This is a genomic window from Corynebacterium vitaeruminis, from assembly GCF_001054325.1.
Lineage (GTDB): Bacteria > Actinomycetota > Actinomycetes > Mycobacteriales > Mycobacteriaceae > Corynebacterium > Corynebacterium vitaeruminis_A.
Map to the genome: position 1 here is coordinate 115,344 of NZ_JVVM01000006.1, position 57,671 is coordinate 173,014.

The window sequence follows — 57,671 nt, forward strand, 5'->3', positions numbered from 1 at the left end:
GCGGGTTGACCTGATCCGGGTCGCCGCCGAGAGTCTTAACAGCCTCACGCATGGTAGCCAGGTCAACGACACAGGCGACACCAGTGAAGTCCTGCATAATAACGCGAGCAGGGGTGAACTGAATCTCGATCGACGGATCAGCGGAAGGAACCCAGTTGGCGACAGCCTGGATGTGCTCCTCAGTGATGTTGGCGCCATCTTCGTTACGCAGCAGGTTCTCACCGAGAACCTTCAACGAGTAAGGCAGCTTCTCCATACCCGGCACAGCATCGAGAGCGAAGTAGTCGTAGGACTTGTCTCCGACCTCAAGCTTGCGCAGGGCGTTGAAAGAGTTCTTGCTTTCAGCCACAGTCAGCTCCATTTCTATTCGGGTGAATTGTCGCCTTCACTAGAGAGCCGGCACTCGAATTTCGGCACTCCACAAGGCACAGGTGCGATCACGCCGCCCCTTATCAACCAATTAAAGCAATAATCACGACGCGGGGCACACAAGCCCACGCACACGTTTTTAAGGAAGCGTTACCGTCCTTAAGTCAACAATAACAGTACGAACGTTCTGTATGTAGATTGTCCGCGGCGCGCCGAGACAAGCTACCCCCGTTCACGCCCAAAACAGGCCATTATAGATGGGACAAACGAAGCAGAATCTCCGCCAAATTGGGGCGCGTGGAAATCATTTTCACGCAAAGTGGGAGCACGATACGGAAGGCCATTAATGAATACGCCAGCAAATTCACAAGCAGCTAAAGAAACCGTCGACAAAGTGGTGTCCCAGCTACGCACCGACAACATCGTGACAACTAACCCGAAGCTGCGAGAAGCGGTCCAGCCAATCGTCGATGATGCCGCAAATCGGGGGGTACCGAATTTCAATATCATCTACCTAGATAGCGAAAATATTTACCCCGTCGGCAAACAAGAGGACACCGACATCTTTTCCTTTGCCCGACAAGTAGCAGACCAGGTCGGTGGAACCACCGTCGTGCGGACCCCAGGCAATGTAGCCACTGCATCCGAGGATTTCCCGCGCGCCGCTATTACGCGCGCCGACTACGCCATGATGGACACCCCACGGGATTATCCAGCCGGCCTTGACTCCTACCTACACGAGCTCACTAGCTACACGGTTCCATGGACCATCTACAGCCTCATCGCCGGAGCCATTATCGTCGCACTTTTCGTAGGGCTGACACTCCACTGGATTCGCACGCGCCCTACTACCTAAGGCCCCGCTTTACGACGGCCCCTGCAACCTGCCACCTAACCGAACGCAACCACCTCTCAGTTTTCGTGCCCACAGAAGAGATGGCATCACTGCCCCAGAAACTGATAGCAGCGGAGTAATTAGCCCCTATCTGAATTAGATATCGCTATTGCAGTCGACGCAGTTGTGTCAACACTTTCATGAAGGTCAAGCTTCCACGCTTGACCTTTTTTATGTCCATTATCCAAGACGGGAGACTCGAGAACTCTGGCACGCCGGCGTGTCGCCTAATAGTGACATAATTCACATTGAAAATCGAGGGTCTCCATAACTGCAGGCCACGGCATATAACGAAACGATTACAAAGTGAGGGGCAGTTGGTAATTTTGTTACTTATGTTTTTTTAGAGCTTTTTGACCCGTAAAGTGCTCCGTGATGCCAATAGTGGACTCAAGCGTCCAGTATTGACCAAAGAAATCCCGCGGGAGCGCCGCTGTTGTTTTTGGTTCTTGTTTCGGTTCGTCGTTTTGCGGAGTTCCGCCCGAGACTGGAGGACAACAAAGGGAAGATATCCAACGATGGGGAAGTCGCTGGTATCTAATCCAAGGCGTTAACGCACCCATAGGAGAAATGTAGGAGTAACGCGGTGCCGAGTAATCGTAAAGTCCGTGCATCATATTGGACTCGTCCAATTGCCGGTATTATCACGGCGGGTCTTCTGGCGACGAACACTCAAGTCGCAGTTGCACAACCTCTAAATCCGAGCGATGCCCAGATCCGCCAAGCGCGCGAGGCTGCCTCTAATGCTGAGTCATACTTACAGTCTCTGGTAGCCGAGGTGACTTCCAGTGAGCGTCGAGTAGCTGACCTCGAGCTACGCATGGGCACGCTCCGCGAGGATGTCAACAAGGCAATGGTGGATCTCGAAAACGCCCGGGCTGCTGCCGACCGTGCTCGTGTCGCCGTCGACGAGGCACGCACCCACCTCGACCGCTCCCGCGCTGAACTGGCTAGCGCCCAAAAGCAGTTCAATGAACTCGCACGCACCATCATGCGCCAGGGCCGCTCCAACGGCTCCATCCTCGAGGGCGCTCGAGATGCATCTGAGGCTATTAACCGCCTCTCTGCCTTGCGTCGCGAAGCTGATCGTCAAGAACAGACCGTTGACTCTCTCGATAAGAATCGAACCGAGGCTGCGAACCAGGAGTCCACGCTGCGTAAGAAGAGCGACGAGGCTCAGCAGGCGGAAGCCACCGCAAACCAGCGCAACACCGATGCACAGAACGCTTACTCTGAGGCGAATCAGGAGCTTCAAAAGGAGCAGGCTGATTACCAGCAGGCTCAGATTGACCGCGATGCAGCAAAGGCTTCTCTGGAGGCAGCCCGTAACGCGGTCAACGAGCTGAACTCGCAGCGACAGGATTATGAGAACGAGCAGGCTCGCAAGGAAGCGGAAGACGCCGCTGCCAAGAAGGCCGCTGAGGAAGCAGCAGCGAAGACGCGTGCTGAGGCTAAGACGAACCAGGACGAAGAGGATTCCTCATCTGATTCCGCAGATGAAAGCTCAAGCTCCACGGGTTCTACAGGCTCTACGGGTTCGACCGGTTCTACCGGCTCCACGGGTTCTACGGGTTCTACCGGCTCTACGGGTTCGACCGGTTCTACCGGCTCCACGGGCTCGACTGGCTCGACCGAATCTACGGATTCCACCGAGTCCACCGAGTCCTCGGAATCGTCTAGCACCGACAGCTCGTCGTCAAGCGGCACTCCAGCACAGACTGCAGCGCCGACGAATCCAGAAACCGGTCAGAGCACCTCGGGTTCTTCCAACCAGAAGGTTGAGACTGTCATCGCACGCGCGATGGGCCAGCTCGGTGTCCCATACGCATGGGGTGGTGGCAACGCCAACGGTCCGACCAAGGGCATCCGCGACGGCGGAGTGGCTGACGCCCACGGCGACTACAACAAGGTTGGTTTCGACTGCTCGGGTCTGACTCTGTACGCGTACGCGGCTGTCGGCATTAACTTGCCTCACTACACCGGCTACCAGTACCAGCGCGGAAAGCACTACCCAGTATCCCAGATGAAGCGTGGTGACCTGCTGTTCTGGGGTCCAAATGGCCATGGTCACGTCGCTATCTACCTGGGTGATGGCAAGATGATTGAGGCACCACAGTCCGGTTCTGTGGTTAAGATCTCGCCAGTCCGTTATAACGGAATGACACCGAACGTTGTCCGCCTCGTCTAGTTTCTAACGACGTGTTCTACAGGTCGGGCAACCGACCTAACGAAGGGGTTCTCTGTGACCTACCCAACGCCCACTGACCACACCGACCTTGAGCGCGCATACGCGGAGCTGGGAAAGGTCGTGGTCGGCCAGGAGCACCTGATTAAGCAGCTCTTTATCGCGATGCTCGCGGGTGGTCACGTCCTGCTCGAAGGTGTGCCGGGTGTAGCGAAGACTTTGGCAGTGTCTACTTTTGCCAAGGTGATGGGCGGGTCCTATTCCCGCATTCAGTTCACCCCGGATTTGGTGCCGTCGGATATTGTCGGCACGCGGATTTTCCGCCAAGACACCTCGGAGTTCATCGTCGAGCCCGGCCCGGTTATGTCAAATATCGTGCTTGCCGATGAAGTCAACCGCGCACCGGCCAAGGTGCAATCGGCACTGCTGGAGGTCATGGCAGAGCACCAGGTGTCTATCGCCGGTGTGTCCTCGCCCGTGCCAGAACCGTTTTTGGTGCTAGCCACTCAAAACCCAATTGAAAACCAGGGCGTCTACCCACTGCCGGAGGCCCAGCGGGACCGTTTTCTATTCAAGGTTCTCGTGGGTTACCCCACTCCGGCGGAAGAGCGGGAGATTGTCTACCGCATGGGAGCGACCCCGCCAGTCGCGCAGCAGATTCTCACCCCTGAGAGCGTCCGGGAACTGCAGCGCGCTACCCGCGAAGTCTTTGTCCACCACTCGTTGATTGACTACATCGTGGCCGTCATTGAACTCACCCGTAATCCCATGCGGGCAGAGCTGAAGGATGTCGACCGCTGGCTGTCTTATGGTGCATCGCCGCGTGCCACGCTCGGCGCCGTCGCTGCGGCTCGCGCCCACGCCCTGTTTTCCGGTCGCGACTATGTCGTGCCTGACGATGTGGTCTCCGTGCTTCCCGACGTGCTGCGTCATCGCCTAGTCCTGTCCTATGAGGGTCTCGCTGATGGCATCACACCCGAACGGATCATTGACATCGTGCTTTCTCGTGTGCGCCTTCCCCAGGGCGCAACCACTGGTTCTGCTGAGGGCACCGCCTCCTAATGTCAGCTCGTGAAGACGATCTTGCACGCGTTCTGGCGTACTTAGAACTCACCGTCACTCGAAAGCTCAACGGGCTTTTGCGCGGTAGTTTTCTCTCCACCGCTACTGGGGATGGCTCTGAGCCGGTTGGCTCGCGCGAATACGTCATCGGCGATGATGTTCGCCAGATGAACTGGGCAGTGACAGCCCGTACCGGCGTGCCCCACGTGCGCACCGCTGAGGCCGAGCGCGAGCTGGAGTGCTGGATTGTCGCCGAACCCGCCGCACGTCTGTCCACGGGATTGGCCGATACCACCAAACGACATCTACTCACCGCTGCTGCTGGCGCAATAACGATGCTTAACGACGCCCCGGGGTCCCGAACCGGATTGATTGCCGGTGGCGCTCCGGTGGCTGCTGGCCAGGGCCGCGCCCACAGCTTGATGTTACTCAAGCAGTTGTCTGACACGACTGCTGAGCACAACCTCGCAGCGGATATTGACACTGTAATGACTCAGGCTCCGCGCGCTGGGCTGTTAGTTGTTATCTCGGATTTCCTTGGATCACTCGATTGGGCACGCCCGCTGCGCGTTGCCTCGGCCTCTACGGAGATTATGGCCATCCGTCTGGTCGATCCAGCCGATGAGGCTCTGCCCGGCGATGGCCCCGTGGTCATGGCGGATTCAGCAACAGGTGAGACCATTGAGCTCAACATCAACGACAAGACCCGCGCCGAGTATGCAGCTCAGGCTAGTGCCCACCACGAGCGCGTAGCCAATGAACTGCGCAAATGCCGTGCTCGCGTTATTACCTTGCGTACGGATTCCGATTGGGTGCTGGATTTTGCTCGACAAATTGGCCAACATTAGCGTCTGAGTAACCGCTTGTTAGTGCTAGTTTTTAGGCCACTGGCAAATCAGCTCGGATAAGCCGGCTTCTGATTAATCAGTTATGCCCGCTGTTTTTGTACGCGACTGTTTAGGCGACTGGATGTGAGGATACTGATACCGCGATGACGTTCCTAAACTCAACTTTTGCGCACCCCGGCTGGCTGCTCGCACTCGTTTTGCCTCTTGTGGCAGCCGTGGCCTATTGGGTCAGCACTAAGCAGCGAAAGCAGCGTGCCATTGCCTTTGGAAACTTCACAATCGTTGGGTCACTGGGGAATAAGTCGTCGGCTCGCATGCGCCATGTCGTGGCTATCAGTACGCTGTTGTCCCTAGTTCTGGTCATCATTTCATTGGCCGGCCCGATTTCGGAGACCAAAGTCGCCCGCAACCGTGCGACGGTCATGTTGGTGGTAGACGTTTCGCTTTCCATGTCGGCGACAGATGTTGCGCCCGACCGCATCACTGCAGCTAAAGATGCCGGCCAAGAGTTTGTGGAGAACCTTCCCGACGACCTCAATATCGGCCTAGTGACGTTCTCTGGCCGCGCTCGCACAGCCGTCAGCCCGACAACCAACCATGACACAGTCAATCGAGCCCTCCAGGCGGCTGAATTGGATCAGGCGACTGCTACCGGTGATGCTATCGCCGCCGCGCTCGATGCCATTAATCAGTTCAGCGACTCGGTCCAAGGCGGGGGAGAAGGCGCTCCGCCAGCGACAATCGTGCTGCTTTCCGACGGTAAGCAGACCGTCCCGCAAGAGCTTGACGATCCACGTGGTGCCTACACGGCCGCCGCCGAAGCCGCTAAGGCCGGGGTACCGGTCAACACGATTTCCTTCGGCACCGCGCAGGGCGCAATTACGGTTCAGGGCGAATTAATTCCAGTGCCTAACGACGACGATTCGCTGCGAGAAATTGCTCGTCGAACTAAGGGTGAGTTCTTCAGCGCGGGTTCCCTCGAGCAACTCCGGGATGCATATGGCTCGCTGGAGGATGACATCGGCTATGAACTCAAGCGGGCCGAGAACCCGAGGCCTTTCCTCATCGCGGCGTTCGCAATGCTGCTGGTGACTGTGAGCTCACTGTTAGTAACCAATCGTCGAATTCCGCAGTAGGGCCGGGGTTAGGGGGCCGTCGTAAAGCGATCGATATGGAACCCGGTTGGCTGGAGACCACGGGCGTTGAGCGACCGTCTTATGGTGTCCTCAGGCTGCGCTACTAACATGATTGCCTATGTCTTCCGATAATTTTGACGCTATTTTGCTGTTGTCTTTCGGCGGTCCCGAGAAGATGGCCGATGTGCGTCCCTTCCTGGAGAATGTCACGCGCGGCCGCGGAATTCCGCCGGAGAGGTTGGATGAAGTCGGTGCTCACTATGCGCACTTCGGCGGTAAGTCCCCGCTCAACGACTTAAACCGCGAGATTGTCGCCAACCTCGAGGCCGAGCTTGCTCGCCGTGGCTATGACTTGCCCGTTTATTTCGGCAACCGAAATTGGCATCCGATGGCTGAAGACACTGCGGCGAAGATGGCTGACAACGGCGTCAAGCGAGCGCTCGTCTTCGCCACCAGCGCCTGGGGCGGCTACTCCGGTTGTCGCCAGTATCACGAAGACATTGCCCGGGTGCGCGAGTATCTGGGCGACCGCGCTTTTGACATGGAGAAAATCCGCAGCTTCTACGATCACCCGCTCTTTATCGAGGCCTATGCAGATGCCGTGCGCGACGCATTTGCCAAGCTGCCGGATGACCGCCGTGACGAGGCTCGGCTCATTTTCACCGCTCACTCTATTCCGGTATCGGCAGACAAGGCGTCGGGGCCAGTAGAGCTTGGCGGAAACCTTTACTCTCGCCAGGTCAATGAAGCGGCACAGCTCGTCGCTGACGCTGTGGGGGTCAGCGACTTTGATGTCGTCTGGCAGTCTCGTTCCGGCCCGGAACACGTGCCGTGGTTGGAGCCTGACATTGTCGACCATGTTGAGGCTGAGGTTGCGCGCGGGCTCCGCTCCGCCGTCGTATGCCCAGTCGGTTTCATCTCCGACCATGTCGAGGTCGCCTGGGATTTGGATGCTGAACTGCAGGATGAGATGGCTAATCACGACATCGTCATCGAGCGAGTCGACACGCCTGGACCGACGGCTGCTTTCACTGACATGATTGTTGAGCTCATTGAGGAACGCATCGCAGACGCCGAACCGCGCCGCCTGGGAAGTGAACCGCTGCTCGGCTCGGCCTGCAACGGCGCGCCCTGTGCCACTTCCTGTTGCATGCCGACAAAGCGCCGCCCGCACTAGATTCCTCTGGCTTCAGATGGGGAGCTGAGAGGGGCCGCTAGGGAAACTGCTAGCGCGTCCACTCCTGAATCGCGTATTCAACCGCACTCATCCGCGCCTGCCGAATCTTCCGCCACAGGGGGATGAGCTGCGCATCAAACGCGGAGCTGCCGTGCCCCGACTCGCTGCCCTGCGCCACCGCCAGAATCGACGACACACGGTCAGCTCGGGCCAGCACCCCCAGTGCACGGCGCGGCACATCATCCGGCACAAACGCCATGTCCAGGTGGTCGTCGAGCATGCCGACCATCAGTCGGGGATCTGCTTTCGGGGTGCCACTGCTTGACGACGTCAACGGTGAGCGCGGCATCCCCGCAATAGTTGCAGCCGCACCCCGTGCCGCATCCGCCAACTGCAGATCCGCCTCACCGGGGGAGAGATAGGCCGGCTCGGGGAGGTGGCCTTCCAGCGTGTACCAGTGCCACTGCGGCAACCCCGGCACCGGCGAAGTCACCGGTATGAGCACGTGGTTCCAACCCGGCTCTGCGTCCGCAATCACAATGGCTGAGCCCGCTGCACGTGCAGCCTCGGCGGCGTCGGTTCCCGCAGGCAATGCAGGTGCATCACCGGGCCCGGAAAGAATAAGGCGGACGAGGGGACGGTGGTCACTGTGCCAATCTCCCGATTCAGTGACTGCTCGAAGAAGGCGGAGCATGTCGCTTCTATCGAGGTCGGCATCGCAATCGATGACATTGGGGACCGTGGCGTCGGCAAGCACGAACGTCCCCGGAACTGACGTGGGTCCGCCGAGCGAATCAAGCGCGTCGATGAGATGATCGTAATTTTCCAAACCCGACAGCCACGCACCGAGCCAAAGGGCGATGTGCTGAGTCGGGCTCCAGACCTGGTCGAGAACACTGCGCTGCATAGTGCAGCTCATCCTAGTGCAGTGTGTCGCCGGTTCCGTAACCCATGCTGTTAATCTCAGTACCCATGAGCTTTCAAGATCCGTATCGCAATCAGGACGTGTTTGCCGGCGCGCGTGGCCACCGCCGTCGTATTCCGCAGCCGGCACGCGAGGTGACAGCAGAAAGTGGTGTTGTCGTCGAGGCGTCCTATGACGGATTCGTCGGTGCGATTATCGGGTTGGAGAAGACTTTCGACGGCTGGTGCGTCCGATTGGAGGATCGTCACGGCAAGTCTCGGCTGTTTCCCATGCACGAGCGCGGTTTTCTCATCGATGGCAAACCTGTGACTCTGGTGCGCCCGAAGGCACAGCCGAAGAAGCCCTCACAGGATCTGTCAGCATCTGGCTCGCGCAAGGTTCACAATGTCAAGGCTAAGGTTGCTCTGCCCAGTCGTATTTGGGTCGAGGGTATTCATGACGCGGCAATCGTAGAGAAGGTGTGGGGTCACGACCTGCGCGTTGAAGGCGTGGTCGTCGAGTATCTGGAGGGTCTGGACAATCTGCCTGAGCGTTTGGCCGAATTCGGTCCGGGACCGAAGCGCCGAGTTGGCGTCCTGGCTGACCACTTGGTGGAAGGCAGTAAAGAAAGCCGCATGACTCAACAGCTCGGTCCGCATGTGATGGTCACAGGCCACCCGTTTATCGACGTTTGGCAGGCGGTCAAGCCCTCATCGGTAGGCATCGAGGCGTGGCCAGAAGTTCCTTACGGGGAGGACTGGAAGACAGGAATCTGCCGTCGCTTGGGCTGGGGAGACGATCCCAAGGACGGCTGGCGACGTGTCTACGCGGGTGTACATACTTACCGCGATTTGGAATCTGACTTGATTGGTGCAGTTGAGCGCCTGGTCGACTTTGTAACTGAGCCGCATCTGCAGTACTAGCCCCAGAATTTTGATGCCGCATGACCAACACTTGCTCAACAAAGTAGGTAGGGTGAGGGCGTGATTCCTCTCCTTTGGCTCGGAGCAAGCCTCCTACTGGTTCTCGGTGAACTAGCGGTGGGAGATTTAGCACTGTTAATGCTTGGAGGTGGTGCGCTGGCAGCGTCCGGTGCGAGCCAGCTTGGAGCGCCACTTTGGCTGTCAGTGGTTATCTTCGCCGTTGTGTCCGCCGCACTTGTACTGACAGTGCGCCCAATGTTGCGCAAAAAGATGGCAAAACCGGACAAATCCGCTGAACTGGAGTCGCGTCCGGAGCTGCTAGCTGGCCGTCATGCTGAGGTCATTGAGCCAGTTTCCTCGTCTGCGGGTCTGATTAAGGTCAACGGCGAGTTGTGGAGCGCGCGCAGTCTACTGTCTGCGCAGACCTTTGATACGAAGGAAAGAGTCACGATTGTAGAGATTTCGGGCAATACCGCAGTAGTGGACAAGCTGCTCTGAGCAGTTAACTCACTTATTAGGGCGCTCGGAGCACTCTTAATTACCGACCATCAAATAACTGACCACACAGCTTTAGCTACGAGGGGAATCCTATGGAAGGCTTTATTATCCTCGTCGTTTTCATTCTCGTGGTTGTTGCCCTGGTTCTCAAAGCGATTGTCCTAGTTCCACAGGGCGAAGCGGCAATCGTAGAGCGCCTCGGACGATACACGCAGACACTGAACAGCGGCCTAAATTTCATCATCCCGATTATTGACCGTGTGCGCGAGAAGGTCGATACCCGTGAGCGTATGGTCACCTTCCCGCCACAGGCAGTGATTACGGAAGACAACCTGACTGTTGCTATCGACACCGTCGTGACTTTCCAGGTCAACGAGCCGGACCGGGCAATCTACGGTATCGATGACTACATCTTCGGTGTCGAACAGATCACCACCGCAACGCTTCGCGACGTCGTGGGCGGTCTGACGCTGGAAGAGACGCTGACTTCCCGCGACTACATCAACCGCCGTCTGCGCGGCGAGCTGGACGAAGCCACTGCAAAGTGGGGACTTCGTATTGCCCGCGTGGAGTTGAAGGCTATCGAGCCGCCACCGTCCATTCAGCAATCGATGGAAAAGCAGATGAAGGCCGACCGTGAAAAGCGCGCCATGATTCTGACTGCGGAAGGTACCCGCGAAGCCGACATTAAGACCGCTGAAGGCCGTAAGCAGGCACAGATTCTGGCCGCCGAAGGTAACAAGCACGCAGCTATCCTGGCTGCGGAAGCTGAACGACAGGCTACTATTCTCCGTGCAGAGGGTACTCGTGCTGCTACCTACCTCGAGGCGCAGGGTAATGCCCGTGCTATTCAGAAGGTCAACGCAGCTGTCAAGGCTTCCCAATTGACCCCTGAGGTCCTTGCCTGGCAGTACCTGGAGAAACTGCCGGAGTTGGCGAACAAGGACGGCAATACTGTCTGGATGATTCCATCACAGTTCGGCGACAGCCTCGAGAGCTTTGCCAAGGCCTTCGGCAAGAAGGACTCCGACGGCGTCTTCCGCTATGAGCCTCCTGCTGTAAGCCGGGAGACCAAGGAAGAGGCCGAGCAGGGACGCGACGAGAACTGGTTCGATATGTCTACCAACCCAGAGCTGGCCCGCGCAGTTGCGGCGGCAAACGAAGTCGCCAACCGTCCAGTTGATGATCCGGTAGCTGCAGCAGCTGGTACCCCGCCAGAAAGGAAGAAGAACCGCCGCGCTGAGTCGGCTCAGCCCGCACAGCCTGCACAGTTGGGTGGCCAGAACCGCCCGGCAGAAGTTGAACCTGCGGCACCGGCTGCGCCCGCCGCACCGGCAGCGCCGTCAGTGCCTTCCGGCAAACGTGACCTGTCCGCAGCTCCTAACACCGGTGATACCAATGTCAGCGGCGGCGCACACTCCACCGATCGTCCAGATTTTTCAGGATGGTCACGTGACCCTTACGGCCCAGGAAACGGGCAGTAAGTCGTTATAACTCATCAGCTCGCTGAAGTAGGTGGACGGCCAGATTCCATCCGGCCAGTTCCGCCTGCCAGCCAGCTGCGGCGAGGCGCTGATTGACAGCTTGCTTGGAAACTCCCAACTCTTCTGCAGCTTCTACCTGCGAATAGCCAGCTCGAACCAGGCCTGTTGCCTCGCGCCCCTCAGGGGATCTGCGGGAGATAACGTGATGCAGCAACGTGAAAGCTGCGTCAATATCCTCCGAGTAGTCCTTCCCACGCGGGTTATTAGAACGAATTCGAGTTTTTACGGTGCCGGCTCTGCCGCCCTTGCCAATAACTGAGCTCGATGCCAGATGCGCTTGTTCGACATCGTCATTTGGGCAAATGCCGATGCCGATTGCCCAGTCACCAGCTGCCAACAGTGCCAGCACTAGAGTGGTGACTCCCACTGCATTTTCGGGAGCTGCACGCAGTTCTTCAATGCCCGCAACTTCAACAGTTCCGACACCGGCCAGGCCAGAAAGTGCCTGCGCAGAGGCCTGAACGTGATCTGCCCTGCGGGTAGATCGACCACGATACCTGGCAAAGACTGAGTACATACGCACTAGTCTAGCCCCACCCCTTGACAGTTGGGATAGGACACGGCTCCTTGCTCGTTGAACTCACTGACTGCTCAACGCCAGCTCGCTGGAATTTAACGTTTTGAAGAAGCCGTCACAACGGGGAACTTTGCGTCCGCGATAAGTCCCAGTACACCAAGCAAGAGCAAAATTCCCGTGGCCACCGCAAAGCGCACGTCAAAACCGGCCAACAGAGCGTCGCCAAGCAAAACGACGGCGAGTGTATTCGGCGCCGAACCTACAGCGGTGGCGATGATGTAGGGCACAATGCGTATCGACGACAGCCCACAGGCGTAGTTGAGAAACGAGAACGGTACGCCAGCAATCATGCGCAGGCTGAGAACAGTGAGCCAGCCGCGTTGCTCCAACCGGTGGTCAAGGCTGATGAGACGGCGGCTGGTCAAGTGTGTACGGAACCAGTCGCGGCCCAGGAACCGCACTATACAGAGAGATAGAAGGGCAGACACCGTCGTCGCGGTAATTGCCAGCAGGAAACCGAGCACTGGCCCGAAGAGAATTCCGGAAGCCAAGGTGAATACAGTGCGAGGGATGGGAAACTGTGTCAGTGCAACGTATGCGAGAAAGTAGAGGAGCGGGAACCAGTCACCGGCATCGATGGACCACTGGCGGATGGTGGCGACAGTGGGCACATCGACGAACAGTGTGACGATAACCCCCACACCTACGGCTAACGCCAGCAGGACCTTTTTGACTGTAGGGGTAATTCGCACATCGGATACGTTCACCCATTTGAGGTTACCGGGGATTGTGGCGAGACGTGTGACCTGCGAATTGGAGGCTCTGCAGGGAGGGCGAGTCGTGGCTAAGGGCGTTTGCCTTTTATTTCACTAAGATGGGATTCAAGGTCACTATGCCTTGACTCGAGCACTTGACGTGCCCGTCAGCACAAAACCGAACGTAAGGGTACTGCACAAGTAGCTGAAAAGTTCAGTGCACGGACACTCGGGTGGGTCTTAGCGTCTGACTAGTGGCTCTTATTGACTATTGGAGGAAGCCAACGCCTTTAAATCCCTTTCTGCCGCAGAGAATTCGGAAATTGTCGCAGTCGAATTCCACTCGGTAGTGGATTGATTGGGTCGTTGCTTAGAACATGTAAGGGAGAAGGTCTGTCGTGACTGACCGAACGACCCCCGAATCACCTTCCACGCTGCCACCAAACTTCGAGGAATTGCAGAATTCCTGGTATCAGGGCGTGGCCAAGGTATTCGCGCGGGTGCACAAGCAAGACGTTGCAGATGTACCGCTCGATATTTGGAAACGACTGATTCAGACCACCTACGACGGTGTTGATGTCCGTCCGCTCTACACCCGCGCGGATGAGCATGCGGAAAGCCCAGCTCCGGGCCAGTTTCCATTCGTCCGTGGTGCAAAGGTCACTGCCGACAACACAAATGGCTGGGGCGTTCGCGAGACCTTTGGTCGCCAGTACCCGGGTGAAGATGACCTCGATCCGAAGGCCGTCAACGAGTCTCTGCTGACTGCCCTAGAAAACGGCACCACCGACATCCGCCTGGACTTCACCGGCTCCCTGGAACCGGCTGATGTACCGGCTCTGCTCAATAACGTCTACGTCGACCTGGCTCCGATTGCGGTACACGGCGGTAAGAAGACCACGCAGGTTGCAGAAGCTCTGGTGTCCTACATCGAGCAGGCAAATCCGGCTAACCCAGACAACGTCGCCGTCGAGCTTTCCGCAGCTCCGCTCACCTCTGCTTTCGCCGGTATTGACGATGTATCGCTCGACGAGGCCACACAGTTGGCTATCAAGGCGGCTAAGCAGCCGGGCGACGTTCGCACCCTGCTTGTCGACGGCGTTGTTTTCTCCAACCTGGGTGCAAACAACATCCAGGAGATTGGTTACAGTCTTGCCGTTGGTGTCGCTTACCTGCGGGCGCTGACCGAAGCGGGCTTGAGCGCTGAAGAAGCGCTCGGCCAGATTACCTTCCGCTTTGCAGCCACCGACGACCAGTTCGACACTATTGCGAAATTCCGCGCTGCTCGCGTTCTGTGGGCCCGCGTTGCAGAGGTTGTCGGTGCTCCTGAGGCGGGCCGTGCTCCGATGCACGCCGTGACCGCACCGGTCATGTTTAGCCAGCGCGATCCATGGGTCAATATGCTGCGCGTGACCGTCGCTTCCTTTGCCGCAGGCGTCGGCGGTGCTTCTTCGGTTGAGGTTTTGCCGTTCGACTACGCAGTTGTCGGCGGAATGCCGAACGTCTCCAAGACTTTCAAGGCTCGCATTGCGCGCAACACCAACCTGTTGCTGCTGGAAGAGTCCCACCTTGGTTACGTCGCTGACCCGGCAGGTGGCTCCTACTTCGTGGAGGACCTGACTGAGGAATTGGCCGACAAGGCATGGGAGATTTTCACCGCCACTGAGGCTGCTGGCGGTTTCGTCTCCGCGGAAGCCGATGTCCGCGCTGCCCTGGACGCTACCTGGGAAAAACGCCGCGCCGACATTGCTCACCGCCGCACCAAGGTCACCGCTATCAACGAGTTCCCGAACCTGGCTGAAGCCCCGCTAGCTCCTGAGGCTCGCCCGGAGGGTGACCCGATTCGCCGTTGGGCAAGCGACTTCGAGGCGCTGCGCAACCGCTCCGATGACTTCTTGGCCGCTAAGGGCAACCGTCCACTCATTGGCATGCTGCCGCTGGGTCCGCTGGCCAAGCACAACATCCGCACTGGTTTTACCTCCAACCTCCTGGCTTCCGGCGGTATCGTCGTCGCCAACCCCGGCCAGGTTGTGCCGGGTGAGGCTGGTTTCGACGAAGCTGTGAAGGCCTCTCCGATTGTCGTGCTGTGCGCAGCTGACAGCGAGTACGAGGCCTCCGGCCAGGAGGCTGTCAAGGCCGCCCGCGCCGCTGGCGCAAAGGAAGTCCTGGTGGCTGGCTCTGAGAAGAGTTTCGCCAATGCCGACGAGGACGCTCGCCCTGACGGATACCTGAACATGACCATCGATGCTGTCGCGGAGCTGTCCCGACTGCTGAACGAACTGGGAGCGTGAAGGAAGTAATGACCACCATCCCAAATTTCGCTGACATCTCCCGCAACACCGACGACGCCGCTGCTGCCACCAATAAGGCAGCCGCCGCGGAAGCTGGTGAAGTGTGGACCATTCCTGAGGGCATCGATGTCAAGCGCGTCTATAATCGCGCCGACCGCGACGCCGCTGCTACCGAGGGCCACCCGGTAGATTCCTTCCCGGGTATCGCCCCGTTCATGCGTGGCCCGTACCCGACCATGTACACCAACCAGCCGTGGACCATTCGCCAGTACGCTGGTTTCTCCACTGCAGCTGAGTCCAACGCTTTCTACCGCCGCAACCTCGCTGCCGGTCAGAAGGGTCTTTCGGTCGCTTTCGACCTGGCTACCCACCGCGGCTACGACTCAGACAACCCGCGTGTGTCCGGTGACGTCGGTATGGCCGGCGTGGCCATTGACTCGATTTACGACATGCGTGAGCTCTTCCAGGGCATCGACCTGGGCGGCGTCTCCGTGTCTATGACCATGAACGGCGCTGTGCTGCCGATTCTGGCCTTCTACATTGTCACCGCTGAAGAGCAGGGCGTTTCAACTGAGCAGCTGCGCGGTACGATCCAGAACGACATCCTCAAGGAGTTCATGGTTCGTAACACGTACATCTACCCGCCGAAGCCCTCGATGCGAATCATCTCCTCGATCTTCGAGTACACCTCGGCAAAGATGCCGAAGTTCAACTCCATTTCGATTTCCGGCTACCACATTCAGGAAGCCGGTGCGACGGCCGACCTGGAGCTCGCTTACACGCTTGCCGACGGCATCGAGTACCTGCGGGCCGGTATCGACGCTGGCCTGGAAGTTGATAAGTTCGCTCCGCGTCTGTCCTTCTTCTGGGGCATCTCGATGAACACCTTCACCGAGATTGCCAAGCTGCGTGCAGGCCGAATTCTCTGGTCTGAGCTTGTTGGCAAGTTCGGCCCGAAGAACCCGAAGTCGCAGTCCCTGCGTACTCACTCGCAGACTTCCGGTTGGTCCCTGACCGCCCAGGATGTCTACAACAATGTCGCGCGTACTGCCGTTGAGGCCATGGCCGCAACACAGGGACACACCCAGTCGCTGCACACCAACGCACTGGACGAGGCTCTGGCGCTGCCGACTGACTTCTCGGCCCGTATTGCTCGTAACACTCAGCTGCTGCTTCAGCAGGAGTCCAACACCACGCGTCCGGTAGACCCGTGGGCTGGTTCCTACTACATCGAGTGGCTGACCAACGAGCTGGTCAAGCGTGCACGCCAGCACATCGATGAGGTCGAAGAGGCCGGCGGTATGGCACAGGCCACCATCGAGGGCATTCCGAAGCTGCGCATTGAAGAGGCCGCAGCTCGTACCCAGGCTCGTATTGACTCGGGTCGCCAGGCTCTCATCGGTGTGAATAAGTACCAGGTCGAAGAGGACGAGGCCATCGAGGTTCTCAAGGTTGAGAACTCCCGCGTACGCCAAGAGCAGATTGACAAGCTGGCTCGCCTGCGTGCCGAGCGCGACGAGGAAGAGGTCCAGAAGGCACTGGCCGCTCTGACCGATGCTTGCCGTAACCCGGGTGAGCCGGGGGACCTGGACAAGAATCTCCTGAAGCTCGCGGTCGACTGCGCACGCGCCATGGCCTCCATCGGTGAAATCTCCGACGCCATGGAAGAGGTCTTTGGCCGCCACCAGGCCGAGATTCGTACCCTCTCCGGCGTCTACAAGGACGAAGTTGGCAAGGAGGGAGCCGTGTCCAACGTCTCCAAGGCCATCGCCATGGCCGATAAGTTCGAAGAGCAGGAAGGTCGCCGTCCGCGTATCTTCCTGGCCAAGATGGGCCAGGACGGTCACGACCGTGGCCAGAAGGTCATCGCGTCCGCCTACGCCGACCTCGGCATGGACGTTGACGTGGGGCCGTTGTTCCAGACCCCGGAAGAGGCCGCCAAGTCGGCAGTCGACTCCGACGTCCACGTCGTGGGCGTTTCCTCACTGGCAGCAGGCCACCTGACGCTTGTTCCCGCTCTGCGCGACGAACTGGCAAAGCTGGGTCGCGAGGACATCATGATTGTTGTCGGTGGCGTTATCCCACCGGGCGACTTCCAGGAGCTCTACGATGCCGGTGCCGCGGCTATTTACCCGCCGGGCACTGTCATCGCTGATTCGGCAATCGACATGATGACCAAGCTCTCTGCTGAGCTGGGTCTCGACATTGCCGTTGACGAAGAGTCCTAATTAACTACCGCACAACGCGCTGAGCTGAGCGTTCAGCTCAGCGCGTTGTCGGAATTGAGAAGTAGCGATGAACGAGTTTCTTGAAGAAAACCTGGGCACCCTCGTCACTACCGCTGGCACGGTCGTTGAGGGCAAGACAGCTGTGGCCCCCGAAGTTGTCCGTCGTGCGCGACGACGGATCGATGTTGACGACCTATTCGAGGGTGTGCGGGCTGGAAACCGCACTAAGTTAGCTCGGGCAATCACTCTGTTGGAGTCGACTGCTCCGGCTCATAAGGTGCTGGCTCAGGAACTACTGGTGAAGTTGCTGCCATTTTCCGGAAAGGCGATGCGTGTCGGGCTTACCGGCGTCCCCGGTGTCGGTAAGTCAACCACGATTGAAACCCTCGGGCTGAAGCTGATTGAGGAAGGGCACCGCGTTGCGGTGCTCGCCATCGACCCATCATCGACGAAGTCCGGTGGTTCGATTCTGGGCGACAAAACACGTATGTCCCGGCTCTCAGCCGCGGATGAAGCATTCATCCGTCCGTCACCCTCTGCGGGCACGCTCGGTGGCGTGGCCAAGGCGACGCGCGAGGCCATGGTCGTCTTGGAGGCCGCTGGCTACGACATTGTCATCGTCGAGACTGTCGGCGTCGGCCAGTCCGAGGTTGCAGTGGCACAGATGGTGGATACGTTCGCGTTTCTGGCACTCGCCGGCGCCGGTGACCAACTCCAGGGCATCAAGAAGGGCGTGCTGGAAATGGCCGATGTGATTTCTATTAACAAGGCTGACGGCAAGAACCTGCGCCCGGCAAAGCGCGCTGCACGCGACCTGATGACGGCCATGAAGATGGTTCGTTCCTCAGATCAAGTTTGGACTCCACCGGTGCTGACTATGTCGGCACTGGAGGACGACGGAATCAACGAGTTCTGGCAAGCCATCGAAGACCATGTCGAGGCTATGCACGAGAATCATCTCTTCGATGAAAATCGCGCTAACCAGCAGATTAAGTGGATGTGGTCCATGGTGCACGAGACGCTCTTGCAGCGTCTCAACACCAACGAGGCTGTGCAAACAGAGAGCACACTGGTGGAAAAGCAACTCCGCTCAGGGCAGCTCACGCCAACGCTCGCCGCTCAGCGCATTATGGAGGCATTCGACAAGGGAAGAGCACCGAGCGCCGGGCTCGGCAACTAAGTTCTGAATAACGTAGCTTCCACCAACGGAGCCAAATCCTAGCCGCGCTGGTAAGAAAGTGGCAGCGCCGAAGACAAACAACCCCGCGATTACCTACCGTTGTCTATCCGGTTAGGTCGCGGGGTTTTCGTCGTCAAGCGAATGCAAGCGCGTATGCGCCTACTGACCGCGGTGATGGGGCGGATCGCTGTAGAGCGTGTGTTCCGCGAAATGGAGGGCGTTGACCACGAGGTTGGTGAGGTGTTCGTCGGGCTGAGAATAGAAGCTAGACGTACCCTCTTTGCGGGTTTGCACCATATTGGCCATGCGCAACTTCGCCAGGTGCTGAGAAATCGCGGGGATGGGGCGATCGAGCGCACTAGCGATGGCGGTGACGGTCATCTCTCCGTCACGGAGGAGAGACAGGATGGAGAGACGAGTCTTGTCGGCCATCAACTTCAATACGCCAGTGGCAACGTCGAGCTCGGTGCTCGTTGGAGCCTTCTCAGTCATTTGGAGGGGTTAGTCCTTTCAAAGTCGACATGCCAAACATTTACTATGTTCAATAGGATGAACTTTACTACGTATTGACGCCAGTATTCAATTTCAGATGTCACAATAAGCTGGCGCAAAGAGGGGAGAGTCCACCTAAAAGACAGCGACCAAAGATGCTGAAAATTCCTTCAGTAATATCATCTGCATGGATTGGTTGATAAGCACCTTCCCGTGGCTGGTGGAGGACTTAACGTGGTGGCAAGTACTATTTTTCGCACTCGACTACACGATTAAGTTCATCGCAATCGGTTGGGTGCCAGAAAACCGAAGCCCCTCGGCTTCGACGGCATGGCTGCTGCTGATTCTGCTGATTCCATTCGTCGGTCTACCACTATTCCTCTTCCTGGGCTCGCAGCAGATTACAGGCCGAAGACACGAGGTGCAGGCGCTGGCGCAGGATCTCATTGCGGAACGTACAGCGCACCTACCTGACGTGCCGGACGATGCCGAGATAGAAGATGACGTTGTCAACGTGTTCAAGCTCTCGCGTCAGCTCACGGGAATGCCTGCGATTGTCAGCTCGGAAAAGGGACTTCTCACCGAATTTGAAGCATCCATCGACCGCATGATTGAGACCATCGATGCAGCCAAGAAATCTATTCACGTGCAGTCCTACATCTTTGCGCTGGACGATAATACCGAGCCTTTCATCCAAGCCCTCGAGCGCGCACACGATAGAGGACTAGAGGTCAAGGTCCTGGTCGATCCAATTGGTTCATGGAAGTACCCCGGCTACTACAAGCTCAAAAAGCGCCTGAACCAGTCCAAAATCCCCTGGCACCCGATGCTGCCCGTGAGCTTGCTGAAGCTCACCTGGCGCCGCCTGGACCTGCGCAATCACCGCAAACTCGTGGTTATCGACGGCGACATCGTATTCATGGGCTCGCTGAACATTATTGAACCCGAGTACCAGAAGAAAAAGAACCATAAGATTGGCCGTCGCTGGGTGGATACATGGATCGAGCTCGAGGGCGATATTGCCCTGGCTTTCGACGCGATCTTCGCCGTCGACTGGACCAGCGAACTTTACAAGACTCCAGATGCCACCAGGGATTATTCGCTCCATAACACCGAAGTCGAGGGCAATTACAACGTTGTCCAGGTGCTACCGTCGGGTCCGGGCTTCAGCACAGAGCCAAACCTGCGCGTCTTCAACAACATGATCTATCAAGCGCACGAGCGGATTATCGCCGTCAGCCCGTACTTCGTTCCCGACGAGTCCATGCTCATGGCTCTGACCTCCGCCGCCTATGGAGGCATCGACGTCCAGCTATATGTCAACGAAGAGTCCGATCAGTTCATGGTCGGCCACGCGCAGCAGTCCTACTACCAGGCACTGCTGACCGCCGGCGTGAAGATCTACCGCTATCCCGCTCCTGCGGTTCTGCACTCCAAGTTCATGGTCATCGACGACCGCATGGCCATGTTCGGCTCCTCCAACCTGGACATGCGCTCATTCGGCCTCAACTACGAGATAACGCTTCTTTCCGCTGCAGGTTCCATCGTGGACAAACTAATCACGCTTGCCGACGAGTACCGCGACAAATCTCTCCTGCTCACACAGGAGGAATGGAATGACCGGCCCATCCACCAGCGTTACCTGGACTCTGTATTCCGCCTGACCTCTGCGCTGCAGTAGGGCAGATGGGAGGTAGGGCAGGATAATACAAAAATCCCGAGGTCTGCATTAGCTGCAGTTTCTCGGGATGTATCTTGTGTCCGGAGGGGGACTTGAACCCCCACGCCCGTTAATAGGGCACTAGCACCTCAAGCTAGCGCGTCTGCCATTCCGCCACCCGGACCGGGTAGGAAGCACTTTCGTGCTGACCTGTGATACTGTATCCCGACTTCATAATGAAACACAAATTGGCAGGTCAACGGGGAATTATCAGGAGAACAACCAAGAGAATCCCGAGTGTAATTACACCATCGTTGTTAACCCACCCCGTGCTTCGAATGTCTGCCTCACATCTGACGATAAACAGGAGAAGTCTGGAGAAGTCTCTGCAGCGCGCTCATAAAGTAGGCACACTGGTAGTTATGACTACGAATTCCAATACCACCCCAAATGACACCGCCAACGACACCGCAAATGCTCCGGTTTTCCCGGGTCCAGATCCCTACGCACCGCTGAAGGATCTGCCTACCTTCGAGCTGTCCTCGCCAGATATCAAGGACGGCGAGAAGATTGCGGATGAATTCCGCGCTCCGTCGAATGTTTCTCCGCAGCTGGACTGGTCCAACCTGCCGGAGGGCACTAAGTCCATCGCCGTGACATGCTTCGACCCGGACGCTCCGACCGCTTCGGGATTCTGGCACTGGGCAGTTTTCAATATCCCAGCGACCGAAAAGGGTCTGGTGCAGGGAGCTGGCTCTGAGGATGGCTCCAAGCTGCCTGAGGGCGCTATTCAGCTTGTCGGCGACTCTGGCATGCGTGGCCACTACGGGGCTAATCCACCGGCGCAGCACGCCCCTCACCGTTACATGTACGCTGTGCACGCGGTCGACATCGAGAAGCTTGATGTTCCGGAAGATGCAACGCCGACCGTGCTGGGCTTTAACCTGTACTTCCACTCGATTGCGCGCGCCATCATCACTCCGTGGTGGGAGAACGTAGGGGAGTAGGCGGTAACAGTTGCGCTTACTAGCGTGACTGTCTTGACCGACGCTCGAGCGCGCGACACCCAGCGCGACGCCCAAACGGGCAACTCGACGACCGGCCTCGCAAACATACAGATAGCCCCGGGCCCCGCGCCTTCTTCATGGCAGCAGGACCCGGGGTCTCGTATTTATTGAGGCTATGAAGCCTCAACCACCCTCAGCAATTAGCCACGCCACGGCAGACCACAGCCCACGGCCTCCGAAATAGAATAGAAGCCCTGAGCACGAATCTGCCGGGCCAACCCCTGGTGAATGTCACGGATCCAGTCCGGGCCGCCATAAATCAACGGCGTGTAGCCCTGCAGCAGAGAAGCACCATTAGCAATGCGCTCCCACGCCTGCTCAGCTGTCTCGATGCCGCCAACACTGATGAGCACTAGTTTGTCTCCGACGCGCTCGTGCAACAGCTTCAGCACCTCCAGAGAGCGAGCTGCTACAGGAGCACCCGAGACTCCGCCGGCACCCATCTCCGCGACCTCTTCTGCGGGCGTGCGCAGCCCCTCACGCGAGATAGTGGTGTTGGTAGCCACAATGCCCGCCAGCCCCAGGCCGACGGCCAGGTCAGCTACTGCGATGACATCTTCGTCGGAGAGATCCGGCGCAATCTTGACCAGCACCGGCGAGTCGGTTTCCTCAGTCACCGCCGAGAGAATCGGTCGCAGGGACTCCACGGCTTGCAGGTCCCGCAGACCCGGCGTGTTCGGCGATGAGACATTGACAACGACGTAGTCCGCCAACCCGCCGAGCTGTCTGGCCGACTCGCGATAGTCATCGACAGCCTTTTCCAGCGGTGTCACCTTGGTCTTGCCAATATTGATGCCAATGACGTCGTCACTGCGACGCGACCGCAGGTTTTCTGCGACAGCAGCTGCACCGGGGTTGTTGAAGCCCATGCGGTTCAAAATGGCGCGGTCTTCCTTCAGGCGGAACAGGCGCGGGCGATCATTGCCCGGCTGCGGCTTGGCAGTCACAGTGCCCAGCTCCGCGTAACCGAAACCAATTGGACCCCAGCAATCTGGGGCAGTAGCGGCCTTATCGAAGCCCGCAGCAAGCCCCAGCGGACGCGGAAAGTCCACACCGAACACGGTCTGCCGCAGCACGGCGTCGTCAACAACGAGCAGCTTGCTCACCGCCCGCTGCAGACTGTCGGACTTCTGCAGGCCCTTCAGAGTCTTCGAAATGGCTTCGTGTATCTGCTCCGGCGGAACCCGGAACATTGCCTTTAGCGCGAGCTGATAGGACTTGGCGCGAAGTTTCGAAGGCATTTACTTAGTCTCTCCCTCAGAGCCGTCTGCTCCCTTGGTGTCACCTGCACCTGTCGGTAGCTTATCGGCTGGCTCCCGAACCGACATCTCCTTACGAATTTTCTCTGCGTCCTGCTTGAAATCCGCAATTGCCTTATCGACGTCCGCCGCGTCAAAAATCTGGGCACCGTCACCGGTTGCCGAGAAGACGCCAATCTGTCCATCCTCGGTGGCAACAACCGACTGTGGATCTGCAACCGTATTGATTTCCGCGACCTTGACTGGGGTTCCCGAGCTGATGTCGTAACCGGTCAGCTTGTTCATCTTCGTCGAAGTTACCCACACAATTCCGCGGGCGTCATCAATCGTTACCGCCCACGGCGCCTCCGAAGTTGGTGCTGCTTGGTGAAGTCGGATGATGTCGGTTGCCGTGTAAATCAGTAGCTGGTTGCCCTTTGTGTCAGCTGCAGCAATGGCGTGGTCGCCAGCAGCCACCTTGCCGACACCAATACCCGCACGCAGCGCAGAACCAGCGCGGGATTCCTCGAGTTTGAGCTCATGCACCGAGGTCTCTGGACGGTTAACTTCCAAAAGCTTGACGTCAGCGTCACTGTCCGCATCCGGAATCTCAACGAGCTGCGAGCCGTTGTTCGCGGCCTTGAAGTCACTGGCTAACTCACCGTCAGCGCCGAATACATCGATGACATTGCTATCCGCATGAGCACCGATGATGCGACCGCCTTCCAATCCAACTGCGGCGGAATAGTTGGTTCCACGACCAACGACGGCCGCTTCCGTGGCCTGATCAGTAACGACGTGGATGCCGTCCTCACATGGCAGGAGAGCAGTGGGGCCGCCCGGCGCGAGTTCGCCGCACTTGGCGTCCAGTTTCATTGAACGCTCGATGGGGTTATTCAGCGGTCCTGCGAAGATTTTGTCCCCGGCCTTCAGGACGACTCGATCACCGACCAGCACAGCGTCAGTGATGCCCTCATCAATTTTCTTGGCCTTCCCAATGGCCGTATCGGGAGCAGCGGGTGAAGCGGCCGGCACTGGCGTGGCGTTGCCCATTCCGGCATCGATGTCTCCTTCCACATCGGAGGAGCATCCTGCCAGGACCACTGCGCTAGCGGAAAGCCCCGCTAGAAGGGAGGTTATGACACGTCGACGACTGTTTTCACTCACGCTATAGAAACTACCACCCCGGTCGGATTACTTTGCGGACGCCTCCAGCCGTGGGAAGTTCTCACATCGGGTGTCCCCTTACAAGGACGTGGTTGCCGATTACAACGTGACGTCGTCAAGCGCGTTGCAAATTTGTGGTGGCAGGGTGAGTTGTTCGGCAGTGAGGTTTTCGCGCAGCTGAGCGCGGTCGCGGGCACCGACGAGAATCGAGGTGACGCCCGGCCGATCGCGAGCCCAGGAAATCGCTGCGACGGCGGCGCTGACTCCGAGGCCCTTGGCTGCGGTGGTAAGCGCGCCTGCGACCGTGACGCCGCGTGTGTCGAGGTAGTCCTGCACCTCTGCGTCGGCGTGTTCAGAGGCTGCGCGGGAGTCCTCGGGAATGATGTGCTGGTACTTGGCAGTCAGCACACCTTGGGCGAGCGGGGCGCCGCCGATGAAGCCGAGCCCCAGGTGTTCGCAGGCAGGAAGCAGCTCAGCTTCAGGACCGCGTTGGAGCAGCGAGTACTCATGCTGCGCGAATACCGGCCCGATGCGGTCGGCTGCGGCATGAGTCACCGCTGCCTGCCAACCGCTGTATCCCCGCACACCGGCGTAGCGGACCTTTCCCGTGCGTACAGCCCATTCCAGGGTGTCGGCGACCTCTTCCGGTGGCGTTAGACCGTCCCAGTAGCCGGGCGACCAAAGATCAATGTGTTCGACACCGAGGCGTCCGAGTGTATCGTCGAGATCCTTTTGCAATGTCTTACGCGAGCAGTCCACGCGCCTGCCAACGGGTCGCTCGGGGTGTATCCCGGATGCGACCGAGAGCACCAATTCGTCGGCAACACCGCGCCGCGCGATGACAGTACCCAGCATGTCGGCAACGGTATCGCCACCATGGAGTGGGGAAGCGTCGACGAGGTTGCCACCGGCGTCGAGGAAGTCCGTCAGGATGCGTCCGGCTTCGTCTTGCCCAGTACCCGCACCCCAGGTGGCTGTACCCAGCCCCAAGGCGGAGACGCGTAAACCGCTGTTGCCCAGAATTCGTTGTTGCACGATTTTTACTTTAGGACACCCGTGTGCGGTGACGGGAGAACTCAAGAGTAAGCACGAGTGCGGGAAAGCTCCGCGGGAGAAGTTCCCGGTAGCGGTCGCGCTATAGCCACAACGCAAACCGGACGAGTAGCCTATACACCCGTGACTATCATGACGACACTAAGCGCCTCAGCGGGTACTGCCGCCGATACCGCCGGCACCGGTATGACCTGGGCGCAGACGATCATCCTGTCCGTAGTGCAAGGTCTGACGGAATTTCTCCCGGTGAGTTCCTCGGGGCACCTGCGGATTGTCTCTGAGCTGCTGTGGGGCCAGGACGCCGGTGCTTCCTTCACCGCTGTGGTGCAGCTTGGCACCGAGTTGGCAGTGTTGGTTTTCTTCGCCAAGGACATCTGGCAGATCCTCACTGGCTGGTTTGCCGGTCTGTTCAATAAAGAAGCCCGCGGTTTCAATTACCGCATGGGCTGGATGGTGATTGTCGGTACGCTACCGATTGCCATCATCGGCGTGCTGGGTAAGGATCTCATCCGCGATAACCTGCGCAATCTCTGGATTACCGCCACTGTGCTGGTGCTGTTTTCCTTTGTCTTTATCGCCGCAGAGAAGTTCGGACGTCGTGAGCGCAATTATGAGGAGCTGACCATGCGAGATGCCATCGTCATGGGTTTCGCGCAGTGCCTGGCGCTGATTCCGGGTGTGTCGCGCTCGGGCGGTACGGTGTCTGCCGGCCTGTTCTTGCACTTGGACCGAGAGGTCGCGACGCGTTTTTCCTTCCTGCTGGCCATCCCCGCCGTTTTCGCCGCTGGAATTTTTTCGCTCCCTGATGCGTTTGACCCTGCGGCGGGACAGGCAGCTAGTGGTGCACAGTTGGCCATCGGTACGCTGATTGCCTTCGTCGTCGGTTATGCGTCTATCGCATGGCTGCTGAAGTTTGTGTCGAACCATTCCTTCGCTTGGTTCGCCGCGTACCGCATCCCGGTCGGTTTGATTGTTATGGTGTTGCTCGGCTTCGGCACGATCAACGCTGTTTAGTGAGGTAGTGAGTAGTTAATGCATTCGTGGCCCCAACCAAAGGTTTCCAGTCTCGGCGATGCGCGCTTCGATGTGTTCAACCGCGCCAGCGCTAAGGATAAGACGCGCTCGCTTGACGACGGAAGCTCAACATCGGTACCCCTACGCCTCTACGACACCGCTGATCAGAAGGTCTCCCAGGTGGAAGCGGGACCGGAGGCAACCATGTACGTGTGTGGCATCACGCCCTATGACGCCACACACCTGGGGCACGCGGCAACGTACCTCACCTTTGACCTGATTTACCGTCAGCTGCTGGACAATGGACACTCGGTGCACTACGTGCAGAACATCACCGATGTCGATGACCCGCTGTTCGAGCGTGCGGAGCGCGATGGGGTGGACTGGCGCGAGCTGGGCACCTCGCAGATTGATTTATTCCGCTCGGATATGGAAAACCTGTCGGTGATTCCACCGCGCGACTACATCGGCGCCATTGAGTCCGTCGATGAGGTCGTTGAAATGGTCGAGAAGCTACTAGAGAACGGCTCGGCCTACCAGCTCACCGATGACAAGTACCCGGATGTGTACTTCCGCAAGAATGCCACCGAGAACTTTGGCTACGAATCCAATTATTCGGCAGAGCAGATGGCGGAGTTCTTTGCTGAGCGCGGTGGCGACCCGGATCGTCCAGGCAAGGAGGATCCGCTAGACGCGCTGGTGTGGCGTGCTGCTCGCCCTGGAGAACCAAGCTGGGACGCCCCCTTTGGTGCGGGCCGTCCGGGTTGGCATATTGAGTGCTCGGCGATTGCTACCAATCGCTTGGGTAAGAGCTTCGACATTCAGGGCGGTGGCTCTGACCTGGCGTTTCCGCACCATGAGTTCTCGGCGGCCCACGCTGAGGCAGCCACTGGTTGCACACGTATGGCCAGCCACTACGTCCACGCGGGCATGATTGCGCTAGATGGCGTAAAGATGTCCAAGTCGCTGGGCAACCTCGTCTTTGTCTCCAAGCTGATCGCGGCAGGCGTGGATCCGAGCGCCATTCGCATCGGTGTGTTCGCCAGCCACTACCGCTCGGATCGCGATTGGTCGGACGAGGTGCTGGAAGCTGCCCAGACGCGTCACGAGACGTGGCGTGCAGCCTGCGCCGCTACCAAGAATGCCACCGATGAGAAAGCTGTGGCAGCAGCGGCAGCGCTAGTTGCCGATGTGCGCGCAAGCCTGGCCAATGACCTGGACACGCCGGCTGCTCTGGACGCTATTGATGCCTGGGCTGCACAGTGGTCGTCGACTGACAGCAACGAGGCCAAAGCTGGCGGAGCAGAAGAGGCCGCAGAAGCTGGCACAGTAACTGGCACAGTCGGCGCTGGCGAATTTGTCGCCGCCGCGCTGGACGCGCTGCTTGGCGTTAAACTTTGACCATGAGCAACTCAGACATGTCTGCAGTCGAAGTAACGAAAGACAACATCGATAAACTAGTTGCCGATTTGCGCATGTTTGCCACCGGCAGCTACCTGCAGCCCGAAGAACGCGAGTTCTGGGAGCCACTTTTTGATGAATCAGTAGCCGACCAGGTCGGGGACGCCCTCCGAGAGGCCGCCGCTGGCATCGATCAGGCGGCGGCACTGGCCGTCGATAAGCGAGACGAAGCCGCAACGCAGGCGGTAGAGAACTGCCTGCAGCGGGTGTCGGAGATTGAGCATGCGCACGGCGGCTCGATTTTTGATGAGGAGCTCGACGAGATTCTCGCCATTATCAATTCCGCAACGAAGGCTGTCGGTTTGGACTTGCCTGCGGTGAAGGCGGAAAGCTACTTCGGGATGGAATAACCCAACCCAATTAATTGCTCGGTTATGAAAGTAGACTAAGGTGTCTATTCATGACTGAACGCCACTCTTCCGAGTTCCTCACCGCACTGCACAGCCATGTACTCATTGGCGATGGTGCCATGGGTACGCAGCTGCAGTCTTTTGACCTCGACGTTGACGCGGACTTCCTCGGTTACGAGGGCTGTAATGAGATTCTCAATGACACTCGCCCCGACATCATCGAGACGATTCACCGGCGTTACTTCGAGGCCGGCGCCGACCTGGTAGAAACCAACACCTTCGGCTGCAACTTCCCGAACCTCGCGGATTACGACATCGAAGACCGCATCCAGGAGCTAGCGCACAAGGGCACCGCAATCGCCCGCAAGGTCGCTGACGAAATGGGGCCAGGACGCGAGGGCATGCGACGCTTTGTCCTTGGCTCGCTGGGGCCGGGCACGAAGCTGCCGTCTTTGGGGCACGCTCCGTACGCACAGCTTCGCGACGCTTACACGGAGGCCGGCCTCGGCATGATCTCCGGTGGCGCGGATGCATTTTTGATTGAGACCTGTCAGGACCTGCTGCAGGTCAAGGCGGCGGTCAACGGCGTCAAGGCCGCTATGCGACAGGCTGAGAAGAAGATTCCAATCGTCGTCCATGTGACCGTCGAGACCACAGGCACCATGCTGATGGGCTCGGAGATTGGCGCAGCCCTGGCGGCACTGCAGCCGCTGGGTATCGACATGATTGGCCTGAACTGTGCAACGGGCCCGGACGAGATGAGCGAGCACCTGCGCTACCTGTCCAGTTTCGCCTCCATCCCGGTATCGGTGATGCCGAATGCGGGTCTGCCGGTGCTGGGCAAGGACGGGGCAACCTACCCCCTGACCGCCCCGGAGCTGGCCACTGCACTGCGCGGCTTTGTTGAAGAGTTCGGTCTGGCAATGGTCGGTGGCTGCTGTGGTACCACGCCGGAGCATGTTTCCGCTGTTCGCGACGCTATTACCGGTGCTGGCGACTACGCCGAGCAGGGGCCTGCTGTCCAGGCAGCGCGCCCATCGACGGATCCGGACGCAAAGCCAATCGATGAGGTCGCCTCGCTGTACTCGGCAACCCCGCTAACGCAGACGACCGGCATCACCATGATTGGTGAGCGCACCAACGCCAACGGTTCTAAGGCGTTCCGCGAGGCCATGCTGGCCGGCGATTGGGAGAAGTGCCTTAACACCGCCCGTGGTCAGGTCACCGATGGCGCACACATGATTGACCTGTGTGTGGACTACGTGGGTCGCGACGGTCGCGATGACATGGCAACGCTGGCATCTCAAATCGCCACCTCGGTGACGTTGCCGGTCATGCTGGACTCCACGGAACCGGAAGTACTGAAAACTGGACTGGAGCACCTAGGTGGTCGCTGCGCGGTCAACTCTGTGAACTTTGAAGACGGCGATGGCCCGGACTCGCGCTACCAGCGCATTATGCGCCAGGTTGTCGAGCACGGTGCTGCCGTGGTCGCTTTGACTATCGACGAAGAAGGTCAGGCGCGTACGAAGGACAAGAAGGTTGAGATTGCCGAGCGTCTCATCGCCGACATCACCGGCACGTGGGGTCTGCGCGAGCAGGACATCATTGTCGACTGTCTGACTTTCCCGATTTCCACGGGACAGGAGGAAACTCGCCGTGACGGCATCGAAACTATCGAAGCCATCCGCGAACTTAAGCGCCGCCACCCGAACGTGCACACCACGCTCGGCCTGTCCAACATTTCCTTCGGTCTGAACCCGGCGGCTCGCCAGGTACTCAACTCGGTGTTCCTCAATGAGTGCATCGAGGCCGGCTTGGACTCCGCCATTGCCCACAGTTCCAAGATCTTGCCGATGAACAAGATCGATGACAAACAGCGCGAAGTCGCTCTCGATATGGTGTACGACCGCCGTCGTGAAGCGGGGCACCCCGACGGGGAGTACGACCCACTACAGGTCTTCATGGAGCTCTTCGAAGGAGTCTCCGCCGCTGACGCGAAGGACGCCCGGGCTGAAAAGCTTGCCGCTATGCCGCTGTTCGACCGCCTGGCGCAGCGCATCATCGACGGCGAGCGCACCGGTATCGAAGCCGACCTCGACGAGGGCATGAAGGAAAAGGAACCGCTGGCGATTGTCAACGAGGACCTGCTGCGCGGCATGCAGACTGTTGGTGACCTCTTCGGTTCCGGCCAGATGCAGCTGCCATTCGTGCTGCAGTCGGCCGAGACAATGAAGGCCGCGGTGGGCTACCTTGAGGGCTTCATGGATGCCGAGGACGCCACGGGATCCAAGGGCTCGATTGTGCTGGCCACGGTAAAGGGCGATGTCCACGACATCGGTAAGAACCTGGTGGAGATTATTCTCTCCAACAACGGCTACACCGTCCATAACCTGGGCATTAAGCAGCCGATTGCCACGATTCTGTCTGCCGCCAAGGAACTGGACGTCGATGCCATCGGCATGTCCGGCCTGCTGGTGAAGTCCACTGTGGTGATGAAGGACAACCTGCTGGAGATTAACTCCGCCGGCGACGCCGCCCGATTCCCGGTGCTGCTCGGCGGTGCCGCGCTCACGCGCAGCTACGTCGAGGACGACCTGTCCGAGCTCTACCACGGTGATGTCTACTACGGCAGGGACGCCTTCGAGGGACTGCGCATCATGGACGAGCTGATGGCAGCAAAGAAGGGCCTGGGTCCGGACGAGAATTCGCCTGAAGCCATCGCCGCCCGCGAGAAGAAGGAAGCTCGTCGAGCTCGCCGGGAGCGCTCCAAGCGCATCGCCGCGCAGCGCGCCGCCAAGGCTGCCGCCGAAGCCCCCGAGGTGCCGGAGCGTTCCGACGTCGCCAGCGATGTCCCTGTTGCAACACCGCCGTTCTGGGGAACACGCATCGTCAAGGGCCTGCCTCTCGACGACTACCTGACCACTCTCGATGAACGCGCCCTGTTCATGGGACAGTGGGGTCTGCGTGGCACCCGTGGCAATGAGGGTCCGAGCTACGAGGAGCTGGTCGAATCCGACGGGCGTCCACGCTTCCGCGCATGGCTGCAGCGCCTGCGGGCGGAAAACATTCTCCAGCATGCGGCTGTGGTCTACGGCTACTTCCCGGCAGTTTCTGAGGGTGATACCGTGCATGTACTACCGCTGCCTGCAGAAGGGGAGCAGCCTGACCCCACAGCGGAGCCAGTGGTGTCGTGGACCTTCCCGCGCCAGCAGCGCGGTCGCTTCCTGTGTATTGCTGACTTCATCCGCTCGCGCGAAGATGCCATCGCTACGGGGCAAACCGACGTTATGCCGTTCCAGCTGGTGACCATGGGTCAGCCCATCGCCGACTTCGCCAACGATATTTACGCCAAGAACGAATACCGCGACTACCTGGAAGTTCACGGTATCGGCGTGCAGCTCACCGAGGCGCTGGCCGAGTACTGGCACCAGCGCATTCGCTCTGAGCTCGCATTCTCCGACGGCACGAGTGTTGGCGCGGAGGACTCCGACGACACCCAGGACTTCTTTGACCTGAAGTACCGCGGTGCTCGTTACTCCTTCGGCTATGGTTCCTGCCCGGATCTGACCTTCCGTAAGGGCATGATTGATTTGCTGCAGCCGGAGCGCATCGGCGTGGAACTCTCCGAGGAGCTCCAGCTACACCCAGAGCAGTCCACTGATGCGTTCGTGTTGTACCACCCGGAAGCCAAGTACTTTAATGTGTGATTTGTTTTTGGCTCCTGACCTGCGGTTTTAGGCCGCTATCTACTCCCGTATCTGTGGGCACTTTATGTTCAGTGCTAGGCTCCTCCGATGTTATCCCTGCGGTCGCACCAGCAACGTTTGCATGCTGCGACCAATAGGGCCATGCGCATCGTAGAGCTCACCCGCGGTCATACCGATTCCATCGGGCCCAATGGAACCGCGAGCGGTGATGCCAACCCAGCCGCCGTCTGCCGCCGACACACCCGACGCGTCCGGTACATCAGTCGAGTCAAGCTGCGGGAGCCGGTGCAGGTGAACTACTAAGTCAGTGTTCATAAACGCCCACTGGTGCGGGCTCAACGTGGCGCCGATGCCGTTGGCGGTATCGGCGACCTGCATGACCCGCTCCACTGCAGTCGGTTCCTCACCGAGCACGACCGGGTGCGGCGCACGTACCCAGTGAACCTTCGTTCCCGCCGGGTCCTCCGTCGCAGTAGCGCGGGCTTCAATCGATTCAATGTAGCCGCCATCCCAGTCGTCGGTAAGCGGGATGTACTCGGCGCTACTTTCCGCAGGCCCGGGCACCTGCTTGTCGAACGCACGCTCAATATCCCGCGTATTCGCGGTGGCCATCATCCATGCGGACGCGGTAGCAACTGGCCGCCAAGCACCCTTGACGTCGGCAAGCAATTCAGCTTCAACCTTGGCGATCTGCCGCCCCGGACGAGACACCCAAGACCGCGCACGCAGCTCCGTGTAGGGCACAGCTGACAGCAGATCCACGGCGATGCGAGTAATACGCATACCCTCGCTTTCCAGACGACGACGCTCCAACATGCGCGTCAGCAGCGCTGACGGCGGCGCACCGTGCTGAAACGGCCCCCACGCCCCATAGGTGAAGCTGGTGGGCATGAAGCGCTCGTAGCTGACTTCACCCTCGGTGACCGTCCCCAACGGGATGAAGTACGCCTCGGGACTGTCGATGGCCTGTGCGAGCGAATCTTCGGAAGTTGTCATAGCGAGTCGATGCCTTTCATTCGCGCGGGGACACGTTCATACGGTGCTTCCATGCAGCACCTCCATATACTTTTCTTCCTAAAACTCTATCCCTTAATCCGGCGGTTTTGCTGACATAATCGCTAAATTCTCCCTTGCCTGGCATAGTCGCATGATGTGAAAGCAATTTTGTGGGACATGGACGGCAGCCTCATCAACACCGAACCCCTGTGGGAAATTGCCACGTACGACCTCTCGGAATTCGTAGGTCGTCGACTGACTCCGGAGTTGCGCATGCAATGCGTGGGCAACACGCTCTGGGACACACTGTCGATCTGCGCCGATCATGCAGGACGCACGCTTGACGACGAGCTGTTTTCCTCGGGATCCCAGTTTGTTGAAAACCGCTTTACAGAACTGGTTCTAGAACATGGAGTGGCGTGGCGCCCGGGCGTGCCAGAGCTTCTGGGACAGTCACGAGATGCTGACATCCCGGTGGTGTTGGTGACCAATACTCGTCGGCACGTGGCACAGCCGTGCATTGATGCCATGGGGGAGCAGCACTTCGCCGCCACGGTGTGCAGCGACGAGGTAGCCAACGGAAAGCCGGCACCGGATCCATACTTGCGCGGCGCAGAGCTGGCGGGCTTTGCACCGGATGAGTGCCTGGCCATCGAAGATTCCCCAACGGGGGTGCGTTCTGCACTAGCCGCCGGTTGCACGGTGGTGTGGAATCCGATGCCGGATGTAAGTGTTCCCCATGCTGATGTGGAGGCGTTGGCACCCCCGGCACGTTTTATTTCGGGCAATTTGGATACCTCAAATTTGGCCTTATTGCGGGCTGCTTTCGCGGGCGAGTAGACGACATGGAACAATAGACCGAGTGAAGAACTTTGATGACCTGTTTGCAGAGCTAAAGGAAAAGGCACAGTCGCGCCCCGAGGGATCGGGCACTGTTAAGGCGCTGGACGCTGGTGTGCATTTCCAAGGCAAGAAAATTGTCGAAGAGGCCGGTGAGGTCTGGCTTGCAGCTGAGCACGAATCTGACGAAGCCCTCGCAGAAGAAATTTCGCAGCTGTTGTACTGGCTGCAGGTGGTCATGGTCGGTCGCGGGCTGAGCCCCGAGGATGTTTACAAGTATCTGTAGGAGAAATCAACACCATGCTGCGTATTGCCGTGCCCAACAAGGGATCGCTGTCCGAGGCGGCAGTCGAGATTCTGAAGGAAGCTGGCTACCCGGGTCGAGGCGACTCCAAGAGCCTGACCATCCACGACGAAGCCAACGACATTGAGTTTTTCTTCCTTCGCCCGAAGGACATCCCGATCTACGTTGGCAATGGCCATCTGGATTTGGGCATCACCGGCCGCGACTTGGCCGCTGACTCCCTGGCCCCGGTCGATGAGGTTCTGAAACTGGGCTTCGGCGCCTCAACCTTCCGCTACGCCGCTCCCGTCGACGAGGAGTGGACTGTGGAGGCCCTAGAGGGCAAGCGCATTGCCACCTCGTACCCGAACCTGGTGCGCGAGGACCTGAAGGCTCGTGGCATTAACGCCACGGTCATTCGCCTTGATGGCGCGGTGGAGATTTCCATCCGCCTAGGTGTTGCCGATGTCATCGCCGATGTTGTCTCCACTGGCCGAACCCTGCGCAAGCAGGGACTGAAGCCTTTCGGCGATGTTTTGGTCAGCTCTGAGGCGGTTGTTGTCGGACGCAAGGGTGTGGAGGTCACCGAGGAGCAGCAGGTGTTCCTGCGCCGTATGACCGGCATCCTCCACGCAAAGACATACCTGATGCTTGACTACAACATCCGTTCGTCTTCGCTGGAGGAAGCAACCAAGCTCACTCCGGGTCTATCCGGCCCGACTGTGTCGCCACTGGCTCACGAGGATTGGGTAGCAGTTCGCGCGCTGGTTCCAAAGGCGGAGGCCAACCCGCTCATGGACGCACTGGCAAAGATTGGTGCCGAGGCTATTTTGGCCTCCGACATCCGCATTGCGCGTATCTAGATTGCGCAAATCCAGTGGGCAACTGACCAGGGGCGTTTTCTCGCTTGTCTACGTCGACGTAGGTAGTAGGGTGGACATTAGGAGTGCGCACGGCGTTAGCCGTACTGGCGTAGTCATTTGATACCTAGAAAAGTTGCAACTACGCCTGCGCTGTAGTTTTGGCTGTACAACAGCGTGATGTCACCAGCGTGATGCAACCAGTCGGCCACTAACTACGGCTCATAAGACTGCACCTACTAGAAGGGATTACGTCCACATGTCCGCAACGCGTACCGAGGTCGACCTGCTTGGCTCGATGGAAGTTCCTGCAGAGGCTTATTACGGTATCCACACCCTGCGTGCAATCGACAACTACCAAATCTCCGGCAAGACCATCAATGATGTGCCCGAGTTCATTCGCGGCATGGTGATGGTGAAGAAGGCCACGGCCATTGCCAACCAGCGCGTTCATACGCTGCCCAGCGATGTTGCAGAAATTATTGTTGCCGCATGTGATGAAATCCTGGAAAAGGGACGCTGCATGGACCAGTTCCCAATCGATGTGTTCCAGGGCGGCGCTGGCACCAGCCTCAACATGAACACCAACGAGGTCATCGCAAACCTCGCACTGGAACTGCTCGGCCTGGAAAAGGGGCGCTACGACGTCATTCACCCCAATGATGACGTCAACCAGTGTCAGTCAACCAACGACGCTTACCCAACGGGTTTTCGTCTTGCTATCCATATGTCGCTGCTGAGCCTGCAGAAGCACTTTGATTCCCTGGTTGAGGCGCTACACGCCAAGGGTGATGAATTCAATGACATCATCACAATGGGCCGCACACAACTGCAGGATGCCGTTCCCATGACCCTGGGACAGGTTTTCCACGCATTTGCCCACAACCTGGAGGAAGAACAGGAGTCCATCGCAACTGCGTCGGCACGCCTGCTGCAAATCAACCTGGGAGCAACCGCTATCGGTACCGGTGTGAATGCGCCGGCGGGTTACCGCGAGGCCGTAACCCAGGCGCTGCGTGAGGTCAGTGGCTTTAAGGTGACCTCTGCAAAGGACCTGATTGAAGCCACCAGCGATACCGGCGCTTACGTCAGCGTGCATGCATGCCTGAAGCGTGCGGCCATGAAGATCTCCAAGATGTGCAACGACCTGCGCCTGCTGGCGTCGGGCCCGCGCGCCGGACTGAATGAAATCAACCTGCCGGAGCGTGCGGCCGGTTCATCGATTATGCCGGCGAAGGTTAACCCGGTAATTCCTGAGGTCGCGAACCAGGCCTGCTTTAAGGTCTTCGGCAACGACGTGACCCTGACCTGGGCGGCCGAGGCCGGTCAGTTGCAGCTAAATGTTATGGAGCCCGTCATCGGCGCGTGCCTCTTCGAGTCAATCGAACTGCTGCGCAGCGCTACCGACACTCTGCGCGACAAGTGCATTACCGGCATCACCGCTAACCCGGACACCTGCCGCGGCTACGTGGAAAACTCCATCGGTATCGTGACCTACCTGAATCCGGTCATTGGCCACCACGAAGGCGATATGGTCGGTAAGGAGGCCGCGCGCACTGGTCGTTCCGTCCGCGACATTGTCCTCGAGCGCGGGCTGCTGGACGAGAAGGAGCTCGACCACGTCCTGAGCACCGAGAACCTCATGCACCCGGAATACCGCGGTAAACGATACGTAGCAGGGGAGTCTCGCCTCGACGACCTGGCTTAAGGCGGTTGCCGGTTGCTTTATGTGGGAGCCGGTTGCCCCACGAAGGGACTTGCCACGGCGTAACCTTTTGTCGTCTGCGGAGGGCTGGCTGTCTACTTAGGGCTAGCCGCAGCCACGTGACCCCCTGCGCAAGGTGGCCACACAGAAACTGACTAGGTTTATGGCAAAAAGTTGGAAGTAAATTTCATTCACCTGTCATAAACTAGGTCACTAACTTACGCTGGCTGCGGTGCCGCCGGCGGGCGGAGTCCCGCTGGCACCACGATTATCAACAGAACCACCATCGCGGCTATCACCAACAGCACCCGGCCAACCCGGGTACTCCGGCGTGACCCCGCCGTAGGCAGGGCACATCTCCTGGAAAGAACACCACCCACAGAGCTTGGACTTCTTCGGCACAAAGTCACCGTTTTCACCGTCACGCACAATGGCCGACCACAGGTCGGCAATCTCCGCTTGGAAGGCCTCTAGTTCCGCCGCAGTGGGGCTCAGCACCAGGTCATCGGCAACTTTCAGGTACATCAACCGCAGCTGTTCCGGGATATGGCCGGTGAGCCGCCACCACACCAGCGCATAAAAACGCATCTGAAACAGTGCTTCATCCTGGAAACGAGGCGAGGGCTTCTTGCCCGTCTTGTAGTCCACAATCCGGACCTCGCCAGTCGGGGCGATATCGACGCGGTCGATAAACCCACGTAGCGGCACCGACAACGGCACGGTCTGATCGGCATCCGGATCAATAACCAGCTGGACAAACTTTTCCATCTCGGCGGCATCGAAGCCCATAGGGTTTTCCATCATGAAGTACCCCTTGAGCAGTCCGCGGCATTCAACCAGGAAGTTGTAGTAATCATCCTCCGGAACTAGCTCAATCAGTTCCTCGTCCTTTGCACGCATGTCCTCCCAGGTCGGCTTCAGACGCTTCACCGCCGCTGGGTAAGTGCGTTCTTCCCGGGGCCAGGCATGCATCTGTTCGAGCACAGCATGTACCAATGTGCCCTTGACCTGCGCGACAGTCGACGGCTCCGGAATCTTGTCAATCGCACGGAACCGGTACTTCAGCGGGCATTGGCGGTAGTCATTAGCTCTCGACGGCGACAGCGCCAGCTTGGAGCGCCGGGAAGCTTGAACTGCTGACTTAGAACTTTGGGCATTGTCGGGCATACTAGCCAGGTTAGAGTACCGTCCCGATTTGGCCGCATTCGCGCCCGTACGAGTGACGACCCAACACAATCCAACACGCCCCCAACGCGATCTAGCCCGGCACAACCAAATCTCAAAAGGAGCCAACACACCTATGGCATTGAGCGGACCATTCCAGGTCGGCGACCGAGTCCAGCTGACTGACTCGAAGAATCGCCACTTCACCGTCATCCTCGAGGAGGGTGGCAAGTTCTTCACCCACCGCGGCACTATCCTCCACGACGACCTCATCGGTGCCAAGGAGGGCACTACCGTTACCTCCGGCGAAGGCACGGTCTACCTGGCCATGCGTCACCTGCTGGTTGATTACGTCCTGTCCATGCCGCGCGGTGCTGCGGTGATTTACCCGAAGGACGCCGCCCAAATCATCGTCGAGGGCGATATCTTCCCAGGTGCGCGCGTTCTGGAGGCCGGCGCTGGATCGGGCGCGCTCAGCCTCAATCTGCTCCGCGCTATCGGCTCTGAGGGGCAGCTCATCTCCTACGAGGTCCGAGAGGACCATATCGAGCACGCTGAGCGCAACGTTGTCGACTTCATGGGCCACAAGCCCGACAACTGGGACTTGCGCCTCGGCGATCTCAACGAGGCCACAGTCGAGTCACTCGGCGGTCCGATCGACCGCGTCATCCTGGATATGCTCGCCCCGTGGGAATGCCTGGACACCGTCTCGAAGGTGCTTCAGCCCGGCGGTGTGCTCATGGTCTATGTCGCCACCGTCCCGCAGCTGATGAAGGTCATGGAGGGCATCCGCGCGCAGAAGTGCTTCACCGAGCCGCGCGCCTGGGAATCCCTGGTCCGCGACTGGAATGTTCAAGATCTCTCCGTCCGTCCGGCGCACCGTATGCAGGCCCATACCGCGTTTCTGGTTTGGGCACGCAGGCTTGCCGACGGCACGGTGCCCCCGCGTCCGCAGCGGCGTAATCAAAAGAAGCTCTGATACCGCCGCTTCGCGCTGGGAGGTGTAGCCGTCGTAAAGCGTGATACGACACACGGTCTAAATCGACCAAGCGACAACAGCGGCGGACCCAATGGGTAGTCTGGGGTACATGACAACGCCGTCTGACAAAATCCGTGATCTAGAGCAGAAGAACTACAACCTCGGCATTCGTAATAGTCGCCTGGTTGAGCTGTTGCGAGACTCCCGTAACAAGCTAGAGCTACTGCGGCAGGACATGGAGGACATGCTGGAGCCGCCTAGCACGTACGGGATTTTCCTTAAGCCGGGGCCGGAGAAAGGCACGGCAGAGGTGTTTACCGGTAATCGTCGGATGCGTCTGAGGGTGCAACCGGAGATTAATGAGCGGGCGCTTCGGCCGGGCGCGCAGGTGCGTCTGAATGAGGGCTCGATAATCGTGGAGGACTGCGGTTATCCGGAAAGTGGCGATATCGCCAATGTCCGCGAGGTGCTGCCGGATCGGGAGCGCATTTTGGCCTCGGATACCCACGGCGAGGAATTTGTGGTGTCGCTGGCGGGGGATTTGTCGCCGAAGCCGGGGGACTCGGTGATGATTGACCGCAAGTCGGGCTACGCGTTTGAGGTCATTCCGAAGTCCGAGGTGGAAAACCTGGTACTGGAAGAGGTACCGGATGTCACCTACACGGATATCGGCGGTCTGGATAGTCAGATTGAGCAGATTCACGACGCCGTGGAGATGCCATTCCTGCAGCCAGAGCTGTTTGAGCAGTACAACCTGCGTCCGCCGAAGGGCGTACTGCTGTACGGTCCTCCCGGCAACGGTAAGACGCTGATTGCCAAGGCTGTGGCTAATTCGTTGGCACGCAAAATTGCGCTGTCCCGGGGTAAGAGTGAAGCGGAGGCGCAGCGGGCGCAGTCGTACTTCTTGAATGTCAAGGGTCCGGAGCTGCTGAACAAGTTCGTCGGTGAGACGGAGCGTCAGATTCGTTTGATTTTCGACCGTGCCCGTGACATTGCTGAGGATGGCAAGCCGGTTATTGTCTTTTTCGACGAGATGGACTCGATTTTCCGCACTCGTGGTTCGGGTATCTCCTCGGATATGGAAAACACTGTGGTTCCGCAGCTGCTCAGTGAGCTCGACGGTGTGGAGGGACTGGAAAACGTCATCGTGATCGGTGCCACCAACCGCGAGGAAATGATCGACCCGGCAATTCTGCGCCCGGGACGCCTGGATGTGAAGATTCGCATTGAGCGTCCGAATGAGACTGCGGCGAAGGATATCTTCCGCAAGTACTTGACTCCGGAGCTGCCGTACAACGCGGCCGAGGTAGAGGCTCACGGTGGGGTGGAGCAGAATGTGGCACACCTCATTGATCAGGTCGTTGAGCGGATGTACGCCAAGACGGCAGAAAATGAGTATGTGCGGATTCGCTATGCAGATGGCACCAGCGAGATTATGTACTACCGCGATTTCAACTCCGGCGCGATGATCTCCAACATCGTCGACCGCGCGAAGAAGTCCGCCATCAAGTCGGTTATCGCCGGTGGCGAGGCGGGAATTAGCTTGGACCATCTGCTGTCCGCCGTGGCGGAAGAGTTCGCACAAAACGAGGACTTGCCGAATACCTCGAACCCGGATGAGTGGGCTCGTATCTCCGGCCGCCCAACCTCGCGGGTTGCCTCGGTTGAGGTGATTCACCATGGCTAATTCCGCTGCAAACCCCGCACAGCCGAGCCGCTTCTTCGGCACTGAAATTGAGTACGGGATTTCCAGCCCGGATAATCCGGATGTAAGCCCGATTCTCACCTCCACGCAAGCAGTGCTGGCTTTCGCACACGAGCAGGAGGAGGGCCTGTCGGGGCGTATCCGCTGGGACTACGCGCCGGAGTCACCACTGCGCGACAGCCGTGGCTTTGACCTGCGCCGCTACCACCAACCGCCAATCGTTGACCCGAACGCCGTCGGTGCCGCAAACCTGCTGGTCCAAAACGGTGCCCGTTTCTACGTCGACCACGCTCACCCGGAGTACTCCTCGCCGGAAACAGCAACTGCTCGCGAGGCGGTCATCGCCGACCGTGCAGGGGACAAGATTATGCTGCGCGCAGCTCAGCTTGCCGCTGAAGCCACCGACACCGAGGGCAATCCCGGACCGACGCTGAAGCTTTACCGCAACAATGTCGATGGCAAGGGTGCTTCCTACGGCGCCCACGAGAATTACCTCTTCTCCCGGGAAACCGAGTTCGATGACATCGTCGCCGGTCTGACGCCGTTTTTCGTCACCCGCCAGGTGTTCACGGGCGCTGGTCGCGTTGGCCTGGGCCAGACGGGGCAGGAGTCGGGCTTCCAGATATCACAGCGCGCAGACTACATCGAGACCGAAGTCTCGCTGGAGACCACGTTGAACCGCGGCATCATTAACACCCGCGACGAGCCGCACGCTGACTCCGATCGATTCCGCCGCCTGCACGTCATCATCGGTGATGCCAACATGAGCGAGGTCGCCACCTACCTCAAGTTGGGCACCACCGGCCTGGTCATTGATGCCATCGAGGACGGCGTGCGTTTCGACGATCTGCAGCTCCGCAACCCCGTCGAGGCCGTCCATAAGGTCTCCCGGGACCTGACCTGCACTGAGAAGCTGCAGCTGGCTGACCATGTCACATGGATGTCTGCGGTGGAAATGCAGTACGAGTACCTGCGTCGCGTTGAGAGTTACGACCAGCAGGGCGACGTCGTCAAGCTCTGGCGTGAAGTGCTCGACGTGCTTGCCGACGACCCCCGAAAGGCAGCCCACCTGCTGGATTGGGTAGCAAAGTACAACCTCATGGAGGGCCTGCGTAACCGCCTTGGCGCGGGTTGGGACCACCCTAAGTTGGCGCTGATTGATATTCAGTACTCGGATATTGACCCGGCTCGTGGGCTGTACCATGCGCTGGTGCGCCGTGGCTCGATGCGCACGCTGGTGACCGAGGAAGAGGTTGACCGCGCGGTTGAATTCGCGCCGGAGTCCACACGTGCGTATGTGCGCGGTGGCATTTTGCGCCGCTTTGGCAAGGACGTCGTTGCGGGCAGTTGGACCAGCTTAGTGGTGGACACTTCGGGGGTGTATCGACGCACTCGTGACGTGGAGTCGCCGGGAATTACGCTGGCCTACATTACGCTGGATGAAGTTGACCGCTGCACTGCCGCTGATTGCGGTGAGGTGTTGGAGTCGGCGGAGACAGTGGCCGAGGTGGTCGAGCATCTGCGTACGCTCGGGGCTGTCCGCGAACAATAGACACGCGCAGTACGGTGGCGCTTGCACAGGCGCACACAGAGCCGTAGTAGCGCAGTAATACTCAAAAGATTTTCTTGAAGGAGCAACAACATGGCTGGTAACACTCAGGTCTACGGCGGCGGTTCCGGCGGAGGCGACGAGGAAGAGTTCGGCGAGGTTGCTGGCGGCGGTCAGGCACAGGAGCACGTTGCAGCTGCTGACGACCTGTTGGATGAAATTGATGGCCTGCTGGAGAACAACGCCGAGGAGTTCGTGCGTTCGTACGTCCAGAAGGGTGGCCAGTAAGAAGTGACTGACCAGCAGGTAGAGCAGCAGACACCGGAGGCGACACCGGGCTCGGAATCGGAATCAACACCGACACCGGAACCGGCACAGGCGCTGACCCGACGCATCACCGGCATTGAAACCGAGTTCGGCATCACTCTGACGCTGGATGGCTCGCGCCGTCTGGGGCCGGATGAGATTGCCCGCTACATGTTCCGCCCGGTGATCGCCAAGTACGGGGCGACCAACATTTTCACCCACAATGCTGGTCGTATGTACCTGGATGTCGGTAGCCACCCGGAGTACGCCACCGCTGAGTGCGATTCGGTCTCGCAGCTGGTCGCGTACGACCGCTCGGGAGAGGTCATCTTAAACGAACTCGCCGAAAAGGCTGAAGCAGAGCTTGCCGACGAGGGCGTCGGTGGCAAGGTCTACCTGCTGAAGAACAACGTTGATACCGTCGGTAACTCCTACGGCTGTCACGAGAACTACCTGGTTGGTCGCGAAATGGGATTGAAGTCCCTGTCCAAGCTGCTGCTGCCGTTCTTGGTGACGCGACAGCTCATTTGCGGTGCTGGCAAGATTTTCCTGCCGTACCCGACCTCGCCGTATCACAACGATCCGATTCAGTACTGCTTCTCGCAGCGCGCGGATCATGTGTGGGAGGGTGTCTCCAGTGCAACGACGCGCTCCCGGCCAATCATTAACACTCGAGATGAGCCACACGCGGACTCCAACCGGTTCCGCCGTCTGCACGTCATCGTGGGTGACTCCAATATGAGTGAGACCACGACCGCCCTCAAGATCGGCTCCACCCAGCTGGTACTGGAGATGATTGAAGCCGGCGTGAAGTTGCCGGACTTCGAGGTCGCGAACGAAATTAAGTCCATCCGCGCGGTGAGCCGCGATATGACCGGCAAGGCCGAGATTCCGCTGCGCAGTGGCGAAACCGCCACCGCGCTGCAGATTCAGCGTGCGTTCCTGGACGCGGCCACTGAGTGGCTGAAGGTTCGCAACGAAAACATGGTCAATGAGGGCAAGGGCATCGCCGGTGCCGGCACTTCCAACGAGGAGATGGGCCGCATTGTCGAACTGTGGGGTCGCGCGCTGGATGCCGTGGAAACCGGTGACTGGTCTCTCATTGAGCACGATATTGACTGGGCCATTAAGTACTCGCTGATGAAGCGCTACCTGGACCGCGGCTTAACGCTGGAGAATCCCAAGCTTCATCAGATTGACTTGGCCTACCACGACATCCGTCCCGGCCGCGGTATCTTCCGCGCACTGGAAGCCCGCGGCATTGCCTCGCGGTGGATTACCGATGAGCAGGTCGCTGAGGCCGTCCGCATCGCACCACCAACTACCCGCGCAAAGCTGCGCGGCGATTTCCTCGTCGCGGCTGAGGACTCCGGCCTGAAGACTGTTGTGGACTGGACACACCTGAAGATCACCGGCGATGATCCCATCTCCACGATGCTCGGCGACCCGTTTGCCACGGAAAACGATGAGGTCAATGAGATGATTGAGATTCTGACGGCTGCGAAGAAGACCTCGGATACGCAGCCGGAAAACTAGTTCCGTCCCAGGAAACCGCCCCAGGAAAAGGAGCCCCACAGTCGTGTCTGTCCCACCTGTATCGGAAAGTCTCGGAACCGCCGCGATCAGTGAGAACCAACGTCAGGTTCAGTTACTGTTGGCGCTTGCCGACGACACCGGGTGGGTAAGCGAGTCGTGGATCTCCAAAAATGTCGAGGGTTACGCTCGTGTTTCCGAGGATTCTCGGGCTCGATACTTACGTGCGGACACCGCAGCACTCCTGGCCGCCGGGGTCCCGGTGGAGGTTTCGTCGTCAAGCGCGGGCGATAAGGTCAAACGCCTGCGCCTGAACAGGCTGCGGTGGCCCCAGCACGACCCCGAGTTCACTGAAGCGGAGGCTTCGGTGGTGTTCCAGGCGGCGAATGCGGCGTTTGGTTCGGAGGAGCTGAGTTCGACGGCTGTGGCGGCGTGGCGGAAGCTCGCGTCGTTTGCGCAGCGCAGCGCCATTGCGAAGCCGGATGAGTCGGTGGTGGTAGCCGATGCGGTGGATATGAGTCGGGCGGATTTCAGCACGCTGCTGACCGCAATGACCTCGCCGCGGCGGACGGTGGAGATGTGGTACTCCCGCCAGTACGGCGTGGATGATGAACTGCGCACGCTGGAGCCTTGGGGTTTGATTAACCTGCGCGGACGCTTTTATGTGCTGGGTTTTGATCCGCAGCGTGAGGCGGCACGTATGTTCCGGCTCAGCCGTATCCGCGATGTGTCGGATACGGGAACGTCGGCGACGCAGCCCATGCCCGAGGGTGACTTGCAACAGATTGCGGAAGAGATGTTGCACCGCGGTGGGAAGACGTATCAGGCGGTCGTCCGTATTACCCCGAATACCTGCGCTGATGTCGTGATGAAAGCGACAGCGCTGGGGAAGGGCCGCTACGAATTGCCAGCGGCACCTGTGAGCGAGATTGTGTCCACAGGTTTGAGTTACGCACCGGATTTGATCGTGGAAACACCTGAAGAGGCACGGTCGGAAATTATTGCTCGGTTGGAGCAGGTACTTGCTCGCCATGGCGGATTGAACACCACGGACGACACTCTGGAGGGCAACTAATGACAGTGCATGCAGCCCGAGAACTAGACGCGAATGTCAGCGTCGACGAGATGTTAGCGGTCGTACCGTACTTTTCGCAGCATCGCTCAATGACAGAGGCTGCTACCGAACTGGCAATCCCTTTCGCCCGAATTCGGGCCATTGTCGAGCAGATTGCCGATATTGACCAGCCGGGACTCCTCGGAGTGCGCGCTTTTGAAGTTGATTACCGCAACAACTTTGACGTCCGCATACGCCCTCAGGCGACGGTGCTCAGCCAGCCGCGTGCGCTCACAGCCGAGGAAACCGCGACTTTGCTGCTCATCCTGGAAACCATCGAGGACTCCGCAGCAGCCACCTCTTCCGAGGCCGCGCAGACGGCCGCGACAAAGCTCCGCAGTGCCCTGGGGACGAACGTTCCCATCATCGATTCGACCGCCGCAGAGGATGGCAAGGCCTTTGCCTTTGCAGAGCAGATTTACTCCGCGCTGCATCAGCGCAAGGTACTGAAGGTGCGTTACCGGAATGCCTCAGGGCAGGTTTCAGTCCGTGAACTTGACTGCGTCAACGTTTATACAGTTGAGTCCACGACGTACCTCCGCGCCGTCGACCGGGCGCAGGAAGACAGCCATCAGAAGAGTTTCCGTGTCGACCGCCTCGAGGCCGCCGAGGTCCTCGACATTCCCGCCGCTTTCCACCGCCCAGAGCCCGTCGATATCCGTGATCCGCACGCCTTTGGCGCGGAAACGGGGACGTCCGAATGGGCGAGTGTGCTTATCGACGCCGATGCCACCTGGATCGCAGACTATGAACCGGTCTTCTTCACCGGAGATGAGGGAGAAGAAGAGGATACCGAACCGGTCTCTGACCAAGGCTTAGGGCAGTCGGAATTTGCCGCTGACGTGCCCATGTCCGACCTGGCAGCAACAGTCTCCTTTGTGCTCCGCCGTTCACCGAGCGTAAAAGTCACTGAGCCCCTAAAATTGAAAAACGCCGTTGTTGCGCGAGCTTCCGAAGCTTTGGCAGAGTATGGTCGAAACGACAAAGCTTAAACTAGAGCTTCTATCGCGCACAGTGTGGCAACTTGCCACTTGTATTTGTATTCATTTGAAAGGTCTCTAAGCGGATGCCGAACCTAGGTCCCTGGGAAATCATCATTATCCTGGTTGTTCTTGTTTTGCTCTTTGGCGCAAAGAAGCTGCCGGATGCCGCTCGTTCGCTCGGCCGCTCCATGCGTATCTTCAAGTCCGAAGTGAAGGAAATGCGCAACGATGACGAGCAGCAGGAGCAGGCTGCAATCCAGCAGGCCCCGCAGGCTCAGCCACAGCAGCCGTACCAGCCGCAGCAGCAGTACCAGCAGCCGGCGCCGCAGGCTCAGCCACAGCAGCAGTACCAGCAGCCGGCGCCGCAGGCTCAGCCGCAGCAGCAGTACCAGCAGCCGTACCAGCCGCAGCCTGGCCAGAACAACCCTGGCCAGCCGCAGCAGTAGTAGAAGGCCGGTTGAAGCGTGACTTCAGCTACATCCACATCACGTCCTCGGAAGCGCCAACGTAAGCGCAACCCCGAGGGCGTGATGACTATTGTCGAGCACATTCAAGAGCTTCGGCATCGCCTAGTCCTCTCGCTGGCAGGTATCGCCGTTGGCACCGTTTTGGGCTTCATCTGGTACCAGACCGCTTTTACAATCGGCCAGTTCCGCATACCGTTTACCTCGGTCAATGTCGGCCCGCTGCACTTTAAGTCCCTGGGTGAGCTGCTCAAGGATCCGTACTGTCAGCTTCCACCCGAGATGCGTCTCGGCGGCGGCGAGGGTGCGGAGTGTCGTCTGCTGGCGACCAGTCCCTTTGAAATGTTCATGCTGCGCCTGAAAGTCGGTGCCCTGGCCGGTCTGGTGATGGCCTCCCCCTGGTGGCTCTACCAGATTTGGGCTTACATCACTCCCGGCTTGGTTAGGAAGGAACGCCGCACCACCCGCCGAGTTGTGACTGCCGCCGCGCTGCTGTTTGTCATGGGCTCTGTCCTGGCCTACTTCGTTGTCGCCTTCGGTTTGGAGTTCCTGCTTCAGATTGGTGAAGAAACGCAGATTTCTGCACTCACCGGTTCACAGTACTTCGGCTTCGTCCTCGCACTGATTCTGGTTTTCGGAGTCAGCTTCGAGGTTCCACTCTTCGTGGTCATGTTGAACATGGCGGGCGTCATTACCTACGAGGGCATTAAGGACAAGCGCAGCATTATCATCATGTCGCTGTTCATCTTTGCGGCATTTATGACTCCGGGCCAGGATCCGGTGTCGATGGTCGCAATGGCGACGGCGTTGACATTGCTGGTGGAAATCGCAATCCAGATTTGTCGCCTCCATGACCGTCGTAAAGCAAATGAGCGTCCGGAGTGGCTGGATCTGGATGACGAGCAAGGCTCCGGACCAATCACGGCCTCCGGTCCAATTGGCTCTGCTGGCGGTATCGGTGACGTGGGTGGCATCGACGCCCCGACTTCAGTAAGTGGGCCAACGTCGATTCAGCCGGGCGGCATGCCGACGGCATCAGCGGCTCCGACGACCTCCCCGATTTCTGGCCCGACACCAGTTAACCCGCCGACGCCGACTCAGGCATCCCAGATGCGCCCGACCCGTAATTCGCGTCCCCCGCGGCCACACGGAATGATTCCGGAGACCCCGATGCCGACGCAGGACTTGCGAAATCGTCCGACGAGTGACTTTGATGATGTTCTCTAGCGTGGTTTATGACACTCTAGAGGCATGACTCTTCTCGGCGATTTCGTTAGCCAACAGGATTTCGATCTTGACGACTTTCAGCTCCGCGCCTGCCAATCAATTGAGGCAGGGCGGGGCGTTGTCGTCTGTGCACCCACCGGTGCGGGCAAGACTATTGTTGGCGAATTCGCTATTTATGCTGCGCTCGACCGTGGTGGTAAGTGCTTTTACACCACCCCTATTAAGGCACTGAGCAACCAGAAGTACCACGACCTAGTCGAGGACTACGGCGAGGACCGCGTGGGCCTGCTCACTGGTGACACTTCGATTAACGGCGACGCAGACATCGTGGTGATGACCACCGAGGTGCTGCGCAATATGATTTACGCGAAATCACCGACGCTGAAGAAGCTCACACATGTGGTGATGGACGAGATTCACTACCTCGCTGACCGGGAGCGCGGCGCTGTGTGGGAAGAGGTTATTTTGAACCTCGACGAGTCCGTGGCCGTCATCGGTTTGTCCGCGACGGTGTCCAACTCCGAGGAATTTGGTCGCTGGCTCTCCACGGTACGCGGGCACACGGACGTCATTGTCACGGATCTGCGACCGGTTCCGCTACATCAGCACATGCTGGTGGGAAACCGGCTCTATCCGCTCTTCGAGGCGAAGTCGGACAAAGTCAATCAGGATCTGCTGGAGGCGTGCCGTCGTGCCGAGTTCGGCTACGGGGACGCCGGGACCAGAGAGCGTTACCAGTACAAAAAGCACAAGGGTGGGGGCCGCTCGTACAGCTGGGGCGACAAGGGGCAGCGTAAGTTCCGCCCGCCGAAGCGTGGCGATGTCATTCGCATGCTCGGTTCCATGAATATGCTGCCCGCGATTGTGTTCATCTTCTCCCGCGCAGGCTGTGAAGGCGCGCTGGCACAGGTCGGCGCTACTCGCGCAGAACTCACGGACCGAGATGAGCAGGACCGCATCGCCAAGATCATCGATGATGGTGTTGCGCACATTCCGAAGGAGGACCTGCAGGTTCTCGGCTTCCTGCGCTGGCGCCGCATTCTCATTCGCGGTTTCGCGGCACACCACGCGGGCATGCTGCCTGCGTTTCGGCACATTGTGGAAGAGCTCTTTAACGAAGGCCTGGTCAAGGTCGTCTTCGCCACCGAGACACTCGCGCTGGGCATCAACATGCCTGCCCGCACGGTCGTGCTGGAAAAGCTCGTCAAGTACAACGGCGAAGCCCACGTGGACCTCACGCCGGGTCAGTACACGCAGATGACCGGTCGCGCTGGCCGCCGAGGTATCGACACCGTCGGCAATGCCGTGGTGCAGTGGGCACCGGCAATGGATCCGAAGGCTGTCGCGGGGCTCGCGTCCACGCGCACGTATCCGCTGATTTCCACCTTCGCACCGAGCTACAACATGAGCGTCAACCTCCTGCAGACGCTCGGCTATGAGGGCTCGAAGCAAGTCATGGAGCGCTCATTCGCTCAGTTCCAGGCGGATGGCGACATCGTCGGAGTCGCCGCCGAACTGTCCAAGGCCAAGCAGGAAGCCGCGGCCCTGCGTGCGGAACTGCTCGGCAGGGGAGCCGATGCGCACGCTGAAGGGTCGGAGGCTGAAGCGTCGTCGTCAAGCGGGGAGGGCAGTTCGCGTGACGACGAGCGCCCGACCCAGATGCTCGAATACCTGGATCTGCGCGCCAAACTGTCCCAGGAGGAGAAGAACGCCAAGCGCCGCAATATTGAAGACCGCCACACGGAAACCGTCACCGCGCTGCGCAGACTCCGTAGGGGCGAAGTGATTCCGCTGCCGAAGGGTAAGAAGGTGCAGTTGGCGGTGGTGTACCGAGAGGACCATTCGAAGTCGAATCCTCGTCCGGGTGTCATCAGTGTCGGCGGATTTGTGGGACGTGTGGAGCCGCATATCTTCCCAGCGGCGCCGCAGACAGTCGGCTCGATTAAGCTGCCACGGGATGCGGACCGGCATCCGCGACGTGCGCTCGGGATTGTGCGCGCAGAGATTGGCCGCAAGGGACTGAAGGGACCAAAGCGGCTGAAGCGTCGCACTGGTGGCAACTCGCCGGCGGTGAGGAAGCTGCGGCAGGAATTACGAGAGCACCCGCTGCATGGCGATCCGGCGGTGGAGACGATGGCTCGTCATGCCGATACGCTGCGGCAGGCCGAGGCGCATGTTGCCAAGCTGCAAAAGCGCGTCGATTCCGCCTCGGATACGTTGGCACGCACATTCGACCGCATGCTGCAGTTGCTAACACAGATGGACTACGTGGAATGGCCGGAGGGTGCGGAGCCGACGATTACCGAGGAAGGCCTGCGGTTGGCGCAGATTCACAATGGTTCGGATCTGCTGGTGGCCACATGTCTGCGGCGTGGCATCTGGGATGACCTAGACCCTGCGGAGCTGGCCGGTGCGGTGTCGAGTTTGGTCTTTGAAAACCGCAAGGCCAGCCAGGGCAGTGACGAGGTGCCGACTGAGCCTCTGGCTAAGGCGCTGGGGAATACCTACCGCATCTGGGAGGAACTGTCGGAGGATGAGCGCCGCTATCGCCTACCGGTAACGGACTTGCCGGATATGGCTTTTGCCACCGCAATTCATCAGTGGACTGCTGGCGCACCGCTGGGGTACTGCCTGCAGGCCGCGGCGGAAAGCGGAGCGGAGCTGACCCCAGGTGACTTTGTCCGCTGGTGCCGTCAGGTCATTGATCTGCTGCAGCAGATTAAGAAGACCGGTTACTCCACGGACATTCGCAACAAGTCTGCCGAGGCCATTCAGGCGATTCGCAGGGGAGTGGTGGCGCTGAATAATTAGTTATCCCCGACACATCTCTTCAGCTGCAGTTCAGCTTCCTGAGGTAAACATGATAAATTTATAGTTATGTGATTGTAGATCACACCGTTCCATACTGTAGTTCCAAATGGTGCTGCAGATTGTATTTTTCATATCTGACTTCAGTTCTCAGGAAGGTCACTAATGAGCAAGTTCCAGAAGGCTCTGTCTGCTGCGGGAATCGCAGCACTGAGCTTCGGCATTACCCCCATGGCAAGCGCTGCACCGGCTGGAAACGTAGTTACCTTTGGTGACTCGTACTTCGCCAATCCGACTGTTGAGGACTACTGGATTGCCAAGGCTCCCGAGCAAATCCCGGGCCTCCCAGAAGTTCAACAGAAAAACGGCTGCGCCCATGACCCTGATGGAATCCCAGCAAAGATTGGTAAGAAGTCTGGCCGCCATGTGGACGACTACTCGTGCGCTGGAGCTGTGCTCTACACTCCAAACGCGAACAACCTCGATCGTCAGATTGAGGGTGCGATTCGCGATGGAGCGCTAAACCCGCAGACTTCGTTCATCGCAATTCAGATTGGCTTCAACGACACCTACAACAATGCAGTCAATCTTCCCTCGGTCCGTGAGGGCTGGTGGAAGGACGCATCCGATGCTGCGGTGCATAAGATTCGTGCACATGCACCAAATGCACGCATCGCATTTGTCAACTACCCAACTATTTCACACCCCGGTGACTCCAAGCAGTGTCTCATCCATGTGAACGTTGCTGGTCAAAACATTGACGCCGGCGTCCCCGCTTTCTGGATTGAGCAGGGCGAGATTGAAACCTCTAAGTATGCAAAGCAAGCTGCCGACCGCCATCAGGCTGAGTTCGTTGATGTCCGCGCCATGACCACGGATCGCCATGAGTGTGCTCCAGATGATAAGCGCATCATCGCGGGTGCCATCGACAACCGCACCCGGGACTACAACCTCCCGGTTCACCTCAATGGTGAAGGCAAAGAGATTATTGCCGACGCTATCGTCGCTCGTATGTAGTCATTAACCCCAAGCCCTGAGCCCCAAGGCACAGGGCTTTTATCTTCAATTCACTTATTTCTTAGGGGAAAAATGACTTCTCAGGCTCAAGCGTCTCGCACTCGGCGAGCAACCCACGTGTCGCCTTGGACTCAAGTTAAACAATTCGTTTCTTCTCTCGGGCCACTCAGTCGCGCTGGCATCCTCAGGAATGATGGCCCTGCTGCACTGAAGAATATGTCTCGGTGGGGTATTTCGATGGCGGCTCTCGTCGAAAACGACTGCCTCAACTGGCCCGACCGGCTTGCACTTGTGGATGACTTTGGTGAACTCACATATGCTGAGCTTCGGACTCAGGCTAGAACTCTGTCTGTCCACCTTATGGAGAAGGGAATTACTGAGGGGTCCACTATCGCAATTTTGGCCCGAAATTCTCGTGCCATTGTGTTGCCATTATTGGCTTGTAGCTACCTCGGCGCTCGTCCCATGATTATGAATCCGGCATCTTCCTCAAAGCAGGTCAGCGCAATCATGGCTGACTATGGTGCGGATATCTTGATTGTAGATGCCGAATACAACCAAAATGCCGATTTCCCGATCGAAACAATAACTGTCGGTGGCGAGCAAGACGAGTTTCTTTCCCTCATTTCCGGGCAAGTTGACAGTTCCACGCTTCCGCAGAAACCCCGACAGCAAGAGACAATCATCATGTCATCGGGAACATACGGGATTCCAAAAGGTGTCCGCCTCCCAGTTCCACGCACACCAAAGGTTCTTGGTGGAATCGTTAAAGCGATTCCTTGGAAGAAGAACATGGTGGTTCAACTCACCGCATCGGTTTTCCATGCGTGGGGATGGCTCAACCTCCAACTTGGCCTGGCCACCGGTTCGACCCTCATCTTGCGACGGAATTTTGATGCAGATCAGGCTACCGCGGACTGCCTTCGATACGGAGTAAACGGAATTGTTTCAGCTGCAGTCTTCCTAAAAGATCTGGTTACTGCCGCAGACAGAGCAGACTCTGAGCTCGGCCCATTTGAGTTCATTGTTTCTTCAGGAAACGCCATGCCACCGTACTTGGTTCGCGAGCTCAACAAGCGCTTCGGACCTGTGGTATGTAACTTCTACGGTTCAACTGAACACGGCCAAATCGCAATTGCTACCGGTCCTGAATTCGCAGCTGATCCACATACTACCGGGCATATCCCAACTGGTGTTGAGCTTCGTATTTTCCGCGAAGACGGCACCGAGGCTGACCGGGGAGAACTTGGCAATGTCTACGCCGCAAACTCCATGACGATGATTGGTTTGCTTGCTGCACGTGACAAATACGATGTCATTAGCGGGCTGCTCGGAACTGGGGATAAGGGACTAATCGATGAAAACGGGATGCTTCAATTAGCCGGTCGTGCGGATGACATGCTGATTAAGGGAGGCGAAAACGTTTACCCTCGTGAAGTTGAAGAATTCCTCGGAACCGTCGATGGAATCAACGACGTTTTCGTCCATGGTTCTCAGGACGACATCGTCGCAACTCTTCGAGCCTATGTTGTCCGGGCAGACAGCATCGCTGGCGCGAACCTTTCCGACGAAATGATTCGCGAACACGTTCGCCAGAATCTCGCAGAGCACAACGTCCCTGACGAAATTGTGTGGATGGAATCGTTGCCTCGCAATGACGGTGGCAAAGTCGTCCCACGCCGTTTGCCCGACGCTAAAGCTTAATTCAGCGTCTCTGTCTTAGTCTCTGTCTTATTCGAGGCTGACGGGTACAGTTGGCAACTATGAGCAACGGTATCTTTAGCTTTGACATCTACCAGCAGCGTCTGGATCGCACTGCGGAGCTACTCCGCACCCGCGATGCAGACGCTGCAGTCTTTGGAACCGGCGCTGACCTGCAGTATCTCATTGGTTCTGCGGTCACCTCGCATGAGCGCCTCACCGCGCTGGTAGTCACCGCATCCGGCACAACCACACTGGTACTGCCCGCTGTGGAGCGCGGTGACCTGCCGCTGTGTGCAATCGATGCCCTCAACGCCGATGTGGTGTTGTGGGAGGACGGCCAGAATCCGCACCGCATTGTCGCCGACCTAGTGGGCCACGTGGGCACTCTCGCAGTGGGCGCTTCGTTGACCGCTGACCACTTGATTCCCATTCAGGATCTCACCGGAGCCAAGACCGTGTTGGCCGGAGACATTCTGAAAGAACTGTTCATGCGCAAGGACGCCGCTGAAATTGATCAGCTGCGCGAGGCCGGCGCCGCCATTGACCGCGTTCACGCTCGTGTGCCTAGCATGCTGCGCGCAGGCCGCACTGAGCGCGAGGTTGCCGAAGAAATCTCGGCAGCCATTCTGGAAGAAGGCCATGTCGTCATTGACTTCGTCATTGTCGGCTCAGCCGAAAATGGTGCGAATCCGCACCACGATTTCTCCGACCGCGTCATCGAGGACGGCGACGTGGTGGTCGTCGATATCGGAGGCACCTTGCCGCTTGGCTATCACTCCGATTGCACGCGCACCTATGTCGTCGGCAAGCCGGGAGAGAAGGAAACTGCGGCGTGGGCGGCTCTGCGAAAGGCGCAGGAAGCTGCTGTGGCGGCGGTGCGCCCTGGGGTGACGGCAGCGGAAATCGATGCGATTGCACGCAATAGCCTCACCGCTGCGGGCTACGGAGAGTACTTTATCCACCGCACCGGGCATGGCATTGGTCTGTCCACGCATGAAGAGCCGTTCATCATGGCTGGCAATGAGCTGAAACTCGAGCCGGGCATGGCGTTTTCGGTGGAACCGGGCGTGTACCTACCAGGTGAATTCGGTATGCGGCTGGAAGACATCATCATTGTCACCGAAGACGGCGGCGAATCGGTCAATAACGGTCCGCACGATTTGATTACCATCTAATCGAGGTTTAGAGGAAAGGTTTTTCTAGCGCATGGGACACGTACTCGTTCTTGGTGCCACCAGCGAAATCGGCGGGGAAGTTGCCGCGCGGCTGGCCAATCACAACACCTTCACGCTCGCCGCGCGCCGCACTGAGGCACTCGACGGCATTGCCGGCCGCCTCATCGACGCCGGTGCTGTCGCGGTGCATCGCATCCACTTTGATGCCGATGACATCGCCGCACACCGCCAGTTCGTTGAGAACGCCTGGCAGCACGGTCCCATCGATACGGTGATTGTCGCGTTCGGTATCCTCGGCGATCAGCGAGAGTGTGAGGAGTCTGGCGAGGCGGCTGCGGCAGTCATCCATACCGACTTCACGGCACAGGCCTCGATTCTCACCGAGATCGTCGCACGTATGGAGTCCGACATCGCCACCGGTATTCTTCCTGTGCGCGATAAGGTCGCGGGCCGCATCATGGCCTTTTCCTCTATCGCAGGCGCCCGCGTGCGCCGCGCCAACTATGTCTACGGTTCGGCGAAAGCCGGTCTCGACGGTTTCCTCCAGGGTATGCAAGACCGCCTGCACGGCAGCCATATTCAGCTGACAATCGTCCGGCCGGGCTTCGTCATCGGCCGCATGACCGAAGGCATGAAGCCGGCGCCGATGTCTTCGCGCCCCGCCGAGGTCGCTGAGGCCGCTGTCACCGCCTTCGATGGCCGGAAGCCCCATGTCTGGGTGCCAGGGAAACTGGCGTTGCTCGCCCGTGCCACGCATCTGACTCCCCGCTGGATTTGGCGGAAGATGCCCCGATGAGCCAGAAACTTCGCGTCGTAGGCATTGGCTGCGACGGTTACGAGGGTCTATCTGCCCGCGCGGTCGAGGCGCTGTCGTCGGCACGCCGCATCATCGGCTCTCCCCGTCAGCTCCATTTGCTTGACGACGTCAACCTGGACGCCGATCTCACTCCTTGGCCCAGTGGCTTCTGGAAGGACTGGCAGGTCACCCTGGCAGATATTGACCCCGCAGTCGATGTCATCCTGGCCAGTGGAGATCCCATGTTCCACGGTGTAGGCGTGTCGCTTGTTCGCGAGCTTGGCCGCGGTGCCGTGGAGGTTATTCCAGCGCCGTCGTCGGCTTCATTGGCCTGTGCCTATCTCGGCTGGCCCTTGCATGACACTCCGGTGATCTCTCTAGTAACAGGGGAGCCGGGGATACCTGGTGCTGCACGTGTTGTGCCGGTAGCAGATGCACTGCGGCCCTTCCTCGTGCTGTGTCGAAACGCGGACTCAGTGCAAGAGGTCGCTACTGTCTTGGCCGACCGCCCAGACACCAAACTCACCGCGCTGACCAATCTCGGTGGCTCGGAGGCGACGGGGCTGCCGGAGTCTATGGCCGAAGGCACGGTGGCGAGCCCTCCGATTGCAGCTGGAAATCTCACGGTGCTGGCCGTGGAGCCGTCGGGAAGCGCGCGCGGCTGGCTGCGCGACGGTGACTTTGACTCGGATGGCCAGCTGACGAAGGCGCCGATTCGCCAAATGACGGTGGCGGCGCTGGATCCGCGACCGGGAGCACTGCTGTGGGATGTCGGCGGTGGCACGGGATCGATCGGCATTGAGTGGGCTCGGCATGGCGGACGTGCGGAGATTTTTGAGCGCGATGCCATTCGCGCAGAGCGGATTGCAAAGAACGTGGCGGCTCTATCGGGCAATGTGACTGTCCACCATGGCGCAGCACCAGGGGTTTTGGCTGACTCGGATCTTCGCCCAGATGCCATTTTCATCGGAGGAGGTCTCACTGCTGACGGCATGATTGAAACCTGTTGGCAGCGCCTTGCCCCGGGAGGCACCATCGTTGCGAACACTGTCACACTGGAGTCGGAGGCTCTGCTGTGGCAGGCGCGTCACGACTATGGCGGGGATGTCACCCGGCTTTCCGTGGAACGCGCAGGTGCGGTCGGCACTTTCACTGCGTGGCGGCCAGCGTTGCCGGTGGTGCAGTGGGTGGCGGTGAAGCCAGTAGAGCCTGCGCTACCATAGACGTAATTTCTCTGTCTAAAAATATTGAGGACTCTGTAACTCACAATGACTGTGTATTTCATCGGTGCAGGCCCGGGCGCAGCAGATTTGTTGACGCTGCGCGCGGACCGGCTTATTCGCTCCTGCCCAGTGTGCCTTTACGCGGGATCGATTGTCCCGCCTGAGGTGCTGGAGAACTGCCCCGAGGGCGCAGAGATTATCAATACCGCGCGAATGCCGCTGGATACCATCATCGAGACCATTCAGGCGGCACATAAGGCGGGCAAGGATGTCGCACGCCTGCAGTCCGGCGACCCGTCGGTCTGGTCAGCGTTGGCAGAGCAGGTCCGTCGTCTCAGCGAACTCGGCATTGACTACGAAGTCGTCCCGGGTGTGCCGGCTTTTTCCGCTGCTGCGGCAGCTCTCGGCCACGAGCTCACGGTGCCGACTGTCGGCCAGTCGGTGGTACTGACCCGTATCTCCGGACGCGCGTCCAAGATGCCGGAGGGCGAAACCCTGGAGAACTTCGGCCGCACGGGTGCGACTTTGTGCATTCACTTGGCCGCCCACGATATCGACCGCGTGGTTGAGGAGCTCACCCCGCATTATGGGGAGCACGGACCGGTGGCAGTCGTGGCTTTCGCATCCCGCCCGGAACAGGTTATTCTCCGCGGCACGCTGTCTGATATTGCGCAGCAGGTCAAGGATGCAGGCGTGACTCGTACCGCTGTCATCATTGTTGGCAAGGTGCTCACTGCCGAGGCGTTCCCGGATAGCTACCTCTACAGCGATGATCGCCCACGCGATGAACACGGACGGACCATTCCATGCGTGCACTAATTCTGGGTGGAACTGCGGAAGCCCGCGCTCTGGCCAAGCGCCTGGTGGGTGAGGGTTGGTTTGTCACCTCTTCACTGGCCGGCCGCGTATCTAACCCCAAGCTGCCCGTCGGCAATGTCCGTATCGGCGGTTTTGGCGGTCCCGCGGGGCTGACACGCTGGCTGATTTCTGATGCCACTGAAGTCATCATCGATGCCACGCATCCTTATGCAGAACGAATCAGCGAATCTGCTGCTGAAGCTGCCCGCGCCACCGGTATTCCGCTCGTGGCTCTGCATCGCCCGGCGTGGGAGAAACAGCCCGGCGACAACTGGATTGAGGTGTCCTCCATGCAGGAGGCCGCGGACGTTGTTGCCGACCGCTTCTACAGCCCGTTTCTCACTATTGGCCGCCAGCAGCTAGCTCCGTTTGCCGATGACTCCAACGGCCGTTACCTCATTCGCTGCGTGGAAAAGCCCGCACCACCACTGCCGAAGAATCGGAAGATCATTCTCAGCCGCGGGCCTTACGATGTCGCAGCGGAGCGCAAGCTCATGCGGGATTACGCCGTGGACTGCGTGGTGACCAAGAACTCCGGTGGCGTCGCTACCTACGCCAAGATTGAGGCAGCTCGAGACCTTAAAAAGCCGGTCGTTATCGTGCAGCGTCCGCAGCTGCCCGGTGCAGATATTGCCACCGTCGCCACAACGGTGGATGA

Annotated in this window: 49 protein-coding genes and 1 tRNA gene (2 of these 50 cut by a window edge); 39 read left to right on the forward strand and 11 right to left on the reverse strand. The window is 59.0% G+C overall.

What is annotated here, in order from left to right:
• Positions 1–349, reverse strand: the 5' portion of a protein-coding gene (gene acnA, locus ADA16_RS01700) for an aconitate hydratase AcnA (protein ID WP_204369610.1). Its footprint begins 2,438 nt before the window's first position; 349 of the gene's 2,787 nt are visible here — the first part of the coding sequence; its start codon is at positions 347–349; its stop codon lies off the left edge, out of view.
• 366 nt (positions 350–715) lie between these two features.
• Here acnA and ADA16_RS01705 point away from each other — a divergent pair, with 366 nt between their 5' ends.
• The 6 genes from ADA16_RS01705 (at position 716) to ADA16_RS01730 (ending at position 7,672) form a co-directional block, all read left to right on the forward strand.
• Entirely contained in the window at positions 716–1,225 is a 510-nt protein-coding gene (locus ADA16_RS01705) for a DUF6676 family protein (protein ID WP_048758583.1), read from the forward strand.
• 625 nt (positions 1,226–1,850) lie between these two features.
• The gene (locus ADA16_RS01710; RefSeq protein WP_048758584.1) at positions 1,851–3,452 is read left to right on the forward strand and encodes a DIP1281 family NlpC/P60 protein; all 1,602 of its coding nucleotides are present in this window, start codon (positions 1,851–1,853) and stop codon (positions 3,450–3,452) included.
• Between the two features lie 54 nt (positions 3,453–3,506).
• Positions 3,507–4,511 carry an AAA family ATPase gene (locus ADA16_RS01715; protein ID WP_048758585.1) on the forward strand — a complete coding sequence of 335 codons (1,005 nt, stop codon included), beginning with the start codon at positions 3,507–3,509 and terminating at the stop codon, positions 4,509–4,511.
• Positions 4,511–5,359: a DUF58 domain-containing protein gene (locus tag ADA16_RS01720; RefSeq protein ID WP_048758586.1), complete on the forward strand. Its 849-nt coding sequence runs from the start codon at positions 4,511–4,513 to the stop codon at positions 5,357–5,359. Before ADA16_RS01715 ends, ADA16_RS01720 begins: the two co-directional genes overlap by 1 nt.
• A gap of 143 nt (positions 5,360–5,502) precedes the next feature.
• Positions 5,503–6,495, forward strand: a complete 993-nt coding sequence (locus ADA16_RS01725) for a VWA domain-containing protein (RefSeq protein ID WP_048758587.1) — start codon at positions 5,503–5,505, stop codon at positions 6,493–6,495.
• A 118-nt stretch (positions 6,496–6,613) separates the two neighbouring features.
• Positions 6,614–7,672, forward strand: coding sequence for a ferrochelatase (locus tag ADA16_RS01730; protein WP_048758589.1), 1,059 nt, complete (start codon positions 6,614–6,616; stop codon positions 7,670–7,672).
• A 49-nt stretch (positions 7,673–7,721) separates the two neighbouring features.
• Here ADA16_RS01730 and ADA16_RS01735 read toward each other — a convergent pair whose 3' ends face one another.
• Positions 7,722–8,579, reverse strand: a complete 858-nt coding sequence (locus ADA16_RS01735; RefSeq protein WP_048758591.1) for a hypothetical protein — start codon at positions 8,577–8,579, stop codon at positions 7,722–7,724.
• 65 nt (positions 8,580–8,644) lie between these two features.
• Between ADA16_RS01735 and ADA16_RS01740 the strand changes: the two genes are divergently transcribed.
• The 3 genes from ADA16_RS01740 (at position 8,645) to ADA16_RS01750 (ending at position 11,481) form a co-directional block, all read left to right on the forward strand.
• A complete protein-coding gene (locus ADA16_RS01740) occupies positions 8,645–9,499 on the forward strand; it encodes a DUF3097 domain-containing protein (protein ID WP_048758592.1) in 855 nt (284 codons plus the stop codon).
• 60 nt (positions 9,500–9,559) lie between these two features.
• Positions 9,560–9,997, forward strand: a complete 438-nt coding sequence (locus tag ADA16_RS01745) for an NfeD family protein (protein ID WP_065421316.1) — start codon at positions 9,560–9,562, stop codon at positions 9,995–9,997.
• Positions 9,998–10,089: 92 nt separating this feature from the next.
• Positions 10,090–11,481 (forward strand): SPFH domain-containing protein, encoded by a 1,392-nt coding sequence (locus ADA16_RS01750; protein WP_048758596.1) that lies wholly within the window; start codon positions 10,090–10,092, stop codon positions 11,479–11,481.
• A 4-nt stretch (positions 11,482–11,485) separates the two neighbouring features.
• Here the strand turns inward: ADA16_RS01750 and ADA16_RS01755 are convergent, their stop codons facing one another.
• Both ADA16_RS01755 and ADA16_RS01760 read right to left on the reverse strand, forming a co-directional pair.
• A complete protein-coding gene (locus ADA16_RS01755) occupies positions 11,486–12,058 on the reverse strand; it encodes a hypothetical protein (protein WP_048758598.1) in 573 nt (190 codons plus the stop codon).
• 95 nt (positions 12,059–12,153) lie between these two features.
• A complete protein-coding gene (locus tag ADA16_RS01760; RefSeq protein ID WP_053084284.1) occupies positions 12,154–12,825 on the reverse strand; it encodes a TVP38/TMEM64 family protein in 672 nt (223 codons plus the stop codon).
• Positions 12,826–13,211: 386 nt separating this feature from the next.
• On the opposite strand from ADA16_RS01760, the gene ADA16_RS01765 reads away from it, so the two are divergent.
• The 3 genes from ADA16_RS01765 to meaB all read left to right on the forward strand — a co-directional run bounded on the left by ADA16_RS01765 (position 13,212) and on the right by meaB (position 18,512).
• Positions 13,212–15,104, forward strand: a complete 1,893-nt coding sequence (locus ADA16_RS01765) for a methylmalonyl-CoA mutase family protein (RefSeq protein WP_048758602.1) — start codon at positions 13,212–13,214, stop codon at positions 15,102–15,104.
• An 8-nt stretch (positions 15,105–15,112) separates the two neighbouring features.
• Positions 15,113–17,332 carry a methylmalonyl-CoA mutase gene (gene scpA / locus ADA16_RS01770; RefSeq protein WP_048758604.1) on the forward strand — a complete coding sequence of 740 codons (2,220 nt, stop codon included), beginning with the start codon at positions 15,113–15,115 and terminating at the stop codon, positions 17,330–17,332.
• Positions 17,333–17,399: 67 nt separating this feature from the next.
• Positions 17,400–18,512: a methylmalonyl Co-A mutase-associated GTPase MeaB gene (gene meaB, locus ADA16_RS01775; RefSeq protein WP_048758606.1), complete on the forward strand. Its 1,113-nt coding sequence runs from the start codon at positions 17,400–17,402 to the stop codon at positions 18,510–18,512.
• Positions 18,513–18,671: 159 nt separating this feature from the next.
• Here meaB and ADA16_RS01780 read toward each other — a convergent pair whose 3' ends face one another.
• A complete protein-coding gene (locus tag ADA16_RS01780) occupies positions 18,672–19,004 on the reverse strand; it encodes an ArsR/SmtB family transcription factor (RefSeq protein ID WP_048758607.1) in 333 nt (110 codons plus the stop codon).
• 187 nt (positions 19,005–19,191) lie between these two features.
• On the opposite strand from ADA16_RS01780, the gene cls reads away from it, so the two are divergent.
• The gene (gene cls, locus ADA16_RS01785; protein WP_048758608.1) at positions 19,192–20,685 is read left to right on the forward strand and encodes a cardiolipin synthase; all 1,494 of its coding nucleotides are present in this window, start codon (positions 19,192–19,194) and stop codon (positions 20,683–20,685) included.
• A gap of 77 nt (positions 20,686–20,762) precedes the next feature.
• On the opposite strand, the gene ADA16_RS01790 is transcribed toward cls, so the two are convergent.
• Positions 20,763–20,848: transfer RNA gene (locus tag ADA16_RS01790), tRNA-Leu, on the reverse strand.
• Between the two features lie 238 nt (positions 20,849–21,086).
• Between ADA16_RS01790 and ADA16_RS01795 the strand changes: the two genes are divergently transcribed.
• Positions 21,087–21,671 carry a YbhB/YbcL family Raf kinase inhibitor-like protein gene (locus ADA16_RS01795; protein ID WP_048758609.1) on the forward strand — a complete coding sequence of 195 codons (585 nt, stop codon included), beginning with the start codon at positions 21,087–21,089 and terminating at the stop codon, positions 21,669–21,671.
• Positions 21,672–21,871: 200 nt separating this feature from the next.
• On the opposite strand, the gene ADA16_RS01800 is transcribed toward ADA16_RS01795, so the two are convergent.
• The 3 genes from ADA16_RS01800 to ADA16_RS01810 all read right to left on the reverse strand — a co-directional run bounded on the left by ADA16_RS01800 (position 21,872) and on the right by ADA16_RS01810 (position 25,171).
• Positions 21,872–22,972 (reverse strand): quinone-dependent dihydroorotate dehydrogenase, encoded by a 1,101-nt coding sequence (locus ADA16_RS01800; protein WP_048758610.1) that lies wholly within the window; start codon positions 22,970–22,972, stop codon positions 21,872–21,874.
• Entirely contained in the window at positions 22,973–24,136 is a 1,164-nt protein-coding gene (locus ADA16_RS01805; RefSeq protein ID WP_193387472.1) for a hypothetical protein, read from the reverse strand. It abuts the gene before it with no gap.
• A 99-nt stretch (positions 24,137–24,235) separates the two neighbouring features.
• Positions 24,236–25,171 (reverse strand): aldo/keto reductase, encoded by a 936-nt coding sequence (locus ADA16_RS01810; RefSeq protein WP_048758612.1) that lies wholly within the window; start codon positions 25,169–25,171, stop codon positions 24,236–24,238.
• 150 nt (positions 25,172–25,321) lie between these two features.
• On the opposite strand from ADA16_RS01810, the gene ADA16_RS01815 reads away from it, so the two are divergent.
• Genes ADA16_RS01815 through metH form a run of 4 tightly spaced genes read left to right on the forward strand, consistent with a single transcriptional unit; the run spans position 25,322 to position 31,724 of the window.
• The gene (locus ADA16_RS01815; protein WP_048758676.1) at positions 25,322–26,203 is read left to right on the forward strand and encodes an undecaprenyl-diphosphate phosphatase; all 882 of its coding nucleotides are present in this window, start codon (positions 25,322–25,324) and stop codon (positions 26,201–26,203) included.
• Between the two features lie 18 nt (positions 26,204–26,221).
• Positions 26,222–27,604, forward strand: coding sequence for a cysteine--1-D-myo-inosityl 2-amino-2-deoxy-alpha-D-glucopyranoside ligase (mshC, locus tag ADA16_RS01820; RefSeq protein ID WP_048758614.1), 1,383 nt, complete (start codon positions 26,222–26,224; stop codon positions 27,602–27,604).
• Positions 27,605–27,606: 2 nt separating this feature from the next.
• Positions 27,607–28,014: a hypothetical protein gene (locus tag ADA16_RS01825; RefSeq protein WP_048758616.1), complete on the forward strand. Its 408-nt coding sequence runs from the start codon at positions 27,607–27,609 to the stop codon at positions 28,012–28,014.
• A 50-nt stretch (positions 28,015–28,064) separates the two neighbouring features.
• Positions 28,065–31,724 (forward strand): methionine synthase, encoded by a 3,660-nt coding sequence (metH, locus tag ADA16_RS01830; protein ID WP_048758617.1) that lies wholly within the window; start codon positions 28,065–28,067, stop codon positions 31,722–31,724.
• 90 nt (positions 31,725–31,814) lie between these two features.
• Here the strand turns inward: metH and ADA16_RS01835 are convergent, their stop codons facing one another.
• Positions 31,815–32,720 carry a thioesterase family protein gene (locus ADA16_RS01835; protein ID WP_048758618.1) on the reverse strand — a complete coding sequence of 302 codons (906 nt, stop codon included), beginning with the start codon at positions 32,718–32,720 and terminating at the stop codon, positions 31,815–31,817.
• A 156-nt stretch (positions 32,721–32,876) separates the two neighbouring features.
• On the opposite strand from ADA16_RS01835, the gene ADA16_RS01840 reads away from it, so the two are divergent.
• The 4 genes from ADA16_RS01840 (at position 32,877) to aspA (ending at position 36,411) form a co-directional block, all read left to right on the forward strand.
• Positions 32,877–33,560: an HAD family hydrolase gene (locus tag ADA16_RS01840; protein WP_082150628.1), complete on the forward strand. Its 684-nt coding sequence runs from the start codon at positions 32,877–32,879 to the stop codon at positions 33,558–33,560.
• Between the two features lie 22 nt (positions 33,561–33,582).
• Positions 33,583–33,846 carry a phosphoribosyl-ATP diphosphatase gene (locus ADA16_RS01845; RefSeq protein ID WP_005510825.1) on the forward strand — a complete coding sequence of 88 codons (264 nt, stop codon included), beginning with the start codon at positions 33,583–33,585 and terminating at the stop codon, positions 33,844–33,846.
• Positions 33,847–33,860: 14 nt separating this feature from the next.
• Positions 33,861–34,706: an ATP phosphoribosyltransferase gene (gene hisG, locus ADA16_RS01850; protein ID WP_048758622.1), complete on the forward strand. Its 846-nt coding sequence runs from the start codon at positions 33,861–33,863 to the stop codon at positions 34,704–34,706.
• A gap of 256 nt (positions 34,707–34,962) precedes the next feature.
• On the forward strand, positions 34,963–36,411 hold the full coding sequence (gene aspA / locus ADA16_RS01855; protein WP_048758623.1) for an aspartate ammonia-lyase: 1,449 nt from the start codon (positions 34,963–34,965) through the stop codon (positions 36,409–36,411).
• A 210-nt stretch (positions 36,412–36,621) separates the two neighbouring features.
• Here aspA and ADA16_RS01860 read toward each other — a convergent pair whose 3' ends face one another.
• The gene (locus ADA16_RS01860) at positions 36,622–37,575 is read right to left on the reverse strand and encodes a RecB family exonuclease (RefSeq protein WP_048758624.1); all 954 of its coding nucleotides are present in this window, start codon (positions 37,573–37,575) and stop codon (positions 36,622–36,624) included.
• A gap of 133 nt (positions 37,576–37,708) precedes the next feature.
• Between ADA16_RS01860 and ADA16_RS01865 the strand changes: the two genes are divergently transcribed.
• The 17 genes from ADA16_RS01865 to ADA16_RS01945 all read left to right on the forward strand — a co-directional run.
• Positions 37,709–38,551 carry a tRNA (adenine-N1)-methyltransferase gene (locus ADA16_RS01865; protein WP_048758625.1) on the forward strand — a complete coding sequence of 281 codons (843 nt, stop codon included), beginning with the start codon at positions 37,709–37,711 and terminating at the stop codon, positions 38,549–38,551.
• 109 nt (positions 38,552–38,660) lie between these two features.
• Positions 38,661–40,238, forward strand: a complete 1,578-nt coding sequence (gene arc / locus ADA16_RS01870; protein WP_239659299.1) for a proteasome ATPase — start codon at positions 38,661–38,663, stop codon at positions 40,236–40,238.
• Positions 40,231–41,808, forward strand: coding sequence for a depupylase/deamidase Dop (gene dop, locus ADA16_RS01875; protein ID WP_048758628.1), 1,578 nt, complete (start codon positions 40,231–40,233; stop codon positions 41,806–41,808). The genes arc and dop overlap by 8 nt, the downstream gene beginning before the upstream one ends.
• 90 nt (positions 41,809–41,898) lie before the next feature.
• The gene (locus ADA16_RS01880; protein ID WP_048758629.1) at positions 41,899–42,093 is read left to right on the forward strand and encodes a ubiquitin-like protein Pup; all 195 of its coding nucleotides are present in this window, start codon (positions 41,899–41,901) and stop codon (positions 42,091–42,093) included.
• A gap of 93 nt (positions 42,094–42,186) precedes the next feature.
• Complete coding sequence (gene pafA, locus ADA16_RS01885) at positions 42,187–43,647, forward strand: Pup--protein ligase (RefSeq protein WP_048758678.1); 1,461 nt, start codon at positions 42,187–42,189, stop codon at positions 43,645–43,647.
• Between the two features lie 43 nt (positions 43,648–43,690).
• Positions 43,691–44,719 (forward strand): helix-turn-helix transcriptional regulator, encoded by a 1,029-nt coding sequence (locus ADA16_RS01890; RefSeq protein WP_048758630.1) that lies wholly within the window; start codon positions 43,691–43,693, stop codon positions 44,717–44,719.
• Between the two features lie 50 nt (positions 44,720–44,769).
• Positions 44,770–45,750, forward strand: coding sequence for a helix-turn-helix transcriptional regulator (locus ADA16_RS01895; RefSeq protein WP_275042178.1), 981 nt, complete (start codon positions 44,770–44,772; stop codon positions 45,748–45,750).
• 74 nt (positions 45,751–45,824) lie between these two features.
• Positions 45,825–46,187 carry a Sec-independent protein translocase subunit TatA gene (tatA, locus tag ADA16_RS01900; protein WP_048758634.1) on the forward strand — a complete coding sequence of 121 codons (363 nt, stop codon included), beginning with the start codon at positions 45,825–45,827 and terminating at the stop codon, positions 46,185–46,187.
• Positions 46,188–46,205: 18 nt separating this feature from the next.
• A complete protein-coding gene (gene tatC, locus ADA16_RS01905; protein WP_053084285.1) occupies positions 46,206–47,432 on the forward strand; it encodes a twin-arginine translocase subunit TatC in 1,227 nt (408 codons plus the stop codon).
• A gap of 24 nt (positions 47,433–47,456) precedes the next feature.
• Positions 47,457–50,243 carry a DEAD/DEAH box helicase gene (locus ADA16_RS01910; protein ID WP_048758637.1) on the forward strand — a complete coding sequence of 929 codons (2,787 nt, stop codon included), beginning with the start codon at positions 47,457–47,459 and terminating at the stop codon, positions 50,241–50,243.
• Positions 50,244–50,405: 162 nt separating this feature from the next.
• Positions 50,406–51,257 carry a GDSL-type esterase/lipase family protein gene (locus ADA16_RS01915; RefSeq protein ID WP_048758638.1) on the forward strand — a complete coding sequence of 284 codons (852 nt, stop codon included), beginning with the start codon at positions 50,406–50,408 and terminating at the stop codon, positions 51,255–51,257.
• 216 nt (positions 51,258–51,473) lie between these two features.
• Positions 51,474–52,961, forward strand: coding sequence for an AMP-binding protein (locus tag ADA16_RS01920; RefSeq protein WP_239659301.1), 1,488 nt, complete (start codon positions 51,474–51,476; stop codon positions 52,959–52,961).
• 59 nt (positions 52,962–53,020) lie between these two features.
• The gene (locus ADA16_RS01925; RefSeq protein ID WP_053084286.1) at positions 53,021–54,136 is read left to right on the forward strand and encodes a M24 family metallopeptidase; all 1,116 of its coding nucleotides are present in this window, start codon (positions 53,021–53,023) and stop codon (positions 54,134–54,136) included.
• Positions 54,137–54,167: 31 nt separating this feature from the next.
• Positions 54,168–54,932 (forward strand): SDR family NAD(P)-dependent oxidoreductase, encoded by a 765-nt coding sequence (locus ADA16_RS01930; RefSeq protein WP_048758640.1) that lies wholly within the window; start codon positions 54,168–54,170, stop codon positions 54,930–54,932.
• Positions 54,929–56,155, forward strand: coding sequence for a bifunctional cobalt-precorrin-7 (C(5))-methyltransferase/cobalt-precorrin-6B (C(15))-methyltransferase (locus ADA16_RS01935; protein WP_048758643.1), 1,227 nt, complete (start codon positions 54,929–54,931; stop codon positions 56,153–56,155). The genes ADA16_RS01930 and ADA16_RS01935 overlap by 4 nt, the downstream gene beginning before the upstream one ends.
• A 45-nt stretch (positions 56,156–56,200) precedes the next feature.
• A complete protein-coding gene (gene cobM, locus ADA16_RS01940; protein WP_048758645.1) occupies positions 56,201–56,974 on the forward strand; it encodes a precorrin-4 C(11)-methyltransferase in 774 nt (257 codons plus the stop codon).
• Positions 56,962–57,671, forward strand: partial view of a cobalt-precorrin-6A reductase gene (locus ADA16_RS01945; RefSeq protein ID WP_048758647.1) — the 5' portion only. Its footprint extends 31 nt past the window's final position; only the first 710 of its 741 coding nucleotides appear in the window; the start codon lies at positions 56,962–56,964; the stop codon falls past the right edge of the window. The genes cobM and ADA16_RS01945 overlap by 13 nt, the downstream gene beginning before the upstream one ends.

Coding starts and splice junctions, on each gene's coding strand:
- ADA16_RS01800 (WP_048758610.1), bottom strand. CDS start 22,972: ATGCCTTCGAAACTTCGCGCCAAGTCCTATCAGCTCGCGCTAAAGGCA.
- ADA16_RS01795 (WP_048758609.1), top strand. CDS start 21,087: ATGACTACGAATTCCAATACCACCCCAAATGACACCGCCAACGACACC.
- ADA16_RS01825 (WP_048758616.1), top strand. CDS start 27,607: ATGAGCAACTCAGACATGTCTGCAGTCGAAGTAACGAAAGACAACATC.
- dop (WP_048758628.1), top strand. CDS start 40,231: ATGGCTAATTCCGCTGCAAACCCCGCACAGCCGAGCCGCTTCTTCGGC.
- arc (WP_239659299.1), top strand. CDS start 38,661: ATGACAACGCCGTCTGACAAAATCCGTGATCTAGAGCAGAAGAACTAC.
- ADA16_RS01705 (WP_048758583.1), top strand. CDS start 716: ATGAATACGCCAGCAAATTCACAAGCAGCTAAAGAAACCGTCGACAAA.
- cls (WP_048758608.1), top strand. CDS start 19,192: ATGGATTGGTTGATAAGCACCTTCCCGTGGCTGGTGGAGGACTTAACG.
- ADA16_RS01740 (WP_048758592.1), top strand. CDS start 8,645: ATGAGCTTTCAAGATCCGTATCGCAATCAGGACGTGTTTGCCGGCGCG.
- aspA (WP_048758623.1), top strand. CDS start 34,963: ATGTCCGCAACGCGTACCGAGGTCGACCTGCTTGGCTCGATGGAAGTT.
- ADA16_RS01730 (WP_048758589.1), top strand. CDS start 6,614: ATGTCTTCCGATAATTTTGACGCTATTTTGCTGTTGTCTTTCGGCGGT.
- ADA16_RS01755 (WP_048758598.1), bottom strand. CDS start 12,058: ATGTACTCAGTCTTTGCCAGGTATCGTGGTCGATCTACCCGCAGGGCA.
- ADA16_RS01735 (WP_048758591.1), bottom strand. CDS start 8,579: ATGCAGCGCAGTGTTCTCGACCAGGTCTGGAGCCCGACTCAGCACATC.
- ADA16_RS01895 (WP_275042178.1), top strand. CDS start 44,770: ATGTTAGCGGTCGTACCGTACTTTTCGCAGCATCGCTCAATGACAGAG.
- ADA16_RS01935 (WP_048758643.1), top strand. CDS start 54,929: ATGAGCCAGAAACTTCGCGTCGTAGGCATTGGCTGCGACGGTTACGAG.
- meaB (WP_048758606.1), top strand. CDS start 17,400: ATGAACGAGTTTCTTGAAGAAAACCTGGGCACCCTCGTCACTACCGCT.
- ADA16_RS01815 (WP_048758676.1), top strand. CDS start 25,322: ATGACGACACTAAGCGCCTCAGCGGGTACTGCCGCCGATACCGCCGGC.
- ADA16_RS01915 (WP_048758638.1), top strand. CDS start 50,406: ATGAGCAAGTTCCAGAAGGCTCTGTCTGCTGCGGGAATCGCAGCACTG.
- ADA16_RS01880 (WP_048758629.1), top strand. CDS start 41,899: ATGGCTGGTAACACTCAGGTCTACGGCGGCGGTTCCGGCGGAGGCGAC.
- scpA (WP_048758604.1), top strand. CDS start 15,113: ATGACCACCATCCCAAATTTCGCTGACATCTCCCGCAACACCGACGAC.
- tatA (WP_048758634.1), top strand. CDS start 45,825: ATGCCGAACCTAGGTCCCTGGGAAATCATCATTATCCTGGTTGTTCTT.
- ADA16_RS01725 (WP_048758587.1), top strand. CDS start 5,503: ATGACGTTCCTAAACTCAACTTTTGCGCACCCCGGCTGGCTGCTCGCA.
- ADA16_RS01835 (WP_048758618.1), bottom strand. CDS start 32,720: ATGACAACTTCCGAAGATTCGCTCGCACAGGCCATCGACAGTCCCGAG.
- mshC (WP_048758614.1), top strand. CDS start 26,222: ATGCATTCGTGGCCCCAACCAAAGGTTTCCAGTCTCGGCGATGCGCGC.
- hisG (WP_048758622.1), top strand. CDS start 33,861: ATGCTGCGTATTGCCGTGCCCAACAAGGGATCGCTGTCCGAGGCGGCA.
- cobM (WP_048758645.1), top strand. CDS start 56,201: ATGACTGTGTATTTCATCGGTGCAGGCCCGGGCGCAGCAGATTTGTTG.
- metH (WP_048758617.1), top strand. CDS start 28,065: ATGACTGAACGCCACTCTTCCGAGTTCCTCACCGCACTGCACAGCCAT.
- ADA16_RS01865 (WP_048758625.1), top strand. CDS start 37,709: ATGGCATTGAGCGGACCATTCCAGGTCGGCGACCGAGTCCAGCTGACT.
- ADA16_RS01925 (WP_053084286.1), top strand. CDS start 53,021: ATGAGCAACGGTATCTTTAGCTTTGACATCTACCAGCAGCGTCTGGAT.
- ADA16_RS01930 (WP_048758640.1), top strand. CDS start 54,168: ATGGGACACGTACTCGTTCTTGGTGCCACCAGCGAAATCGGCGGGGAA.
- ADA16_RS01780 (WP_048758607.1), bottom strand. CDS start 19,004: ATGACTGAGAAGGCTCCAACGAGCACCGAGCTCGACGTTGCCACTGGC.
- ADA16_RS01920 (WP_239659301.1), top strand. CDS start 51,474: ATGTCTCGGTGGGGTATTTCGATGGCGGCTCTCGTCGAAAACGACTGC.
- ADA16_RS01860 (WP_048758624.1), bottom strand. CDS start 37,575: ATGCCCGACAATGCCCAAAGTTCTAAGTCAGCAGTTCAAGCTTCCCGG.
- ADA16_RS01910 (WP_048758637.1), top strand. CDS start 47,457: ATGACTCTTCTCGGCGATTTCGTTAGCCAACAGGATTTCGATCTTGAC.
- ADA16_RS01720 (WP_048758586.1), top strand. CDS start 4,511: ATGTCAGCTCGTGAAGACGATCTTGCACGCGTTCTGGCGTACTTAGAA.
- ADA16_RS01750 (WP_048758596.1), top strand. CDS start 10,090: ATGGAAGGCTTTATTATCCTCGTCGTTTTCATTCTCGTGGTTGTTGCC.